A 57,671-nucleotide genomic window follows, 5' to 3' on the forward strand; every position below is an offset into this window, starting at 1 on the left:
CACACCCCACGCCCCCAACCACCCACAAGCACACCCCACGCCCGGCCGACTACAAGCACTCCCCATTCCATCCCGGCCCGTGAGCACAGCCGGCCGATCCGATGATGCCGTGCAGGTGGTCCAGGGCGGTCCCCCCACCCGCGGACGCAGCCGGGCGATACATCGGAATCCGAACCATACTCTCGGCCCGCACACGCACCCGCACTGTGGGACACTGAACCCATGACACCGCAGTCGAACCCCCACGCGGGCCTCGCGCCCCTGCCCGAACCCATCGCCCGACTCGCCGACGGCGTCGAGCTCCTCGATCCGACGCAGGCCCCTCCGATCCGATGGGGCATCATCGGCGCCGGCTGGATCGGCTCCGTCTTCGCCCAGGACGTCGCCGCCTACTCATCGGGGACCATAGAGGGCGTCGCCGCCCGCGACCCCCAGCGCGCCCGCGAATTCGCCGAGAACTTCGGCGTGGCCCGCGCTTTCGACACCTACGAGGAGCTCGTCTCCTGCCCCGACATCGACGCCGTCTACGTGGCGACGATCCACCCCCAGCACGAGGCCGCCGCCCTCCTGGCCATCAACGCCGGCAAGCCCGTCCTCGTCGAGAAGTGCTTCACGATGGACGCCGCCGCGGCCCGCAGGATCATCGACGCCGCGCATGCCACGGGCGTGTTCTGCATGGAGGCCATGTGGACCCGCCACCTGCCCCACCAGAAGGTCGTCTCCCAGATCGTGCGCAACGGCGGCCTCGGCCAGGTCGTCTCCGTCCATGCCGACCACGGGCAATCCCTCGAGCACATCCGCCGGACGTGGGACCCCGAGCTCGGCGGCGGAGCCCTGATGGACCTGGGCGTCTACTCGATGTCCTTCGTCCAACAGGTCCTCGGCGACTGCGAGATCGTCGGCGCCGCCGCGAAGATGACGGACCTCGGAGTCGACGTCGAGTCGGCGGCGCTCCTGAAGTCGGCGACGGCCCTCGCCTCGGCCTCGTCGAACTTCAACGGCAAGTCCGCGACCTACGGGGAGGTCGTCTTCAGCGACGGCGCCCTGGAGATGCCCGAGCAGTTCTACCGCCCGACGCTCCTGCGGCTGCGGACCTTCGGGGCGGGGCGCGCCGGCGACAACGGGGAGCTCGTCGAATGGGACGGGACGGTGCCCGGAGGCTTCCAGTACCAGGCGGCCGAGGTGGCCCGCTGTCTGGCGGCCGGTCTCACCGAGTCGGAGACGATGCCCTTGAACGACACGATCGCCGTCATGGATCTCCTCGACGACATGCGCCGCAGGATCGGGCTCGTCTACCCCTGGGAGAAGTGAGGCCCCCTCGGCGCGCGCATGCGCTCCGACAGCGGGGAATCCACGTATCCGTATGCGCGGTCTCGGCGATCGACACCGACTCAAGGCCTACCCCGGAGCAGTCCCCCATGCGTGCGGGCCACGTGGCGAATCGGCCACGAACTCGGCGAGACCCGGCCCGGGTACGCGTATGCGCGGGCCAGTAGATTCGCAGATCTCGTGGCGGAGGACGGCAGTCCCGCATGCGCACGTACGCGGCTCGATGATTGGCACCGGCCACGGCCCTCTGAGCCATCTCGCCTGTTCTCCTGCGCGGCACGGTCAAAACACCACTCTCGCGTGCCCGCCGGCGACGGGGCGCCGTACTCCCGCCCGCCGATGGTGGACATCCTCGTTCCCGCGTGCGGTGAACCTCCATTGACCGTCACGTCCAGCTTCCACCCGCGTTCACGCATGCGCGGTGCCGGTCCTATACGAATCCTATACGAGGGACGCACGGCGGTAGACCTCAATCCGCGTACCGGCGTACCCGCGTACGCGGTGAGCACGTGAGTGCAATCGCAGTTCGGATGGCGCCTCAACCCGCGTACCCGCATGCGCGGTGCCGGTCACGGCCCGTGCTTCGGGGCCTCCGGCGTGCCGCCCGCGTACCCGTGTGCGCGGTGCCGGTGAAGGCCGACAGGCCCCGCACGCATCATCGGCGAGGTTCCACTCCCCTGCGCTCGCCATCGACGAGCCTCGCGCTCCCGCGCCATCCGAACGCTCCGCGGGAAAAGATCCGCGCAAGGCCCTGACGCGAAATCGAGATCAAGACACGAGGCGATGAGCACTGGAGCATTCCTCGCGAGTCCCTGACGGAAGGGAGGGCCCGCGCCTCGTTCACGGTCGGAAAGGTCGGTCGGAAGAGCCCCTCACCCGAGCCGTTCAGCCGTCCACACGAGCGTCGAATAGGCGATCGCGACGGGCTCGCCCGGGGCGAACCGGAGATGCTCGTAGAGGTACCACCGCAGGTTCTCCTGCATGCGAGCGCGGCCGGCCCGATCCTGGCGCAGGTAGGACGAGCGCGTGGTCCCCAGGTCGAGGATCTCCTCGGGAGTCTTCGTATCCTCCCAGGGGATGACGTCGAGGACGGGGCTGGTGAACGAGGAGCCGAACGCCGGCGGGCGGTCGGGTCGGTGGACGTCGCCTGAGCGCATGATCCGGGTGAGTCGGTGGATCCAGGGGATCGAGACGTCCATCTGGTTCCACACGGCGCAGATCGTTCCCGAGGGGGCGAGGATCCTCGCGGTCTCGGTGCTCGCGGCGTCGGGGTCGACCCAGTGCCAGGATTGGGCGTAGACGACGAGGTCGGTGGCGGCGTCCGGCAGCCCGGTATCTTCGGCGGAGGCGGCGAGGAGGCGGATCGTCGGAGCATGGGCGTGGGCACGGGCGTGCGACGTCGACGAGGCGGGGGCGGAAGTCCACGGGGAGGACTGGTCGAGGACGGGCGAGGCACCCGCCGGGACCGACGCCTGGCCGTGAGTGCGAGCAGGGACGTACGGCCTCGACAAGGCGGAAGCGGGAGTCCGCGAGGAGAACTGGTCGAGGACGGGCGAGGCACCCGCCGAGACGGACGCCTGGCCGGAGGCGTCGGACGGGGCCTCGGGAAAGCCCGTGGATGAGGGGCGTCCGGGCGTGTTCGAGAGGGTCGGGATTTCGTCGCTTTGGAGGAGGTATCCACTGGTTTTCAGAACGTGGGCCATGTGTCGGCGCATGGCGGCGGAGGGTTCGACGGCGGTGACGTCGAGACCTCGGTCGGCCAGGAGGAGCGTCATCTTGCCGGTGCCGGCGCCGATGTCGGCGCCGGTGCGGGCCGGGCGGCCCAGTGAGGCCTCGGTTCGCGCGAGGAGGGCATCGAGGGCGGGGGTCGGGTAGGCGGGTCGGACCGCCGCGTACCGCGGGGAGTCGGCGTCGAAGGGGTTGGCGGATTCCACTCGGGGATCCTATCCGCCTCGTCCCCGGCCTCGTCTCGCAGCCTCTCTCAGCACTCGTTCCGAGTCCTCCTTCCGTACGCTATGCGCCCACCCCTCCCCTCCTCCGCTCTTTCCCCCGAAAACGAACATTTCCCCGCATAATCGGGCCCGTTTTTTCGTTTTCGAGGGAAATCACCGGGGCTCTGGACCGGATGAGGACCTGGAGGGGCGGACCCGCCGAAGGATGAGGAAGACTTCGGGCCCTTGACCGACCCCGAACCTGGACCTGGACTAGGACCTGGACCTGGACTAGGACCACAAGCCAAGACCAGACCAGGGCGGGACGAAAACCGGATCTGGTCGGAGAAACGAGCAGCCGTCTTCCCTCGAAAGTCAGACGATCTCTAGAGTGCGGAGAACAGAGGACCTCCTGGTTGAGATGTGAGCGTCGACAGCCCACGCCCCCGGAGATCCTCCCTCATGATTCACAGCCAGTGTCACCAATGCCCTGTCCAAGTACAACCAGACCGAGACCCAGGCCAGGCCAGAACCGGATTCAGACCGGATCAAGACCCACAGGAGTCGCCCACCCGCAGGATGAAGTAAACCTCCGGCTCACCGCCCCCGGTCCAACCCAGACCAGGCCCCCGACCGGACCCGAGCCGGGACCACGACCACGACCGGGACAGAGGCAAGCGCGTCCGAGCCGAAGTCAAGACCCGGACACCCGAACGGCGGCTCACCTGGCGATCGGCGGCACGGGCCCGCTGACACCGCCGTGGGCATCGAGGTCGCGAGCCAAACGCAGGATCAGGCCCTCGCACCCGCTACGAGCGACGACCTGCGCGCCGACCGGAAGCCCCTCCGGCGTCAATCCCGCGAACATCGAGGCCGCCGGATGCCCCGTAACATTGAACAGCGCCGTGTTCGACACGACAGGGGTCGAGGCCGCGAGCGCGGAAAGAGCATTCCTGCCCTCGAGGTCGTGGGCGCCGCCGGGCTCCCCGAGCAGCGTCGGGATGAGGATGAGGTCGGCGCCGCCGAACGCCTCCTGGACGCGCAGACGCATCCGCTCAGCGGACCTTTCAGCGGCCCTCACCGCCCAGGGACGGACCCGTGCGCCGACCGCGGCGATGGTCCTCGTCGTAGAGGCGAGGGCCTTGGGGTCGTCGACCTGCCTCGACTCCTCATAAACGCCCGCCGCGTAGAGGGCGAGGAAAGGCGCGGTGGCCCACGGCCAGCGCACCCTTCCCTCGCGCACGTCGTGCCCGGCGGCGCCCAGCCGCTCGGCGAAGCCCCGGATCGCCTCGGCGACCTCGGGCGACGGATGCGCCCCCGGCATGATTGAAGGCGTGGCGACGAGGATCCTCAAAGGCCGATCGGGGGCCGCGAGGACCCCAGGCGCGGAGAGGACGGTCGGCACGGCCCCGGCCTCGTCCCAGGACGAGTCCTCATCGGCCCCGCGGGCGCCGGTACCGGCCTCGACGACCCTCCACCTGTCGACCGGGTCGTTCCCGCTGATGACCTCCATGACGAGCGCCATGTCCTCGGCGGTGCGGGTGATCGCCCCGAAGGTCGCGAGCCCGTGCCAGTGCTCGGCCAGTGGAGCCGAGGACACGCGGCCCCTCGTCGGTTTGAGGCCGAAGACCCCGCACGCGGACGCCGGGATGCGCAGGGATCCTCCCCCGTCGGCCCCCATCGCAATGGGGACGATCCCGGCCGCCACTGCGACCGCAGAGCCCGCCGACGACCCTCCCGGCGACCGGCTGAGGTCCCACGGGTTGAGGGTCGCGCCGTGGTGCTCGGACTCCCCGGCGGGCACCTGCCCGAACTCCGGCATGTTCGTGCGCCCGACGATGACGGCGCCGGCTTCGCGCAGTCGGCGGATCGTCTCGCAATCGCGACTGGCGGGCCTGGTGTTCGCAGCGCCGCCGAGGCTGGTGACGTCCCCGGCGACGTCGTACTCCTCTTTGACGGCGATGGGGACGCCGGCGAGGGGGCCCTGGTGGGGCCCGTGGGCGTCGAGGGCATCCGCTTCAGCGAGGGCAGCCTGGGCGCGGACGACGGTGAAGGCGTTGAGCGCGGGATCGAGGCGAGCGATGCGGGCGAGGGTTTCCTCGACGACGCTGCGCGCGGTGATGCGTCCGGCGCGGACGTCGGCGGCGGTCTCGCGTGCGGACGGGCAGGGAGCGATCATGATTCCTCCTGGGGGAACGCGGTGCTGTCATCGTATGGGCATGGGCCCGCCGGACGCGGAGGGAGCGATGCGGCGCCGGTGCCCGCCAGGACGATCCCATCCACGGGCTCGTCAGACGCGGAGGAAGGGATCCGCGGGATGCGGTTCTCACGCGCGTATGGGCATGGTCGCGAGGACACGGGCATGGCCGATATATCGCGGACCCAAAGACTACTGCCTAAGCATGGTCTCGGGAGCACGGGCATGGATCTTCCGCGCGCCCTGTCGTCCTGTCGCCGCCACCCCCTCCTCCGCTCTTTCCCCCGAAAACGAACATTTCCCCGCATAATCGGGCCCGTTTTTTCGTTTTCGAGGGAAATCACCGCATCTGCGCGACCCGATCGCCCAGCATCCAAATCCGATCGGCGTCTCGCACCTCCGCCACGCCCAGCCTGCCCGTCCGAACCGACCGTCTTCCCGCCGGTTAGGTGACGACGACGAAGTCCGCCCAGCCTCGCAGATCGGCCTCACCGAGAGCCCCTCCGCCACCGGGCACCGCAGCACCGTCGCCGTCGGATTCCCTCCCTCCGAGATCGACGAGGCGCGCCTCGTCCTGCTCGGCCCATACTTCCCACCACGGCTCGTAAAGGTCGCCGTCTCGCGTGATCGCCCGACGGTAGCGTTCCTGGGCGCCGCCCGACGCCTCAATCCAGATGACGAGGACGGCCCGCCGCCTCGTCTCCGACGTCAGGGCGCCGCACCCTTCGAGGATCACCGGCGCGCCGGGCCGGAGGACCTCCTCGTCGCCACGGGCGCCCGTCTGCCAATCCCACGGCCGGTAGCGCGCCGGCTCGCCGGAGGCGAGCGCCTCGACGATCTCCTCCGCGCATCGGCTCCCGGCGGCCAGGCCGTGCCATCCCTCGTAGAGGGTATCCAGGCTGAGGATGCGCGCACCGTCCCATCGGGGCAGATCGCCGAGGGCGTCGGCGAGCGCGTGGGCGAAGGTCGTCTTGCCCGCTCCGGAGAGGCCGTCGACGACGATCACCGGGGTTCGCGAGGCGCGCGGCATACCGGCCGAGGTCTCCCGGATTCCTCCCTGACCGCGAACAGGCCGCCGCTCGCCCGAACCCGTCTCAGCCCCGCCGGCCGGGGTTCGCGAGACGCCCACAGCACCAGCCGGCGCTTGCGACGCACCCATCGCAACGCCCACAGTCCGCGAGGCGTTCGGCGCAACGACCGGAATCTCCCGGTCTCCTCCGTCACTGCGAGCGGACGGGCGCCCGCCCAGTCGCACGTCCGCCTCGTCGCTCTCCCTGTCGGCGGTTTCCACCGGGAGAATCTCGGCGCCCGGGGGCTCCGGGGCTCCCCACCCGTTCGCCGGAGCGACCGGGCTTCCCGAGGACAGCGCGTCCGTGCACGCCTCGATGATCTCGCCCGGCAGGGGCCCGCCGTCCCATGCGACGACCATGACGCAACGACCGCCCCTCTCACGCGCGGCCGCGCCGCCCCTGGGATCCGGCGTGGGCGCGCCGCCGTCGCCCACGGGGAATGGCCGCGCGCCCGCGTCCTTGCGCGGGGCCCGCCGCGTCGACGAAGAGGCGCCGCGCTCCGCCGGGATGTCGGCATGCCCGAGGGGTCCCGGCCGCGAGGTAGCCGCAGAGTCGGTGCCGCGCTCCGCCGGAGCCCCGTGCGTCGTCGAGTCCACGGCTCTCACCTGCCGATGAGCTCGAAATGCCCGGTGGCGACGGCCGCCGTGAGAGCGACGGTGGGGATCACCACGGCCACGGCCATCATCACCGCATCCGCGGCGCCGACCTTCGAGGGGCGCGCCCAGGTCCGGGTCGAGGCCGCTCCGAATCCTCGGGCCTCCATCGTCAAGGAGAGCTTGGCGGATCGGCGCAGCGCGAACACGAGCAGCGAGAACGACCCTCGAACGGCCGAGACGACCTTCCGGGAGTCCCCGATGCCGCGGATGCGCCGGGCCTGTTCGAGGGCCTTCCAGTCGGCGGCCATGAGGCCGGTCATCCTCGCGGCGGCGAGGGTCGCGAGGACGGGCCGGGCGGGCAGGCGGAGGACCTGCGCCAGTCCGTCGGCCATGTCCGTCGGGTCGATCCGCGTCAGGAGCACGATCGCGGGGAGTCCCACGGCGAGGACCCTCACGAAGATCCCGAGGGCGAGTCGCACGGAGCGCTCGGAGACGATCGCCGGGCCGAGCGCCCAGTAGACCTGTCCGCCGGGGTTGGCGTACAGGAGCATCGACAGGGCGGCGATGGGCGCGGCGAGCAGCAGCGGGGTCATCCGCAGGGCGAGTGCCGCGGGTCGGATTCTCGCGAGGAGGATGAGGGGGAGTTCGAGGACCAGGGCGATCCCCGCGGACACCGGGTCGATGGAGACGAGCAGGGGGGTCGTCATGACGATGAGCGCGAGGACGTGGATCACGGGGTTGATCCGACCGAGCGGGCCCGATCGCCCGGGGATGCCGGGAGACTCAGAGACCCCCAGCGGGCCCGATGGCCCGGGGCCTCCGGACCGCTGTGCACCACCATGCTTCTCGACGCGTTTTCCGGTCAAAACGTTCCCATAAGAGCGCCGAAAAGCATCCTCGTGCACACTGCTCATCTCGATAACGACATCCCCCATCGCCTCGACGTAGGCCGGGTCGTGGGTGATGGACACGAGAGTGGTCCCGCGATCGAGGGAGCGGCGCAGAAGCCGGACGAGCTCGATCCACGTCGTCCGATCCTGCCCGAATGTCGGCTCGTCGAGGATCAGCAGTTCGGGAGCGCTGATGAGGGCGGTGGCGACCGACAGCCGTCGTTTCTCCCCGCCGGACAGGGTCATGGGGTTGGCGCCGGCTAGGGCGGTCAGGCCCAGGGCGTCGAGGTGCTCGTCGACGAGGGCGTCGATCTCATCGTCTCCCACGCCGGAGCGCCGCGGCCCGATCTCAAGCTCCTCGCGCACGGTTCGGGCGACGAATTGGTATTCGGGTTCTTGGAAGACCATGGAGATGCGCCCGAGGAGGTCGGCGGAGCGCCAGTCGTGGGGGTCGGACGAGGCGCGGGCGGGAGGGTCGGCGGGATGGGCCTCAATAGTGCCGACGAGGGCGGGGAGGAGTCCGGCGAGGGTAAGGGCGAGGGTGGATTTCCCGGTGCCGTTGGCGCCGACGAGGCAGGTGGAGCGCCCCCGCTCGATGTCGAGGTCGATCCCGGCGCGCACGGGATGGTCGGGCGAGTAGCCGATGGCCAGTCCCCTGGCGGTGAGGATCGGATGATCGTGCACCGCGTTCCGGCCGGTGGGCGTCCGGCCCGCCGCGCCGGCGGGGGCTGCTCGTTCGATTCGTTCGGCGTGGTCCACGCGTCCGGGCGGCGGGCTCTGCGCGTCGAGGTCGTGTCGGTCGTCCGGTCGTGTCGGCCGGCCGGGCGCGTCTGGATTCGTGTCGAGGCCCCTGCCGGCACCGCCCGGTCCCGGGTGGGCGTTGTCCGCTCGGGGACGGAGGGGATGTCCGACGGCTCCGGCGACGTCGTCGCCGGGCAGCCAGATCCCCCGGTCGCGCAGGGCCCGCCCGTGGGAGGCGAGGACGTCGTCGAGGGGGCCGTCGGCGGCGATCCGCCCGTCGAGGACGACGACCGCCCGGTCGACGAGATCGGCCCACACGTCGACGCGGTGCTCGACGACGACGAGGGTGGCGCCGGAGGCGGCGAGGACTCGTTCGACGGCGTCGCGCACGTCGGCGACGCCGTCGGGGTCGAGGTTGGCGGTGGGCTCGTCGAGGATGAGCAGGCCGGGGCGCATGGCGAGGATCGACGCGAGGGCGAGGCGCTGCTTCTGCCCGCCGGACAGGGCGGAGGTGGAGCGGCTGTGGGGCACGTCGAGGCCGACTTCGGCGAGGGCCCGGTCGACGCGGGGCCAGATCCGTTCGGGCGGGACCTGGAGGTTCTCCATGCCGAATGCGGTGTCGTCGCCGACGCGGGCGAGGACGACTTGGGCTTCGGGGTCCTGCATGACGAGGCCGATGCGGCCGCGCTGGGAGGAGGGGTCGGCGGCGTCGACGGTGAGGGTTCCTCGGGCCTCGCCCTCGTCCTCGCCTCCGAGGAGTCCGGCGATGCCGCCCAGGAGGGTGGATTTGCCGGAGCCGGAGGGACCGAGGACGAGGACGCGCTCGCCGGGGGCGATGTCGAGGTCGACGCCGTCGAGGGCCCATGCGAGGCGCCCTCCGTGGCGCCATCCCCAGTTCCGCGCGTGGATGCGGGCTCCGGGTTCGGCGTCGCGGTGCCCGGGGGGAGGACTCGTGCGGGCGGCTCGTGTGGGGTCGGGCGCGTGTTCGGGCGCTCGGGCGTCGGGGGCGGGGGGTTGGGCCCCGCCCCGTCGTCCGGCGTCGGGGCCGGTGTCAGACACGGGTGCGGGCCTGGCGGCCGGCGGAGAAGCGGTCGAGGGCGCCCGTGCGGGCGAGGGCCTTGACGAGGAACCAGGCGACGAGGCCGCCGAGGACGGCTCCGGAGACGAGGCAGCAGGCGAGGTAGATCGTCAGGAAGGCGGGGCCCATGGCGAGGTTGCCGGCGGTGAACAGTTCGAGGATCCATGCCGCGGCTCCGGCGCCGAGGCCGGCGAGCGCGGCGACGGTGGCGGTGTAGCGGCGGTACATGACGAGGGCGAAGACGAGTTCGGCGCCGAGGCCTTGGGCGATTCCCGAGTAGAGGGCGCCGATGCCCCATTGCGAGCCGAGGGCGGCGGATACGGAGGCGGCGATGACTTCGACGAGGATCGCGGCGCCGGGTTTGCGGATGATGAGGCCGCCGAGGGTGCCGCCGAGGAGCCAGATGCCCAGGGCGAGGCCGCCGAGGCCGGGGGTGGTGGCGTCGAGGACGGAGTATCCGATGCCGCCGATCTGGTTCCAGATGAGGAAGATCAGGCCGCAGGCGACGCCGAGGACGGCTGCGGTGACCATGTCGACGACCCTCCAGTTGAGGGAGGGACGGGTGGTGGGGGGTGTGGTGCTGGCGGCCATGGCGCGTGTTCTCCTCTCGTGACGCCGTGGTGCGCACGAGTGAAGAGCCTTCCTACGCCGGCATGATCCGGTTCAGGTTCTACGGTCGGAGGCGCTGGCCTCCCTCTCAACCCGGTCGGTCCGGGTTCCCGTGGCACGGGCGTCAGTGTATCGGCTGGCGGCTCGGATGCCGAACGGGGTCGGAGGGGACGATCGGGAATCGGGCCGGTGGTCGAGGAACGACCGGGGACGCCAGGGCCAGGGACGCCAGGGCGGGGTCAGCCCCCGTAGTCGACGGCGCTGCCGGTCTCGGCCCGGCGCAGCATCCGGTGCCGGTTGACGAGGGCGGCGACGACGATGAACGCGATCCACGCGAGGGAGGCGATCATGCCGGCGCGGGTGTCGGCCCGGAGGCTGAGGACGACGAGCATGAGGGCCATGAAGACGAGGACGGTCCAGGCGCTGGCGGCCCCGCCGGGGGCGGGGAATCGGGAGGCTGCGTGGAGGTCCGGGCGTCGGCGCAGGTAGAGGAGGTAGGAGACGACGATGACGACCCAGACGCCCATGAAGAGGGTCGCGGACATGGAGGTGACGAGGGTAAATGCGTCGGCGATGGAGTCGCCGGAGGCCATGACGGCGATGCCGGACAGGAGGCAGAGGCAGGACAGGAAGAGGGCGTTGCGCGGGACGTGGCGGCCGGAGAGCCGGCGGAACACCCGGGGGGCGTCTCCGCGGGCGGCGAGGCCGTAGAGCATCCGGGAGGTGGAGTAGATGCCGGAGTTCGCGGAGGAGGCGGCGGAGGTCAGGACGACGAGGTTGACGACGGTGGCGGCGGCCGCCAGCCCGGTCATGGAGAACATGGTGACGAAGGGGGATGCTTCGGGGTTGATCTGGTCCCAGGGGGTGACCATCATGATCGCGGCGAGGGCGGCGACGTAGAAGAGCATGATCCGCACGGGGATGGAGTTGACGGCTTTGGGCAGGGTCGTGTCGGGGTCGGCGGTCTCGGCGACGGTGGTGCCGATGAGTTCGATGCCGACGAAGGCGAAGAGGGCGATTTGGAATCCGCCGAGGAACCCGTGGAATCCGGTGGGGAAGAATCCGCCGTGGGCCCACAGGTTGGAGACGGCGGCGGCGGTGCCGGCCTGGTCGACGGTTCCGGCGGCGACCATGGTCAGTCCGACGACGACGAGGGCGAGGATCGCGATGATCTTGACGAGGGCGAACCAGAACTCGGTCTCCCCGAAGGCTTTGACGGTCATGACGTTGAGGGCGAACAGGAGGATCGTCATGGCGACGATGGGGATCCACGCGGGGGTGTCGGGCCACCAGAAGCGGACGTACCCGGTGATGGCGACCATGTCGGCGACGCCGGTGACGATCCAGCACATCCAGTAGGTCCATCCGGTGACGAATCCGGCCCAGGGGCCGATGAGGTCGCGGGCGATGTCGGCGAAGGTCGTGTAGTGGCGGGTGGACAGGAGGAGCTCGCCCATGGTGCGCATGAAGAGGAAGAGGACGGCGCCGATGATGATGTAGACGAGGAGGATGGAGGGGCCGGCGATGGAGATGGTCTTCCCCGAGCCCATGAAGAGGCCGGTGCCGATGGCTCCGCCGATGGCGATGAGTTGGACGTGGCGGTTCGTCAGGGTGCGTTGGAGGTGCTGGTCGCCGGCGGTCGAGGGCGCGGCGGGGCTGGCGCTCATGGGTGTCCTCTCGGGTGGGGCCCGGGATCCGGCGGGCCGGGTCCGTGAATGGGCCAACGCTACTCCTGGTCGTGGGCGTCGTCGGCGTGCGGGGGGCTGGGGCGGCCACTGGTGACGCGTCCCACCGGCTTCGGGCGGGCGGGGCGCGGGGCCGGCGGGGCATCGAGCCGGGTTGGTGTGGCGAGGCGGGCGCGGGCGGGTGAGGATTGCCTTATGACGAGTTCTCAGTGGGTGTCGACGGCACGGGTGGCGACTGGTCGTCCGGCGCGTTTCGGTAAGCAGTTGACCGCGCATATGGGGCGCAAGGTCCGCGCGTCGTGGGACGAGGGGGCGTCGTCCGGTTGGGTGGAGTTCGACCGGGAGGGCGTTTCGGTGGGGCGGGTGGAGCTGTCGTGCGAGGAGGGCGCCCTAGTCATGCGGATGGAGGCGGCTGGGGAGCATGTGGGTCGTCTCGAGCAGGTGTGCGGGATTCATCTGGCCCGTTTCGGGGCGCGGGAGGGCCTGGTGGTCCGGTGGGAGCGCGAAGACGGGTCGGAGGGGACTTGTCAGGGTCCGTTGACGCCGGAGGAAGTCGCCGAGCACATGCGCGCCAAGCGGGCGGCCGCCGGGGATCCGTCATCCTCGTCCCGGTGAGCTACTGTGAGGCTTCATCCTCTGGAAAGGATCGAGGCGACGATTTTCGCGAATCCGCAAGCGCCCGCACTACGTAGGCGTTCGGCGACCAAGTAGTCATGCCCGCTCGATTCGTAATAAGCGTCATAGACGCGCGCAGCCCTCTCAACCACATCAGGACTGGACGCGTGAACGAGGAGGAAAAACTCGTCAGGAGTATAGACTTCGTAGGGTAGATCATCACCATTGAAGTCCTTGGTATTGCAGGTGACAACATAGTCGGCCTCTCCGGATCGAGCCGCCCCGCGCACATGCCCGTCCAGCGGGTCCGGGCCGTCCACATCGATCGAGTAATCACGGATCCGTCCGTCGGGGAACGTCTCTTCGATCTTCTCGCGAAGAATCGCGATTTTCCCTCCCTCCAACTGGGGATATTTTCTTCGAAGACTGTATTGGAGCTCTGCGAGAATATCATCAGTCCAAATGACCGTATAGATATCCGAACCACCATGAAGAGCGAGCAAACAGATCCAATCCCGAAGTGTCCTTGAATACCAAACATTCGTATCGACAAGAACTCTTTGCTCACGACGCATGCGCTTTTACCTGTTCAGCTGAAGTCGCCGAGATCATCGGCGACACTCATCATCTGACGGAAAGCCTCTTTTTGCTGCTCACGCCGACGCTCCTTGAAATTCAAGACCTCTTCAGCCATGAAACGCGTATGCGTCCCGACCTTATGCGAGGCGATAAGCCCTTCTTTTGCCCATTTCATCAGAGTCGGCCGAGAGACTCCGAGGATGCCCGCAGCCGTAGTCGACGTCACCTCAGCGGGCATCGATTCCAAAGAGAGCCTCCCCCCGTTGCGGACCGTCCACAGCGCGCGCAGGACCAGCCCAGTCAACTCATCAGGCAGCTCCTTGCTCTCACCGATCGACGTTTCAAGAATCAGGCGAACTCTCGTCTGTTGACCGGGCGCGATGAACTCATCAGGCAAACGCCGTGCCGCCTGGGTCTGCTCGGGGGTGATCGTCATGCTCTCACGCATCTCAATCGTCGGAACCGCCATGCGTCTTCCTCCATTCGCAGCACAACCTCGGAATCCCACACTACAATCTTTTAGTTATAACTGCAATCTCGGCAAGATACCTGGGCTCAGGCCTCCAGGTGCTCCTTGACGGCCAGGAGGGTCGCCTCCCACATGCCGACCTCGTCCTCCCAGACCTGGCGGGCCTCGGCCTCGTCGTCGCTGACCGAGGCCAGGCCGGATTCCTCGATGTGGATGACGATCCGGCCGTCCTCGTCCGACAGGGAGACCTCGACGAGGGTCGCCCGATCGTCGGGGAGCTCGTCCCCGGCCATCGGGTACCAGCGGAAGGAGACGACGTCCATCGGGTCCTCGTCGGCCTTCGCGACGAGCCACTGGCCGGCGTCGGGATCATTGACGGTGTAGACGCCGTCCTCGCCGACGCTCACCTCGTGGTCGCCGAGCGGGCCGTCGTTGATCCACCAGCCGGGTTCGCTGACGAAGGCCCAGACCTCCTCCTGGGAGGCGCTCACGCAGACCTCGGCCTGGGCGAGGTCGATGTTCTCTTCGGGGGATCGGGGCTCGGCGTCGAAGATGTCCATGCGTCCACGGTAGACGCTTCGCGGCCGTCGGCGAGGGCGAACGCCCCGGCCGCCCCGGCCGCCGCTCGCTCCCGCGACGGCATCTCATAGGACGGACGACCCGAGACCCGCGATCCGCCAAGAAAAACCCATGGATCAGTAATGTGCTCGGGGCCACAAGTCCCGGTCCGGGCCCGGCACGACCCTCTAATGTTCCCACCAGCCGCCAGCAGACGAGGCCGGCGCCTCATCGAACCGACAGGAGTGCACCATGCGCATCGGCGTGCCCGCAGAGGGGCCCGACCAGCCCCTGGTCGCCGCGACCCCCCACACGGTCGGGCTCCTCACCCGCCTCGGATACGAGGTCGTCGTCGAACACGGGGCCGGCGCATCCGCCCGCTTCCCGGACTCCTCCTACGACGAGGCCGGCGCCGCCCTCGTCGACGCCGCCGACGTGTGGGCCAGCGACATCGTCATCGCCCTCGACGCCCCCGACAACGACCTCGTCGCGACAATGCGCCCCGGCGCCGCCCTCATCGCCCGCCTCGACCCGCGCCGCGACACCGGCCTCGCCGAGCGCCTCGCCCCCCACGGGATCACCGCTTTGGCGATGGACGCCGTCCCGCGCATCTCCCGCGCCCAGGCGATGGACGTCCTGTCCAGCCAGGCGAACGTCGCCGGATACCGGGCCGTCGTCGAGGCCGCCTCGTGCTTCGGCCGCGTCTTCACCGGGCAGGTGACGGCCGCCGGGAAGATGCCGCCCGCGAGGGTCTACGTCATCGGCGCCGGAGTGGCCGGGCTGGCCGCCATCGGCACCGCGCACTCCATGGGCGCCCTCGTGTCCGCCACCGACGTGCGCCCCGAGGTCGCCGAGCAGGTCGAGTCCATGGGAGCCTCCTTCGTCGCCCTGCCGACCGCGCAGGAGGAGTCCTCCGACGGCTACGCCCGGGAGATGGACGAGGACGCCGCCGCGGCCGCCGCCCGCCTGTACGCCTCCCAGGCGGCCGCCTCCGACATCGTCATCACGACGGCGAACATCCCCGGGCGGACCGCCCCGATTCTCCTCGACGAGGCGGCCGTCGCCGCCATGGCCCCCGGATCGGTGATCGTCGACATGGCCGCCGCCAACGGCGGCAACTGCGCGCTGACCGTCCCCGGGCGGGTCATCACCACCGACAACGGGGTGACGATCGTCGGCTACGAGGATTTCGCGGCCCGCCTGCCCTCCCAGGCGTCCCAGCTCTACGGGCGCAACATCGTCAACCTCCTGACCCTCATGACCCCCGGCAAGGACGGGCAGCTCGTCATCGACCTGGACGACGAGGTCGTCCGCGGGATCGCCGTGACCGAGCGCGGCCGGGTGATGTGGCCGCCGCCGCCCGTCCAGGTGTCGGCCGCGCCCACCGCCCCCGCCGGCCCCTCCCCCGAGGAGGTCGAGGCCGCGCGCCTGGCCGACGAGGAGCGGGCCAGGCGGTCCCGGCGGCTCGTGCGCATCGGCACGGCGGCGGCCGCCGCCGCCCTGGCGGCGCTGATCCTGGCGACCCCGGCTGCGGCGACGGGCCATTACATCGTCCTGCTGCTGTCGGTGGTGCTCGGCTTCTACGTCATCTCGAACGTCACGCCGGCGCTGCACACGCCGCTGATGTCGGTGACGAACGCGATCTCGGGGATCATCCTCGTCGGCGGGATCTCCCAGATCGGGGACCCGCACCCGGTGATCGCCGGCGCGAGCTTCGCGGCGATCGTCCTGGCGTCCATCAACATCTTCGGCGGATTCGCGGTCACCCACCGCATGCTCGCCATGTTCCGGAAGTGAGGCGATGATCGTGATGCTCGTTCTGGAGTCCGCCCGGACGGCGCTGGCCGGCGCCGAATCCTCCACCGGGGGCGGGGCAGTCGTCGATTCCCTCGCCCAGCCGGTGACCCTGGCGTACCTGGCGGCGGCGGGCCTGTTCGTCCTCGCGTGCGCGGGACTGTCGAAGCACGAGACTGCGGTGCGGGGCAATATCGCGGGGGCCGCGGGGATGGCGGTGGCCTGCCTGGCTGCCATCGCGATCGCCCTGTCGTCGGATCCGGCGCACGGGCCGCTCGTCACGGGTCTGCTGATCGCCTTGGCGATCGGCGTCGGCGGGGTCGTCGGGATCGTGTGGGCGCGGCGCGTCGAGATGACGGGGATGCCGCAGCTCATCGCGATCTTCAACGGACTGGTCGGGCTGGCCGCGGTGGTGGTGGGGTACAACTCGTACCTGTCGCCGGACGCGTCGTCGGCGGCGCTGGGCGGGTTCCATTTCGGCGAGGTGTTCCTGTCGACGTTCGTCGGGGGCGTGACGTTCACGGGGTCGCTCGTGGCGGGGATGAAGCTCAACGGGACGCTCCCGGGACGGCCGATCCTGCTGCCCGGGAGGAACTGGCTGAACCTGGGGGCGCTCGTCGGATCGTTGGCGCTGGGCGCAGTGTTCACCGCCCTCGGCGATCATTCGACGTGGGCGTGGGGGTGCCTGGTCGTCATGACGCTCGTCGCCTTGGCGCTGGGGGTCCACCTGGTCGTTGCGATCGGCGGCGGCGACATGCCGGTCGTCGTGTCGATCATGAATTCGTACTCGGGGTGGGCGTCGGCGTTCACGGGGTTCCTCGTCGATAACGATCTGCTGATCATCACGGGGGCGATCGTCGGATCGTCGGGCGCGTACCTGTCGTACCTCATGTGCCGGGCGATGAACCGCTCTTTCCTCAATGTCCTCTTGGGGGGCTTCGGCACGGACGCGTCGACTGCCGCCGCAGCGGGGGGCGGGGAGCAGGGGGAGATCCGCGAGGTCGATGCGACGGGCGTGGCGGAGATGCTGTTGGATGCCAAGCGGGTGGTGATCACCCCGGGGTACGGGATGGCGGTCGCGCAGGCGCAGTACCCGGTGGCGGCCCTCGTGGAGGACCTGGTCGACCGGGGCGTGGAGGTGACGTTCGGGATCCACCCGGTGGCGGGGCGCCTGCCGGGGCACATGAACGTCCTGCTGGCGGAGGCGAAGGTGCCCTACGACATCGTCTTGGAGATGGACGAGGTCAACGACGACTTCGCCGATATCGATGTCGTGCTGGTCATCGGCGCGAACGACACGGTCAATCCGGCCGCGCAGGAACCGGGGTCGCCGATCGCGGGGATGCCGGTGCTGCGCGTGTGGGAGGCTCGCCAGGTCGTCGTGTTCAAGCGGTCGATGGCGACGGGCTACGCGGGGGTGGGCAACCCCTTGTTCTTCAAGGAGAACACGTCGATGCTGTTCGGCGACGCGAAGGACACGGTCGAGGCGATCGATCGGGCGGTGGAGACGCTGCGGGCCCGTCCCCCGGCGTGATCCGCGCCTTCGGGGCCCGGTGCCGGGGTGAGCAGCGGCCCTGTTCACCTGCGGCGCGGGCGTGCTCGTCGGGGGAATCCCCGGTCGCGGATGTCGCGCAGCCCGTGCGGGCGGTTCGGAATACGTTGGGCGCGAGGGGCGCGGTCCTGATGGTGCCGCGGTCGCCCCGGAGGTACTGCTGAGATCCATGCCCCTGATGCTCCTCGGGACCGCCTGGTTCTCGCCACCTTCGATCGGGCGCCTGTGGAGGGAAGAGGCCAGCGGCGCCCTGTGGATTCATCGCGTGCGCCTCTCCCCCCGACCCCACGCGCGCAGGCCCGTCGGCGGCCTTCGGCGGCCCAGATGTCGGCGATCATCCCCGTCCCCACGCGCGCAGGCCCGTCCTCGCCCCCCTCGCCTCCCCTCTCACCGCTGGGAACCAGCGCGCGCGTTTTCACCGGTCAGAGGGACCGGGCGCAATCCAGGCCCCCGAGTCTCCCGCACGGGCAAGACGACCGCGCGCGTCTCAGAGGCCGCGCAGATAGGAGACGATGCGCGGAGTGGTCCGTTCGATGACGGCGAGGGTATCGAGGAAGTCCTCGTGGCCGCCGTACCAGGGATCGGGCAGGTCCATGTCCCCGGGACCCGACTGGGGGTCGAAATCCCGGAACATGCGGATCCGGCGAGCGGGCCTTCCAGGCGCCCCGGGATCGCGCGACGAGCGCGTTGCAGTCCCGGGGCCGTCGTCCGAACACCCGACCGGGTCGCCTGCGTCGGCCCCAGCCCTTCCGCGCCCCTGCCCGACCGGCCCGGCCGAGAAGGCGTCGACGCCCGCGGCGACCTCGCGGCCGGCCCCCGCCGGCGCCTCGTCCGCGATCCCGGCCCTGCGGGCCAGGCGCTGCACGGCGGCGTAGTGCCGTCCGGTCATCGTCAGGATCAGATCCCACTGGCCGATTTCCGAGGCGCGGATCTGCCGGGCCCGGTGATCGGGGATCGAGTGCCCGGCCTCGCGCAGGACGCGCGCGGCCCGCGGGTCGATGGGGTTGCCGTGCTCCTCGTCGGAGACGCCCGCCGAGTCGACGCGGACGCGCCCCGAGAGCCCGGCCGCGGCGATGGCCTCGTCGAGCACCTGGTGGGCCATGGTGGATCGGCAGATGTTGCCGGTGCAGACCATGAGGACGCGCAGGGGCGCGGCACCGTCGGGGCCGTGGGTCCCCCGTCCGGCGGCGTCCGCCCTCCCCGCCTGGTGGGCCGGCGCGCTCAGCACAGGTCGAGGTAGGCGCGCACGGCTCGGGCGGAGTGCTCGGCGGCGCGTTCGCCGTCCATGTGGAACGCCTGGTCGGCTCCGGGTCCGGCGAGGTCGGAGACGGCGCGCAGGCTGATCCAGTCGACGCCGGCCGACCACGCGATCTGCGCCATGGCGCATGTTTCCATGTCGGTGGCGATGGCGTCGGGGAAGTCGGCGCGCATGGTGTCGGCGAAGGGGGGCGTGGCGAAGAAGTCGGAGGAGATCACGCGCCCGCGGCGGACGTCGTGGTCGATGCGCTCGGCGAGGGCGTCGAGGCGGGCGATGGCCGTTTCGGAGGCGGCGTAGTCGACGGGCATCCGGGGGATCTGCCCGCGTTCGTATCCGAAGGCGGTGGCGTCGGCGGCCCCGTAGATGGTGGAGATTCCTGCGGCGATGTCGCCGACGTTGATGTCTCGGGCCAGGCCGCCGGTGGTTCCGGCGGCGATGACGATGGGGGCGTCGACGAGGGCGAGGGCGCGGGCCGTGGCTGCGGCGGCGTTGGCCAGGCCGATGCCGGAGGTGACGACGAGGACGGGGTGGCCGTCGAGGTCGCCGTGGGCGAAGTGCTGCTGGTGGCGGTCGTGGAGGCCGCTGGCGCTGGTGGCGCGTCCGTCGGCGGGGGGCGTGAGGGCGTCGAGGAGGGGGCGCGCTTCCATGTCCATGGCGCATTGGATGATGGCGTCGACGCGGATGGTTTCGGGCGAGGCGTGGGTGTGGGGCATGGGCCCAGTGTACGTGGTGGGCGGGTGGGGCTCCTGGGGTCGGGGTCCGGGCGGGGTCGGGGTGGGGCAGGAGCTGGGACGGTCGGGGCGGGGCCGGAGTTGGTCGGGGCAGGGTCGGAGCAAGGCCCGTCGGCACCGGTCGGAGCCGGTCGGGCCAGAGCGAGATGGTCGGAGCAGGAGCGAGGTCGGCCGGGGCCCAGGCGAGTGGCGGCGGACGGGGATGCCGCGCGCCGAGGCCGACAGCGGGCGGAGCGGCCGACAGCGGAAGCGGACGGAGCGGCAGGCTCGGCCCGTGGGGCGCCGGTCAGTTCTGCTTGTCTCCGTCGGTGCCGGTTCCGGGGTTGCGGCGTCGGCGGATTCCTCGTCTGCCAGTGCGAGGGGCCGCGTGGCGGGGCGTATGGGCGCGGGCACTCCGACTGCTCTGGGGGAGGGCGGGCGGCGGGATCAGGAGGCCTGCGTCGGGTCGGGGCGCATCGGCTCGGGTGGCGTCGGGGGCGGGCGGGTCCGTGCGCGGATCGGTCGCGAGGGGGCCTGTCTGGGTCATGTTCGGCGCGGAGGGAGCAGCGGGATCCGATGACCCGGGGTTTTCAACGCTGCTGGGCGCGGGGAGGGGGCGGGTGGCGGCGGCTTCGAGTACCGCGGCGCGGTCGGAGTCGGCCCGGGCTTCATCGCGACGGCGTTTGCGCCCGGCGAGGAACCAGCGGATGGCCAGGACCACGGCGATGAGGACGATGACGCCGACGGCGACGAGCACCCAGATCATCCATGTCTGCAGGGGCGCGGGGGTGGCTGCTTCGGTTTCGGCTGCGGCGGCCACGGGGTCGATGGCGACGCGCTCGCCGGTGATGAGGAGGCGGTGGGAGTTGACGCCGTAGGGGGTGCAGGTGATGAGGGTGACGAGGTCGCGCCCGATGACTTTGTTGAGGGTCTCGGTCTCGTTGGGGAGGACGACGCGGATGTCGTTGACCTCGTATTTGAGGTAGCGTCCGCTGACTTGCAGGTAGAAGACGTCGCCGATGGTGAGGTCGACGAGGTTGTCGAAGAGGGTGGCGGTACCCAGTCCGGTGTGGCCGGTGAGGACGGAGTGGGTGGAGGGGCCGCCGATGGGCAGGGCGGTGCCGAAGAGGTGGCCGATGCCGTGACCGAGGACGTCGTCGGTGGTGCCGTGGTAGATCGGCAGGTCGACGTGGATTTTCGGGATGACGACTTGTCCCATGACGGGGTTGAGGTCGAGCTGGTGGAGGTACTCCTGGTATTGGGGGGTGTCGGGTCGTTGGGATTCGAGCCAGGGGTCGAGGATGGGGGATTCGGCGAGGGTGGTGTTGTAGTGGTCGGCGCTGTCGAGTTCGGCGGCGAGGGCGTCGGGGCCGACATTGGTCATTTCGGCGCTGTAGGCGTCGGCGATGCGTTGTTGTTCGGCGTTGTTGTGCTGGGTGGCGAGGACGGGGTAGAGGAGGACGAGGACGCCGAGGGTGAGCATGATCGGGGGGAGGATCGTCAGGATCCTCCATTTAAGGGGTTGGGGTTTGCGCGCGTGGGCTGTTGTCGTGGGCGCGGGGGCGGTGGTGCTCACTGGTGGCCTTCGTGGGGTGCGGGGATGCTATCAGCGTAGGCGTTGGGCTGATGGGAGGACGAGGGAGGGGCACATGGATGTGAGGATGCGGGGAGGCCGTGGCCTCCCCGCATCCATGATCGATCAGTCAGTCCGATCGGGCGAGTGCCCGGTTCAGGCTTCCTGGTCCTTGCGCCGCTTGTTCGCGTAGGCGATGGCGGCGGAGCCGCCGACGAGCAGGGCGCCTGCGGTGAGGAGGACGCCGACTCCGGCCGCACCGGTCAGCGGCAGCTTGAAGCCGCCGTTGCTCGGGACGTCCTTGACGGTAGTCATCAAGGTGTACTTGTTGTCGGAAGTGGAGTTGCTCTCGAGGATCTGGAAGGCGATCGGTCGGGGCTGGAGCTCATAACCCGCGGGGGCTTTGGTCTCCACGAGGCAATAGGCGTCCGGAGTGTCGTCAACCTTGCCGTTCGTCCAGTCGTTGTTCTTCAAGGCGTCGATGGTGATCGTACCGTCTGCGGCGGTCTTGAAGGTATTGACCTCGGTCTGCGAAGCAGTGCCATCTGCAGCGACCGCAAAGGCGGTCAACGGATCGCCGACCAACTTGTAATCACCTGTGACGAAGTTCTGGCCGTTAAGGTTGATCGCCGTGTCTTCCTGGGTGGTGCAGCGGTAGACCTGGAATTCCGCATCGGCCAGCTTCTTAGTCGAGGTGGTCGAGTCTTCTTTGGTGATTTTCACCTTGCCGTACTTGGATTCGACTTTGTCCGTCGGCGGAGTGTCCGGCGGCGGGGTGGGGTTCGTCTTGGGATCCCAGTTGTTGCTCGGCTTATTCGGCAGAACGATCGCGATATTGGGAACGACTCCGTCGCCAGCGATCGGCGAGGTGATGGTCGTCGTCAGCTTCATCGTCACCTTCTGCGAGGTACCGTCGCGACGGGCCTTGAGGATCTTCGCACGACCACTCTCAGTGAACTCGGCCGTCGCACGCTTGACCATGACGGTGCCGACCCCGTCACCATCTTGGTCGAAGGCGTTGGTGATTTCAGCAAGTGTGTAATCCTGGCCGGCAACAAGGGCAGTGCTGTCGTCGAGGGTGAGAACGACGGAATTACCCTTGAGGGTCATACGTGAATCATACTCATCGATAATCGCGTAGTAATCGAGAGTCTGGGTGCCCGGAAGATTGGGGATGTCGGACTTGAGAGTGTAGTCGATATCGTCGCCGACAGTGTAGGCATCTTCATCGTCGACAGTCTTGTCGATTTCGACCTTAGCGTTCTTAGGGTAGACGATCGGGTCGTAGTTCCACTCGTTGAGGTTCGTCGGGTGTGTCATCGGAACGGTGACGATGAACGGGTCGGAGAGAGTGTAGCCCGAAGGAGCGGAGACCTCAGTGACAACGTAGGCGCCGAGCGGCAGGTTGGTGAACTTGGCGACGCCAGTGCTGTCGTCACCGGTGGTCCTCTCAATGGCAGCGTCGGTCCCGTCGGCCTTGGCAGTAGCGACGTTACCCGCGTATCCGGCGAGCTTCTCCCAGCCGGCCTGAGTGGTCAGGTCGACAGTCGTCAGGCGCTCAATCTTGTACTTGACGCCATCGAGCAGGTTGCCGGTAACGCCCGGGTCAGCAAGGCCGTTACCAGCGGTCGTGCCGTTGGCATCGGTACGGTCATGCTTCTCGATGGTGAGGGTGCCGCGGGCGTCCTTGTCGAGGTTCACCAGCGCATTGATCTGAACGGCGGCGACTCCGTCACCCGACGGATCTGCGTCGGGAGTATTGTCCGCGAACGCCGCGACCGGCAGGGCGAAGCCTCCGGCGGCGATGGCGACGGCAGCGAGGAGGCTGACCCCTCTGCGCGTCTTGTGGGTGCTCATTCTTGTTTTTCTCCTGTGTATGGGAACTTGGGAAGTTCGTTTGCGTTGTCTCAGGGGAGTGGTCTCATGGTGAGAGCGTCGTCAGTACCTTGCGCGCACCTCCCGACGTCGTCTCATGGCGATCGTCGAGATCACCATGGCTCCTGCGGTGAGCAGCATCGCCGCCCACGCGTAGGGAGAAATCCCCGCGCCGCCCGACCTCGGCAGTACGCCGATCTGCGTGTCCTTGACGGTGATCGAGGCCATCGCCGGAGTATCACCGCCGCTCGCGTTCGTCACGGTGATCGGCGCGAGCCCGTTCTGGGCGGGGTCGATCAGGGTGATCGTCGTGAGCTTGGCGTCGTCGTCGGTCGTCCCCAGTGCGAAGTGGACGGGGCGCGGCATGAGGTTGTGACCGGCGGGGGCCTTCGTCTCGACCAGCCAGTACTCCTTGCCGAGTTCGAGGGTGGCGGTCGTGAACTCCGTCAGGGAGCCGTCGCCGTCCTGCGTGAACGCCTGGATCGGCGCGCGCCCGTCGAATTCGGCGGCCTGGGGGTTCGCGTCGTAGATCGCGAACTCGGCGCCCGACAGCGGGTAGGACCCGTCAGGGTTGGGCTCGCCGCCGTTCGGCTGGGTCCCGGTCTTCTTGACGAGGATCGTCCGAGGCCCAACGGGCGCGCAGTCGACGTTGTTATCGGTCCCGTCGGTGTCCCGTGCGGCATCCGCGGCGACCGCGTTGAACAGGCCCGACCCGGCGGTCTTCTTCCCGTCGGGGGTCGTCTCGCAGGCGAGTTTGGCCCCGTCGTACCCATTGACGGTGGTGTTCAGGGTGACGTTGAAGGAGATGAAGAACTCCTTCGACTGCCCGGGTTCGACGATGACGCCGTCGGTGAGCGTGTAGGCGCCGTTGACGGCGGACGCCTCGCTTGCGGTGGCGAGCCCTTCCTCGGTGTCGGCGATCTTGGCGGAGTTGATGGTCAGGCCCGTCGCGAATCCGGGGGTGTCCGTGAGGACGCCGGTGGATTGGGCGAGATTGCCCTCGTTCGTCGCGGTGATCTTGAAGACGACGTCGAAGGTCGGGGCGCCGGAGGTTCCGCCGTTGGAGTGGACTTCCTTCTTGACCTTGAGGTCGGGCGTGAGGTTCTGGCAGGCGTCGTCCTTGGACGAGGTCTTCCCGTTCTTCTCCAGGGAGGCGAGGTTGTAGAGGCCCCGCGGGGTGGTGCCGTCGGCCCGGGTGGAGCCGCACACGTACTCCTCCTCGGAGAACGCGGGGGAGGTGCTGGACGAATCGACCGTGAAGGTCACGGTCACGGTGAACACCCTCGTGCCGCCTCCGGTGACGACGCCGTCGGCGCCTCGCGTCCCCCCGGCGAGCGGAGGCTCTGAGCCCGCCCGGGCGAGAGTCCACTTGCCGGGCTTGCCGCCGGCGATGTCGAGGGTCACGGGGTCTGCGGCTGTTCCGTCGGCCTGTTTCTCGGAGTACGTCGCACCGGTGACGGTGGCCGTTTCGGGGAAGGTGATCTGGTCGGTCAGGTCCTCGAAGATCTTCGAGGTCGTCGTCGACGTGTTCTCGACGGTGACGGTGTAGGTCGCCGTGTAGGTGTCGCCATTGCGGACCGCCGTGCCGTCGCCGGCGTTGTCCTTCGTCACCGTGAAGGTCGGGGACTCGGGGATGCCGCCGCAGTCCTCGGACGAGCGGGTCTGCTTGTTCGAGGTGACATCGGCCTGGTTGTGAATGGTCGTCACCGTGTCGCCGGGGGTGATGGCCTGGCAGGCGTCGGCCTCGGGCGTGACGACGGCGGTACCGTTCGCATTCGCGGTGATGTTGAGGGTCACCGTGTAGGTGTGCGTCCCGTTTTCCCCGTCCTTGGGGCCGAGGAGGGTGCGCGGGTCCGTGTACTCCTTTTGCTCGCCGTTCTCGACGTAGACGTAGGTGTCCTCCGTTCCCTGCTTGAGGACGGCTCCGTCGGGCAGAACGATGTCGGGGACGACAGTGACGGGCGATCCGGAGGCGAGCCCCTGGCCGGACACGTCGATCGGTCGCCCACTGGGGCCTGTCACCGTCATCGAGGTGATGGTGTGACCGGTGGGGACGGAAGGCGTGTCCTTGAGGGCGTAACGCAGGGAGGCCTTCGTCGACGGATTCTCGACGGTGATCGTGTACCGCACGTCCCACGTCCCGTCCCAGGCGCCGTCGTCGCCGAGGTGCTGGGTCGTTTCATTGAATGTCTTGTTGACCTGCGCGATCGGGTCGACGGTGTTGATGACATCAACGGTGCCAGTCGTTCCAGGCAGAGTGAAGACCAAGTGGTTCGATGTCGGAGTATCTTCACCATCTTTTTCGACAATGACGTCTCCGGCTCGGTACACGATCTGCGAATTCCACTGGAACTTGTCGGTGTCGAGAAGGTTGATGGGCGCATCGGGGGCGCTGCCGGGAATAACCTCCTGGACGAGGCATCGTGAGCCGAGGGGAATATTGTCGATTCTTTGGGCTTCTCCTCCGGCGATGACGAAGACGTAACCGATGATCGGCTGATCATTGCCGGCCTGACAGGTATAGGCGACCTTGTAGTGGCCGTTCGGGTCGACGCCATCTGTCGCCCCTTGGATCGGATCCTTGGCCAGGTAGAGGGAGCCATAATGACGCTCGGCATCGTTCGTGATGCTCAGAGCAGCATTCGACGCGGGCGAGGCGACTCGAGACGCGCCCGAGATCTTGGCGCCGTGAGCGTCGACGGCTTCATTAGCCGTCGCTTCGACAGGGACGCCATCCATGCTCGTCGCCCACCGGTAGGAGACGTCTCCTTGGGTGGGGTTATCCGGACGGGATTCCTCTGTAGCGGTACACACCGAGCCGACGAGGATGCTTCCATCCCTCCGTCCATCGAGGTTGTAGTCCTCATCGGAGATGACGGTTGCGGCTCCGGAGCCAGAGCGCGACCATGTGCCGGTCTGGATGATCGGATCACCGGTGACGGGGGTGTACACGCATTTCCATGTCCCGCCGTAGCGGTTGGCCTCAGTCGTCGTTTCATCTGGCACCACCTTGGTGATGTCAAGATGTCCCCACTGCCGTTCGGTGGTGTTGACGACTTTCATCTTCAGCGTCTTGTTCACTGCGGTGAAGCGGTGCCAGTTTCCGGTGACAGTGGTGTAAGTCTCCGCGCCGTCGGCTCCGACCTCCGCGACTTCGTAGGTGGGTTCGCGCCACTTCCACGAGGAATCACTGAGTAAAGCGGACTCGAGGGTGTTCTCCGTGATCCGGCATCGCGAGCTCGCCGGGATTTTACGCCCATCGACGGTCTGGGTGATGGGACCAGAATCGCCTCCGCTTGCCGCCAGCGTCTGAGAACCAGAGTATTCCGCCCGGATCTCCGTGCCGTCGTCACGCCTGCCCAACACATCGGGGTCAGTGCAACGCCAGTTGATCGTCACTTCAGCGCCCAAAGCGAGGGCCGCCGGATCCGCCGGGTAGTCCTTGAGAATCCTCAGGCTGGTGTAGACACGAGCAACACTGTTCGTCACGGTGATGTTCGCCGGGACCCCCTCGGTGGTCAGCAGGGCGGCATCCCGATTGCGGTCGTAGGAGACTTGAGGTGCCGCCCACGCCCAAGAGACGTTGCGCAACCCGGTGGAGGTTCTGGTCACTGCGGTGGCCGAATCGGGAGTTTCCGGAGTGGCGTTGACTGCCGTCTCCTCAGCGGTGCAGGACGTACCCAGTGGAAGACGTTCTTGTTCCTGTCCGGTAAGAGCGTTCGTGAGGATCGCTTTCCCAGTACCGGCGACAGTCCACGTGCCTCGGGCGTTCTCCGCGCCGTTGTAGGAGCACACGTAGGTGCCCGAGAATTCGGTGCCTTCCGACACCATGCCTTGCTGTCCGGACTCTCCTGCGAGCACCTTGGTCAGTTCGACACTGGCGTAGACGCGCTCGACATTGTTGGTCACCGTGATCGTCAGATCCTTGGAATTCTGAGGAACGGTGAAGGTGTCCTTCTTCTCGCCTCTCATTTCCAGGGCTTGTCCGTCGGAAGTCACGGAGAACACAGGGTCGAGCCACCGGTAGGAGGAGTCGACGAGGTCACTTGCTTGGAGGCTGCCCTCGCTCAGAACGCATTCCCATCCGACGGGAATAGGACGACTGAAGGAGGCGTTGGCCTGGTCGATCTTCACAGCGATCGAACGATTCTCTGAACCGGTGCCTTGTGGGGCACGACAGGAGGCGTTGATCGTGAAGAGCTGTTCAGGGTCTTTCAGTCCGTCGATAGGGCCGGTGAAGACCTTCGTGATCGCGGCTCGGACATCGGAGTGGAGAACCTCGTTGGCCACGTCCATCCGAGCCGTCTTGTCCGCGACGACGGTTGCCGGAGTGACCACGGCCGTTGCACCGGCCTTGCCCCAGGTGTAGGAGGGGTCGGAGGCGTTCGGCGGCTCCGTCAGCCTGTCCTCGGTGGCTGTGCACGAGGCGTCGAGCAGCAGGCTGCTGTTCGTTGTGGACAGGTCTACGCGCTCTCCGTTGACGAGCACGTTTTCTCCTTGAGCGTCGACCTGCCAGACCTCGGCGTCGCCGGGACCGGTGACCTGCCACCGCCCGTAGACGGTGTCGTCGCCCTCGTGGGTGCATTGGAAGCGGCCGGTGTAGGTGATATTCCGGCCCTGACGGGCTGAGGCGTCGGTATAGGTGAGTCCGTCAACAGTGATGACGGCGTCCTGCCCGGTGATCCTCTTGGTCAGATCAATGGTGCCGTATGCGCGGGTAATGGTGTTGGTGACGCGCAGTTCGGCGGGGCTGTCTCCGCGTGTCGCGATGACCCGGGTGGTGATGTCCCCGTCTTGGCTGGTGATCGCACGAGTGGTGTAGTCGCCCCACGCGTATGAGGCGTCGATCAGGCCTCCGGTCGGAGTAGTCTCGGTGACGGTGCATCGCTGGCCGACGGGGACGTTGGTCGCCTCGGCGACGGCGGTTTCCGGAGTGGATCCTTTCGGGACGGTTACGGTCAACGGGCCGGAATATCCGGCGACGGAGGGATCATCAGAGGCGCACGTGAGTTGGAAGGTGAAGGTCTGGTCGACGTCACCGTTCTTGCCCGTGTATCCCTGCGTCTCGCCCGTGATCTCCTTGGAGACTCGGACGGTGACAAGTTTGTTATTGAGGGCGTTCGTAGCGTTGATGACGAGCTTCTGGCCGTCTCCGGGGACGATGAACGAGTACCAGTCCTCCCGGCCGGTCAGGGGCGTGAGCGCACCCCCACTGGCGGTGAAAATCGGCTTCTCCCAGATCCACGGGTCTTTCAGGCCGTCTTGCTCTCCGAGCTTCTCGTGGATCTCACAGTAGGTGCCGGCGGCGAGTGTGGTTCCGGTGAGGTCTGCTGCTGGTGCACCGGCATTGATGGAGCGAGTGCCCGTGGCGACCTGCTCCTGCTTGGTGGCGTCAGTCCAGCAGGTGTACTCGAAGGGGAACTCCTGATCCTCTGTGTACTGGACGCCGGCGGTGCCTCCCTTGACGGACTTGGAGATGAGGACATTGGCCTCAGTCCTGTCGACGTGGTTGGTGACGATGACTGTCTGGTTGAGAGGCTGTCCCGAGGCGAAGGAGATATTGCCGGGGTCGTAGGTGACGGCGCCCCAGATGAGGTGCCCGTCGTGTGCAGCAGGGACGGCGGTGATGGTGTTTTCCCCCACCGTGCACCAGCTGCCGGCGTAGAGATCGATAATACCGTCCGTATCGGGACCGACAGTGTTGAGTCCCTGGGTATCGGAGGCGATGGTGATGGAGACGTTGCCGGCGTCCGCTGTGGTCCCGTCGCGCCTCTGGCTCCACGTGCCCGTGATGTCCTGGTCTTTGCCCAGCCTGCAGAAGAAGGTGCCGGCGTAGGTGTGCTCATCGATAGTCTCGCCCTGGGGCAGACTGAGCATCTTCTTGATGCTCAGGTGGGCTTTCTTGCGCTCGTAGGTGTTGGTGAAGGTCACGCGCGGGTAGGGATGCTCGGTGTCGGCCGATGCGGCGTGAGCGATCACAGTAGCGGATGAGCCGGTACCCGTCTTGCCATTGTTCTCGACACCGTGGGAGATGTCCCAGGTAACTTTCGTCCACGCGAACGTGGAGTCGGTCAGATGCGTCGAGGTACCCAGGAGGTCCTCTTCGGTGACGGTGCATACTGTGCCGGCGGGGACCATGCGGTCCGTGGAACGCCACGCCTGGCCGTTCCCGATGGTGACGGTCTGCGTGTAGGGCTTGTCCTCTCCGCGGGCGGGGGCGTCGCAGGAGACGGTGAAGGTGAACTTCTCGTTCGCGCTCAAGCCCCCTCCGGACACGGAGGTGACGTTCTTCGCGACGGCGATGGCTCCGTAGGCGCGCTTCGTGTAGTTGTCGACGATGAGTTTGAGTGGGGTCGTGCCGACGTTGAATACTCCGTCGGACAGGGCATCGTTCTCATGCCCTGGTCCTCGGTCGATGCGATAGCTGGTCTCTTCCGGCGACCAGTCGTAATCCGGCGCGAGACGGTTCTCGTTGAAGTTGTTCTCTGTTTCCGTCTCCTCGTGGAGTCGACAGTCGGCGCCTCGGGGAAGGTCGACGGTCCAGGTCCCGTCATCAGGGATGGAGTAGACATGCTGCTCTTCATCGCAGGTGACGGTGACATTGAACTGATCCGCCGTGGTGCCGATGTAGCCGGCGGCGACACCCTGTTCGCCGTTGGGTCCCCAAACATGTTTCGTCAGGCTGACGGGAACTCGGGCGATGGTGTACTTATTCGTCACCGTGACCGTCTCATCACCCGAGCCGTCGACCACGACGGTCTGCCTATCGGTGGATGTTGTCCACTCGTAGTAAGGGGCTTTGAAATCACCAGTCCGCTTGGTTAGTTGATCGGCGTTCTCCCAGACAGAGCATTCGGCCCCCCTAGACACGGGAACTGTGCGAGAAGCGCCATTGGCCAGTTCAACCTTCCCCTCAGCGGTATTGCCATCCAGCCTGCACGAGTAGTTAATGGCGAAAGTTCGATCGGAAGCACCGGTGTATCCGGGGGCGACACCGTCCTCGGGCCGAACCTGTTTGGTGATCGTCAGGTCAGCAGTCTCGTGAAGGATCTTGTTCGTGACGGTCAGAGTCGGCACAGTATTCGTGTCCGTCGTGACCGGGGGCGAAGCAACGGGCTCTGCCCACGAGTAGGACGAATCCTTGAGATTACCAGTCGGTTTCTGCTCACTGACTGAGCACCGGATTCCAACCGGAAGGCCGTCGATCCGTCGCGAGGCACCGGGGGCGAGCCAAACGGTTCCCCTCTGCTGTTTCCCGTTGAAGTATCCGCAGTCGTAGGTCAGGGGGAAAGTATTCGCTAGCATACTCGCGGCATATCCCCGATCAGGATCGTCAAGGATCTTGGTGAGGGTGATCGACGCCGTCTTGTACTCGTTGACGAACGTGCAGGTGACATCTGCTCCATCGGCAAGGGTGATTTCGTCACCGCTACGAACGGCGACAGGCCGGCCTGTGTTGTTGTCCCTACATGACAACTCGATTCGCCGGAATCCTGCGACCCCGTCCGGGTTCTCGATCTCGGTGAGACCGTAAGTACCGGATGGAACGCTGACACGAGTCACCGCAGTTCTTCCATGCAACCCCGTCACAGCCGTGGCCGAGGTCACCTGGTCGACTCCCCTGGCCGATAGCGTCCACTGCCCCGCCGTGACCCCTGCGGGGACATTTCCCCTCAGTTCCTTTTGAAGGGTGAGTGTGGATTTCGCGGTGTAGTGATTGTGGAATGTGCAGGTGATCGGCACAGCTTTGGCGTCTTCGGCGACTCCCACGTTCTCGAAACTCACCCCTCGCGATGTGTGCGTGACCGCCACATCGTCGCCCTTCCCATTGACGCAGGAGACGTTCGTGAGGTCCCATCCCGATCGGGTCCCACCATTAGATGAAGGAGTCGGGATGTTCTCGGAGATCGTGAAGTCGCCGCGTCCGACGAGGAAGGCCCGATAATCGACCGGATTGGTCGTCCTCGTCCCGTTCCGAGAGTCATGAAGGTCGGTTTCGCCGAGCCGACTCGGCTTCAGGGTGTTGTTGAAGGATCCATCCGCGACGAAACCGGACACTGTGCTGGGCGGAGTCAGGCGAGTGATGATCGTCGAATCAGGAGTCCCTCCGGACACGGAGTCGGCACCGGCTTGGGCGTCGGTGGAGAAGGAGAACTCCGGAATCGTCACCCCACTCGAATTCGCATCGGCGGTCACCTTTTTGGCGATCGTGACGTAGCGCTCCTGATTGAAAGAACCGTAGAGGCACCCGTATGTAGTCGACGATTCTTTGGTGATGAACGTGTTGACCTGCTTGGCTCCTGCAGGGGGCTCCGAGGGGCAGTTGTCTGCGGTGCCGTTGTTGTAGAAGCCCCACAGGACCAGGCGGTAAGGAATGCCGTCGGGAGATAGGACGAGTTTCGTGGAGATCGTCCTATTGATCGTCAAGATGTCATCGGAACTGGGAGTCTGGTTCGCATTTCCAGCCTTCCCGGAGTAATTCTGATTAGAATAAAGGTCGTAATCGCCCGTCCCCTGAGTCAGCTTGAAACACCGGCGTATTCCTTCTGCGGTAGAGGCAGTGGAATAGTAAGGACCATTCCAGTATTGCCCTTCCCACGGGCAGCGCTGATAACTATTTTCCAATGAGTAGTTCCCTCTGCCGGAGGGATTCACAATAGCCCGAGTAACAGTATTATTCTCAGTCTCCCTCTGATCGAACGGGAAGGAGTCCTGCACACCATTGATTTTAAGGTCGATCGAGGAATGGATGTACCCATAATTAGTATTAATCGGGAAGTTATTATGCCGAATAGTACCGACGAGGAAGGTGGTATTCGCCTTGACCGTTCCAGGATTGTTCGGACGAAACCCCAGGGCAGAGGTGTTCGACGCTTGAATATAATCAGAAGCTCTTCCGCCGGAGGGGATACCCCGGGAGACGTACGACCAGTAACCAGCATTCCCCTGCACCGCAGTCACCCATTGTGGGGCATCCTGACTGCTAGATTCCTGCGAATCAACGGGATTTCCCCACCGGTCGACATCATATGACGAGTTGCCACGAATTCGCCCGTAACGCAGATAGTCGCGCAAGGCTTCATTCGGCACTCGATCAGTGGGTCGATTATTGATCGCTGCCGAACCCATTGCCCCCTCGACACCAGTAAAGGTGAGCGTCGCTTTCCCAGGAGGCTCCGGCGCCGCCTGGGCAGTAGGGGGCATCGTGTAGACCGCGCCGACGACCATACCGGCGGTCAGGGCGAGAGTCGTCGCAACCGCCGCGAGCCGTTGCCCAAGAAACCGCCGAGGCTTCGACGGCGCACGATGCTGCATCACACACTCCACTGCTGAGACATCTCATGCGCAAGGCAACACCACCACCGGCGCAGACGGGACCTCCTCAGAGTGACAGATTTACACAGTAATAACAACTAAACCGCTGAGATTTTCTTCACCTTGTTCAAAGTTTCCCCGAGATCTCGCCGAAGACACGCCTTTGATGAAAACACCACTGTTTCCACCAGGCCGCGCACGGATCCCCGCCGCGCACTCGACCGGCCGCCCTAGGCCCCTTCAATGCCCAAGAATCCAACCAATCGTCAGCGACACGTCCCTCCGCGTCCGAGCCGCGTGACCACCTTCGCCATCGCCTTACCGAACGGTATCGGCGTCTTGGATTTCACTGAACACTCGGGATCAACTAGGCCCTCACCACGTGCGCGCAGCATCCGCACCGCCCTTTCGACACCCCCTCTCCCTCCCTGTATTTACCGAGGTCATAACCCATACGCCGATACAACGCGATGACGACGCCCCAGAGCCCCCGCTCCGCACACCCGTGCAGACAGCCTGCTCGGCGCGGCAGTGGCGTCCTGGCGGACGACTCAGCTCCACGCACCCGTGCAGACAGCGTGTGCTTCACACTCTTCATCGTGTCGAACCTTCCCGCTCCACACTCCCATGCAGACAGCTGTAGACAGCCAGGACGGTCGACAGCGGGGTGACGTGGGAATCCGAACGTCGCACACCCGTGCAGACAGGGACCAGGAATGAGGAGCGGCCGTAATGGACGGCCGGCACTCCACACACCCGTGCAGTCAACTGGAGACGTCCGGCAGTAGTACGCGGCCCACGACCGAGCTCCACCCGCACTTGTCGACAGCTCGCTAACGGGCATGTTGATGGTGATCGGCGAGCCAAGCTCCACCCGCACCTGTCGACAGCCGAACTCCAAACCGCCACGCCCCCGACACCGCGCCCGCCGCTCGGGCACAATATCCCCATGGATCCGCACCCCGTGGCCCTCGACCACGCGACCCCCAACCGCTACGACGCCGGACGCCCCACCCCCGCCGCCCTCGTCTCCGGCGAAGTGCCCGCCACGGACGCCCCCCACCCCCTCTCCGTCTTCGACATGTTCCGCATCGGTATCGGCCCCTCCTCATCCCACACGGTCGGCCCCATGCGCGCCGGCCTCGCCTTCACCGCCGAACTCGCCGCCCTCCCCCAACCCGACCGCCTCACCATCGACCTCTACGGGTCCCTCGGCGCCACCGGACGAGGGCACTCCACCGACCGAGCCGTCCTCCTCGGCCTCGCCGGACACGACCCCGAAACCGTCAGCATCACCACCGTCGAAAACATCCTCCCAACCCTCGTCGAAACCGGGAGCCTCACCCTCCCCTCGGGAGCCCGCCCCCGCCTCGACCTCGCCGCCGATATCCGCTTCCTCCCAGCCCAGATCCTCCCCTACCACGTCAACGCCCTGACCATCACCGCCTGGGAAGCCCCCCACGACGCCGTCGATAGAACGACCCCCATCGAGACCCCCGCCGTCCCGCCCCGTCCCGTTGCCCCAGAACCCACCGTCACCAACGCCGAACCCGACTCACCCCAGCAGCACACACCCCCGCGAACCGAACACGATCCGGCGATCATCCTCCAACGCACCTACTACTCCGTCGGCGGCGGCTTCGTCATGGTCCAAACCAACGACGACCCCGACCACCCCGAAGTCGCCTCCCTCGCCACCGGCCACACCGGCGTCGGCATCGACGTCCCCGCCCCCCACCCCTTCTCCTCCGCCCGCCAGCTCCTCGCCGCCTGCGACACCTCCGGACTGAGCATCGCCGACCTCGTCCGCGCCAACGAAGAAGCCGTCCGCCCCCGTCCCACCCTCGACCACTACCTCGACCGCATCGCCGACACCATGTTCGACTGCGTCGACGCCGGAACCAGCGCCCAGGGCATCCTCCCCGGCGGCCTCGACGTGCCGCGCCGCGCCAAAGCCCTCGCCGCCAAGCTCGCCGACCGGGCCTCCAACGCCCCCGAACGCCCCGCGCCAGCGGACCACCCATCCGACCGATCCGCACCGGCCGCCACCGGTCCGCGCTGGGCCTCCACCCCCGACGACCCGATGCGCGCCATGGACTGGGTCAACCTCTTCGCCCTGGCCGTCAACGAGGAGAACGCCGCCGGCCACCGCATCGTCACCGCCCCCACCAACGGCGCCGCCGGAGTCATCCCCGCCGTCCTGGGATACCTCGTCTCGTACTGCCCCGAAGCAGGATCCGCCTGCGCCCACGGCCCCTGCCTCGACAACGCCGGAGCCGCTCCCCTCGCGCGCCTGCGCGTCTCCTCCGACCGTTCTCTGTGCACCAGCGTGCATCTCGACGCGATTTCCACCGCTTCCAGCCCCGAAAGCACGTCGAAAAGCACGCTGGTGCACACCCCGGAGGACGCCCACACCACGCGCCGGCGCGCCGTCCACCAATTCCTCCTCGCCGCCACCGCCATCGGCGGCCTCATCAAGACCAACGCCTCCATCGCCGGCGCCGAAGTCGGATGCCAGGGGGAAGTCGGATCGGCCTCAGCCATGGCCGCAGCCGGACTCGCCCAAGCCCTCGGAGGAACCCCCGAGCAGGTCGAGAACGCCGCCGAGATCGCCATGGAGCACTCCCTCGGATTGACGTGCGACCCCGTGGCCGGACTCGTCCAGATCCCCTGCATCGAGCGCAACGCCATCGCCGCCGTCAAGGCCATCAACGCCGCGCGCATGGCCCTGTGGGGCGACGGGCGCCACACGGTCTCCCTCGACGTCGTCATCGAGACGATGCGCCAGACCGGCAACGACATGCTCTCCAAGTACAAGGAGACCTCCGAGGGCGGCCTGGCCGTCAACGTCGTCGAATGCTGAAACGCGGGGGGCGCGGGGCTCCACCGAGCCCCGCGCCCCCCAGCGGCATCACCGCTCAGTCGACGCCGTCAGCCGGCGCCGACCGGTGACGGGTCGCGTACGCCTCCGACTCCAACTCGGTGCCCGACGGCGCAGACGCCGGCGTCGCCGCCTCCAAGTTCGTGCCCCGAGCCTTCGAGATCCACTTCATCACGTGGTAGATCAGCAGGGCCGAGGCCGTGCCCAGGGCGATCCCCTCGAAGGTCAGGCCGAAAGGCGACCACGTGAAGTTGGCGATCGCCACGACCAGGGAGACCGCCGCCGTGTTGAGGTTGACCGGGTTCGAGAAGTCCACGCGGTTCTGCACCCAGATCCTCACGCCGAGCATCCCGATCATCCCGTACAGGACCGTCCCCGCGCCGCCCAGGACGCCCGCCGGGATCGTCGCGATGATCGCGCCGAACTTGGGCATCAGGGACAGGGCGAACGCGACGACGGCCGCGACCACGTAGGCCGCCGTCGAGTAGACGCGCGTCGCCGCCATGACGCCGATGTTCTCGGCGTACGTCGTCGTGCCCGAGCCGCCACCCGCGCCCGCCAGCGCGGTCGCCAGGCCGTCGGCCAGCAGGGCGCGCCCGGTGACGTCGTCGAGGTTCTCGCCGGTCATCGCCGACACCGACTTGACGTGACCGACGTTCTCCGCGACCAGGACGAACACCACGGGGATGAACAGGCCCAGGGTCGACGGGTCGAAAGCGGGGGTGTGGAACTGCGGCAGGCCGAACCAGGCGGCCTCGGAGATCGCCGAGAAATCGACCTGGCCGCCCTGGACGACGGCCGCCACATAGCCGATGAGGACGCCGAAGAGGATCGACAGGCGCCCGATGATCCCCTTGAACAGGACGGTGATCAGGCAGATCGAGGCGATCGTGATGACGGCGGTCAGCGGCGCCGTCTTGACGTTGTTCCACGCCGCGGGCGCCAGGTTCAAACCGATGAGGGCGACGATGGCCCCGGTGACGACCGGGGGCATCAGGGCGTCGATCCACCGCACCCCGGCGAAATGGACGATCAGGCCGATGACGGCCAGCGTCACACCGGTGGCGATGATGCCGCCCTGCGCGTAGTTCATCCCGAGCTGGCCGTTGACCGCGACGATCGGCGCGATGAGCGCGAACGACGAGCCCAGGTAGGACGGCAGGCGCCCGGCCGTCACGAGGAAGAAGAGGAGGGTGCCGATCGCGCTGAAGAACAGCGTCGTCGAGGGCGGGAACCCCGTCAGGAGGGGAACGAGGAAGGTCGCACCGAACATCGCGACGACGTGCTGGGCGCCGATCCCGATGGTGCGAGGCCAGGAGAGTCTCTCCCCGGCGGCCACGACCTCTCCGGGGGAAATGGTGGTGCCGTCTCCGTGCAACTTCCAGCGGAACAATCCGGGGGTTTTCTCGCTCATGAGTGAGCACTCCGATCAGGTCGATGGGCGTGGGCCGTTGAACCGGTCGGAATCCCAGGCTAGCCCCCCGTTCCTTTCGCTTTTGAGAGAAATCGTCTTTTTGTGACCGGATTCCCTCTCCCTCTCCTCTCATCCGGCCCTCCCGGCATCGGCCGAGCGCATGTCCATAAGCCGCCGACGTGTGCGACACTGGCCGCGATGAGCGAACCCACCCCCCGAAGCGCCGACCCGGGGCGCGCGACCGCCGGCCCCGCCGCGGCCTCGTCGTCCCCTCACGAACCCGTCCGGGCCCCGTCGTCGCCTCCCGGCGACCGCTTCGCCCACGGGGCCGGCGCCCGCTCGGCCGACGCCCCCGCCCCCGCCGGGCCCTCGACGTTCCCCGGGACCGACGAGGTCGATCCCGCCGTCGTCTTCGCCGGCCCGGGCTACACCTCCCCCGGCCCCGTGACGAACACGGTCGGCACGATCGGCCTGTGGCTCAGCCTGATCGCGATCCTCCTAGCGCCCATCGCCGTGATCTCCCTGATCCTCGGGCTCATCGGCTGGATGCGCGCGATGTCCCTGCCCGGCCGCGTCGGCCGACACGACGCGATCGCCGCCACCGTCGTCTCCCTCGTCATCGGCGGGCTCTGGTCGGCTCTGATCGCCTACCTCATCTTGTCCTGACCCCGCGCCCGGCATTGGCGGTCTCATGCGCCGGCGCCTGATCGAGCGCGCGGCGGGACTCGCGCCGCCCGGGCGGACACGCCTGTGATCGGGCGCGTTCCCATTCTTATCGGCCCGGCAGGGCGCCGTCTTTTCATCCGCCCGGCGGATCGCCGTCGCACGGGACCATGAGGGCCGACCTGGTGAACACGGTCGCCCCACCCCCGTTCTTTACCTATTGTTGGAGCATGAAACGCTTTCTCTTGGTCTCCACTCGTCCCGAGGACGAGGCGATCGACGCCGAGTACCACGCGTTCCGCGTGGGAATGGGACTGGCCCCCGAGGGTCTCGAACAGATCCGACTCGACATGCTCGGCCTGCCCGACATCGACCTCGACGACTACTCCGGCGTCGTCATCGCCGGATCCTCCTACGGGACGACCACGGCCGACGATGCGAAAACCGCGACCCAAAAAGCCGTCGAGTCCGAACTCATGCGCCTCTTCGGCGACATCATCGACGCCGGCACGCCCTGCTTGACCACGGGGTTCGGCACGGAGGTCGCCACCGTCTTCCTCGGCGGCCTCGTCAGCCGACGATGGGCCGAAGACCCCCAGATCGCCGAGATCATCATGACGACCGGCGCCTGGGACGAACCGATCTTCGCCGGCCTCGACCGGGAGTTCTCGACATTCGTCGGCCACCACGAGGCCGTCGAGGTCGTCCCCGCAGGTGCCGACGTCCTCGCCCGCTCCTTGACGTGCCCCGTCGAGGTCATGCGGATCGGAGAGCGGTTCTACGCCCTCCAGTTCAACCCGGAGCTCGACTCGGTGTCGATCGCGCGGACCCTCGAACGCTACGAGGACGCCGGGTACCCCGGCACCGACGATCCCGACGAGTTCTTGCGCATCGGGCGCGAGGGCGCCGGCGACCATCCGGCCGCGCAGATCCTCAAGAACTTCGTCTCGATGTTCTCGTCCTGACAAGCCGATGCGCGCGCCGGGCTTTGACCCCCGGCGCGCGCACGCGGTTTCTCGGATTATTCAGCGGCATCGGGCCGCGTCCTCGTCTGTCGACGCCGACTGGCCCGTCCCGTACGCGACGGGCCGCGTGGGGCGGACGGTCAGCGGGCTTCGGTCTCCATCGAGCCGGCCATCTGCTGCGAGAGAGCGTTCATGCCCTCGTTGATGCGCTGCTGGAACTCCGGGCATTGCGCGGACAGGTCCGACAACGCTCGTTTCACGCGCTCGCTCGCGGCCGTCATATCGGATTGCATCTTCTCGAGGGCCTCGGGGTCGTCAAGGTTCATGTTGGTGAAATCGACCGAACGGATGGCCTCGCCCGCTTCGAGGTAGTCGATCCACGCATCCTTGACCGGGCCATCCGAGAGAGAACTGGTGACTTGGGCGGCGGCAGCCACGAGGTCGGCGGTGATCGTCTCATAGTCCTCGGGCGAGGGCTCGGCGGCCTCGTACTTCGCATTGAGGGGCTCGTAGGCGGCGGTCAGGGTATCGAGGAACTCCCGGCAGTCATCCCCGGAAGCGGCGGACGCGGACGGAGTCGACGAGGACGTCCCCGCCGACTGGGCCGGCTGGGAGGTCTGGGACTGGGGTCCTCCGCCGTTTCCGCCCGAGCAGGCGGCCAGGCCGAGGCCGAGGAGAACGACGGGTGCGATGGTGAGCATTCGTTTCATATCCCGATTGTCCGGGGCGAAACCACGGGTGGCAAGAGGGGTTTTCGACATGGAGATGTTCTCGGATCCGCGGTTCCGCGCGTGCCGGTCCAGTGGATTCGGCGCCCGATCCATGCGGACGCCCTCGTCACCGAGGTGTTCGCCCTCTTCCGAGGGGGGTCGGCACCGACGTGCGCAGGCGCATGGCGGGATGTCGGGCGGTGAGGAGTGTCATCGCTGCGCAATCCGTCCGGTTCGCGTTTTCATCGACGAGTCGTCTACCATGGGACCGCTCGTCGTTGACGGGCGCCGGAGGATTCGCCTAGTGGCCTATGGCGCACGCTTGGAAAGCGTGTTGGGTGCAAGCCCTCGGGGGTTCGAATCCCCCATCCTCCGCAAACCCCCTCGGGACCTCGTCGGCCCGAGGGGTTTTTCTTGCCAGGACAAAGAAACTTGGAGTCTGATACGCCTCCGGTTATGGCTGGGCGCACTAGAGGGCCACACCGTTCCGATGGGGATCGGAAGTAGACGCCAGGTTCCTGTGAGGTCATAGGACCTGGAATCCTCGCCTTCTCGGGCTATGTGAGCCGCGCCGGCGAAATGGTCGCATCGCCGGCGATCATGCCGGAATCTCCCTCGGCGCGATCCCCATCTAGATCACGACCGGCTTGTTCCACACGGCCTAGTCGGCGGCGGGGTTACGGCGTGCGTCCGGCTCGGCATCGTGGCGAGCTGAGTCGAGGTGCTCCAGGATTGCGCGCTTGCCGTTCTTCTTGTCCACGACTTGCGCAGCGGTAGCGCCTGAGGCGGCGCGCGCCATGCGCGGATAGGGCCTCACCCACCTGGGCCCCACCCTCTTGGTGCCCGAGAACACTAGACCGCTACGCCATTGCGACGAAAAGCCCCCCAGGAAGCCAGAACCCCACAAGCGGCACGAGTCAGGTACGACGGCTATTCGTGATGCGTCCTCGTGTGGAGTCGGCGGCCCGCGCAATGACCGTTCCACCTCACCTGACGCAACGGCTACCGGCGTCGCCCTACCAGCTCAGCTAATCGGATGATGCCATCCGCACCAGTGCCTGCCTGAGACGTCCACCCGTCCTGCTCGCCGACACCCCGCGTTGAGCGGAACGGCGTCATGCAACGTTGGAACTACTCGTTACACAAGAGAGTGGAAGGTGACCAGAGCGGGTCCCGGAAAAGTTACGGTCGGCAGATGTCCCGCTCAGCCCGGCCCACAAGCCCCTTCGACCATGAGATAACCTCCAAGTATTGAGAAAACTGCGCGGTTTTTTAGATAACTGGGAATTTAAAATAGATAACTCTGCATTCTATGAGATAACATGAAGACGTGATCACCACACCTGAGGACCTTCAGGGAGCACTCGCTCGGCTCGCCCTCGATCAGGGCGACTCGCTCGACATCGAGGCCAAGACCTTTTCCGAGTTCTCCGCAGACAGCCTGGCCCCGTCGCTGTGCTCACTGGCGAACCTGCCTGGAGGCGGCGTCATCCTCCTCGGCGTCAACGAACGCCAGGACGATCCACTCACGGGAGTGGACGACCCTCACGCCCTCGCGCAACAGGTCACGAACCTGGCTCGCAACGGATTCGCTCCCCCACTGACAGTTCACACCGCGAGTATCCGTCTGGGCGAGACCACAGTCGTCGCCGTCAACGTCGACGAGGCGCCCATCAGCCGCAAACCGGTCGCCTGGCACGGCAAGGCCTACGTTCGCCAGTACGACGGCGACTACACCATGTCGCTTCAGGAGCAGCAGCAGCTTCTTCGACGTCATGACAGGCCCCGGGATGACCGGGCCATCGTCCCAGGCACGAACATCAGCGACCTGGACCCGGCCCGCATCGCCGACTTCGCCACTTCCGTCCGGCGCTCCACCCCGGCCCTGCAGAACGCCACCAACGACGACATCCTGTTGCGGATGAACGCACTTACAGGCTCCGGAGAGGCAACGGTTGCAGGACTCTATGCACTGGGCGTCTACCCCCAGCAGCACCTCCCCCACCTCAGCCTCACCGCAGCGGTGACAACTAACAGTTCCCAGAACCCCACCCACCGCGCGTCCAACCGGAAGGACTTCACCGGCCCGCTGCCCACTATCCTCGACAACACGGTCGAATGGGTTGCTCAGAACATCTCCAGTTCCATGGTGGTCAACACCGATGGACGCGCCGACACCACCTTCTCAGTCCCGCTCGTCGCCGTCAGAGAGGTCGTCGCCAACGCACTCGTCCACCGCGATCTGTCAGAGGCAACAAGCGGACGGGTAGTTGAGTTGCGCCTGACAAGCACAGGACTGGTTCTCACCAGCCCCGGCGGCCTGTGGGGCCTGAGCGTCGACCAGCTCGGGACGCCGGACGGGAAGAGCGCGGTCAACGAGTTCCTGTATGGAATCTGCAGGCACGTGGGCGGACGCGATCATCGCGTGATCGAAGCCATGGGGACCGGGATCAGGACGGTCCGGGACGCTCTGGCGGAGGCCGGTCTGGAGCCTCCCCGCTTCATTGACAACGGACTGCGTTTCACCGTCGTCTTCCCCAACCATGCGATGTATTCCTCCGGTGATCTCACCTGGCTGGGGACCGTGAAGACCACCGGACTCAGCAGAGCCCAGAAGGAGGCGCTCCTGCGCATGCGCGCAGTCGGCCCATTGTCCAATGGCGACTATCGCAGCTTCGCCGGGGTCGACTCGACGACCGCTCGATCCGATCTCAAGGATCTCGTCGCTCGAGGGCTGGCGGTCCGGATGGGCAACCGCCGCGGCACCCGCTACGGCCTCTCCCCAAGCGTCAAGCCATGATGGTCCACCCTCACCCCTCTTCTTCAACTGATGAGATAACAACACGAGTTATGAGATAACTTCCAGGTTTTTAAGATAACCGGAGCGCTGATGGGATAACTGCCGGTCCCGTAAGACAACGCGACCGCATCGTTCTCAGAGTTGATCCGCTGCTCTGGGTGCGGGACGACGATGATTCACCGCGGTCCCGTCTACCAGCGCCTCCAAGTCCACACGGGGTGGCTGCCACCGGTCGATCCGCTCCATTGAAATCTCGACGCTCGTGGAGCGGACGGTGTTGGCCACGTTCGAGCAGATCGCCCTCGACCCCACCGAACACCCACCACCCGGTACCGGCCTGGCGGCGCGGGTCGGTACCGCTGCGACGCTCGACGCGGATCGGGAGCGCCTGGCGCGACGCAGCAGCCAAAAATGCACCGAGCGAGCCTGGCGGCAGTCGACGGCATCGGCCCAGTGGAGATAGTGGACGCGACAGCAAGAGGGGCGGCGGTACGGGTGCTCATGCCGTCAGGTACACCGCCCGTCCCGCAACAGTCAGCGGGCGGCGTGCTTGTCAGGGTGAGCGGCCCGGATCGCGTCGTTCAGGTCAGCGTCGTCGCGGAGTGAAGCGTTCTGGGTTTTGTTCCGGTCCAGTTTGAGAAAGGATCGGTGTTATGGCACGGCAGTATTCGGTGGAGTTCCGTTAGCGGGCGGTTCGTTTGGCCGAGGAACGGATGCGGGTTGAGGGGGTGTCCCAGTGGTTGGCGGCTGTGGGGGTCGGCGAGGTGCTGGGGGTGTCTCCTCATACGATTCGGGGTTGGCTTCGTGGGCGCGGTTTGGGCGAGGATGCCCACAGGCCCGTTGTCTAGAAGGAGGATCTTCAGGCCGAGAATCGGCGCCTGGTTCGTGAGAATCGCGAGCTTCGCAGAGCCAACGAGATTTTGAAAGCCGCCTCAGCTTTTTTCGCAGCGGAGCCAGGTCGTCCCGGCCCGCGATGATCCGTTTCATCACCGAGCACAAGGATCGTTTCGGGACCTGGCCCATTTGCCGGACTATGGGAGAGTATTTCCCGGGGTTCATCACCTCTCGGGGATACCGGGCGGCTCGAAGCCGCCCGGCCTGGGCCAGGGCGCGCAGTGATGCGGTTCTCCTCGACGTCGTCAAGCAGGTTCACGCCGATAACTACGGCGTGTACGGGATCGGCAAGATGTGGCACCAGATGCGCCGACAAGGCTGGGACGTCGGGCGCAACCAAGTCGCTCGCCTCATGAAGGCCGCGGGCTTAAGCGGGATGCGACGCGGACGATTCCCCATCACCACGCGCCCCGCCAAGGGCACGGATGCGCGTCCTGACCTCGTCAAACGCAACTTCAGAGCAGACGCTCCCAACAAGCTATGGGTCGCAGACATCACCTATGTGCGCACGCGATGCGGGTTCGTCTACACGGCGTTCATCACCGACGTCTACTCCCGCAAGAATTGTCGGCTGGTCCACGAAAGCCGCCCTGACGGCCCAAGAACTCCCTCTCGAAGCTCTCCACTGGGCGATCACCGTATCGAAAGGACGCCTATCGGGACTCGTTCACCATTCCGATCACGGCACCCAGTACCTGTCCATCGACTACACGAACGCCCTCGAGGACTACAAGATCACAGCCTCGACGGGCAGTGTGGGAGATTCCTACGACAACGCGCTGGCTGAAACCATCAACGGTTTGTACAAGACCGAACTCATCTACCTGCAAGGCCCATGGGCCGGCCTGGACCACGTCGAACTCGCCACCGCCGGATGGGTCCACTGGTGGAACACGAAACGCCTCCACCACGCCCTCAACTACCGCACCCCGCAAGAAACACAAGACGCATACAATCACCACCACGCCCCAACCCTTGTTGGAGCATAGAAGCGGAACAAAACCCAGGACGCTTCAACCCAACCGATGACCCAACCGACCTTGCGCAAACCGCACGATTCCGCGGTTGGGTCACTCGGGTCACCCCCGCCAGGGACTCAACCCCTGCCACGACGCCACCAGTGGGAGCACCCCCAATGGGGGCGAATCCTCGAAACCGGAGAACGGCCCTACATCCTCGACCCCGCCAAAGCCTCCCAATGGCACAAGGAAGGCCAACCCCCCATCACTCGCCCCGAATTCCCCAGCCCCACGGAACCCACTCCCGAAGAAACCGAGCTCACGCTCAACTTCAACGGCGCAGCATCATGAAGCCCTCCACAACCACGAAAGGGAACCAGACGATGATCAACCGCCATGACGGCACGCGCAACGCCGGAACCATCAACGGCCACACATTCACCATCCACGGCGTCGGTCCCCACACCGACACAGACACAGGCCCCATCCTCAACGTCCCCGAGGTCCAAATCCGCGACCTCGAAGACGCCGAACGCCTGACACGAATCCTCAAAGAATACGTGACGCTTCGGAAGCGATGGATGAAGTAACCCCCCAGGGGGTAGCCCCGAACACCCCACCCGATAGACCGCCGGTAAGACGTGAAAAGTGCGCGTCGGGTTCAAGATTTTCCGGGGCTGTTAAAGGGACGGGATGTCTTCTACACGAGGACATCCCGTCCCCCCGTCATACAGATGTGGCGGTGCTCAGATGACACACACGCCGTCCGTCACTGCTATCCTCTGGCGATTCAAGGCTTCATCGACCCGCTGAGCTTGTTCCATGAACGCCGCCACATCCGCATCCATATAACGCGCAACAGTCACAATGGAGTCAAGCATTTCTCGATGTCGTCCCCTCCACACCGGCTCATGATGGGCAACCCTGTTACGAAACACCCGAATGCCGTTCAAGAGCGTGTGAGCGCGTCTTCGACTCGGGTAGCCCCCAGAATCCTTCGGCATGTTTGGGAACGCCTTGTGCAGGTACGGCCGCCACAAGACCGTTTCGTAGTTCAGATCCCGGTTTCTTGGCTGTCCGGCATTGAGCAACCCCACCCAGAATCCCAACGATAAGCCCGCCACGAGGTCATCGTCAGAAGGTTCGGCCCCCAAAGAGCGTCGAAGGTCATCTTGAGCACGAGTCAAGGCCTCTCGTTCTCGTCGGTCCAAGTGCGATGCAAGCCACCCACCTTGCAGCCCATAGGGACGAAATGCCCCCTGGAGACGATTCCGAAGCGTGACTTCCAATAGGCTCAAAGAACCCCAGAAGGCCGAGGATAATTCGAGGTTCCACATGTACAACCGCAACGCCAGGTCCTCACGGCCGTCATAGCGGTCCAAATAGTGCTTGAGTCGCGCCTCTCCAATAGCAGCACGCAGGGACGGTACAGAGGCGGGATCTTGCGGCATAGCACCAAGACTAATGCCCTAGGGGTCCAGACTCGACGCAGCGAGTAAACCGGAAGCCCTAGGGCGACACAAAGTCATTTTAGGCCCCACAGACGCGATCAGCAAGACACTCTCGCAGCACACACCGGGTAGGCACATTGTGCCCACCCCCAGGAACCCCAGCCCCTCGCGCGCACTAGCAAATGCAATGATCCAGAGGGAGGGAACCAAGGGAAGGGAAACCGCGTTTCTTGCGCGCCCGTCAGGCGTCTCGGGTTCGGCTGGCAATAACGGACACCCCTGCGAGTCGGGAACAAAACGAAGTTGCTCCCGGCCCGCAGGGGCCCCGCACTCAGGCATGTTAGCCGAACGCCATAGAAAGGCGAACGCACCACCGAATTCTTACGTACCTGGGCACTACCTACACGTCGGCAAGGCCTCCAGGCGAGGAATCAGATCCGCGAGCGCGCACCTGAGCGCCGACAGATCCCAGACAGTGTGCTCAGCAGTCAGAACATCTACCAGCGGCCCCCCTTCATCATTCACCGTGACCTCAAGGAGGATCCCCGCGCCGTCCCCCTCGACCTCGACGACGAGACTGCGATACCAGGTGCCAGGATCGATCGGGTCCGCCGACAACACGGAGGGCTTCCACCAACAGGCGGAAGTCAGATCCTGGGCGCGAATCGTCGCAACACTCATCGAGCCACCCCCTCGGCGATGGGAGCGTGAGAGCATGCGGGAGTGCAACCCGTGGCCGTCATGCGCGGGTGGCGCGACTCTCGGAACGCATACGGGGTGCCCATGGCGGGCAATGGCGTTTCATCTGATTCTCCGACGCTATTCGCTGCTTCGGTGAGATCAGCCGCCAACGCAAGGGCCTCGCCACGGGTAAGCGTGATTCCGAAGTGATTAAGCGTGGAATCGCGGACCTGCTCGCCCCACCCGTTGCGCCCCACAGTGGTATCCCACATCAGCACATCGATTTCAACCGAACCGCCCGTGTTGTCATCGCGCCCCAGGACGACGGCCGAAAACCTCATCGCAGGATCAGCGTAATGGTGAGGGTGCCTGCTCAAGGTGAGCGGGTCGGAGCCGAAGACGATCCGGCGAAGCGGAAGGGCAGCGTTCGCGATGTCCGCCGCGGGGATGACTGTCCGGGACATTGTGGGGCCTTTCGGTTGTGCCTCACCGCTCGCCGAGACTCTTCCCAGTGTTCGCCATTTGTTCGCCGCGCTATCGACGAAAGACCCCCGGGGTTCCGTTTTCGTTGGAATCCCGGGGGCTCTCGTGGCGGTAGCGCTGGGATTTGAACCCAGGGTGGCTGTGACACCACACAGCATTTCGAGTGCTGCACCTTCGGCCGCTCGGACACGCTACCTTGTGCCGGACAGTTTACACGCCAGACGCCACCCAACGCCAACCCCCACCCGGACTGCGACCAGAGGCACACGACCGGCATCGCCCGGCCCCGCACGGCGGGATCGCCCGGCCGCCCCCGACACCATGGCGTCACAACGCCCCTGATAACCCCCTCGCACCCACACTCCCCTCCTCGGGGGCCGCCGATCCCCGAGAACCTCGCGATCACAGCTCGCATCGCTTTCTCGCACCCGCGCCCCCGCGCGGCCGGCGCCCGCGCGAACCGCGGATCCCATAGAACCCGAAAAGTAGGACCGAAGTCCCCGTCCCGCCGTCGGAGGCAGGCCATACGACCCCCGCCCCGCCAAACCCGGCCCACCATCAGGGATCGGCCTCGCCCCGCGCCCCCTCCCCCGGGATACTGAGGGATCAAGGCGAAGAATCAAGGAGGACTCTCGATGACCGCGCCCGAGCCCACCTGGGACGAAATCGACGCCCGCCCCTGCCCCACGTGGTTCACCCGCGCCAAGTTCGGCATCTTCATCCATTGGGGGGTCTTCTCCGTCCCCGCATGGCGCACCCTGTCGAACGAGCAGTTCGGCTCCTACGCCGAGTGGTACTACGCCTCCGTCTACGGCCCGTACCGCAACGCCGACGGCGACTTCCACCAGCGCCACTACGGCGACGCCCTCTACCGCGATTTCGCCAAGGACTTCACCGCCGAGCTCTTCGACCCCGATCGCTGGGCGGACCTGTTCAAACGGGCCGGTGCCCGATACGTGGTCCTGACTTCCAAGCACCACGACGGCTACTGCCTGTGGCCCACGGACAACCCTCACAAGAAGGACTGGAACGCCGGGGACGTCGGCCCGCGCCGCGACCTCGTCGGCGACCTGGCGGACGCCGTGCGTCGCGCCGGCCTGAGAATGGGCCTGTACTACTCGATGATCGACTGGGAGACGAACCGCTCCCACCGAGTAGACGGCGGCCATTTTATCCCCGAGCGCGACGCCGAGCTCTTCGGCATCCCCGAGGAGGACTACCCCACCGAGATCCTCGAGGAGCAGTGGAAGGACTTCAACACCCGGTACGCGCCCTCGGTGATCTACACCGACGGCGGTGAATGGGACCTGACCGAGGACTACGCCCAGACCCGCAAGCTCCTCGGATGGCTCTACTCCCAGGCCCCCAACCGCGACGAGGTCGTCGTCAACGACCGGATGCACGTCGGCATGCCCGGGACCCACGGCGACTACTACTCCACCGAGTACCAGGACGTCGAGGGCTTCGGCACAGCCCACCCGTGGGAGGAGTCCCGCGGCATCGGCGGCTCTTACGGCTTCAACCGGGCCGAGAACATCGAGGACTACGCGACCGCCCCGGAGCTCGTCTCCCTCCTCGTGCGGACCGTCTCCCAGGGCGGCAACTTCCTGCTCAACGTCGGGCCCACCGCCGACGGCCGCATCGACGTCCTCCAGCAGGAGCGGCTCCTCCAGATCGGCGCGTGGATGGACGACCACGGGAGCGCCATCTACGACACGACTCCCGCCGCCGGATGGTCGCCGGCCGACGGCGCCGAGGGGGTCCATCTGACCTCCGCCGGATCCCAGGTGTTCGCCATCGTCGAGGGCGGGGCGCGACGCATCGCCCTCGCCCACCCCGAGGGCGCGGCGGTCGTCTCCGCGCACGACCTGGCCTCGGGCGGGACGATCGAGGTCGAGGCGTCGGCCTCGTCGGTCTCGTTCACCGCGCCCGCGCCGCGCGCCGACGGCTGCCCCGTCGTCGTGCGCCTCGTCCTCGCCTGATCCCGGGGCGCGGCCCCCGACCGCTCGTCGGACGGGGGCGGGGCCGCCATCCGGGCCGGCCATCCGAGCCCATCGCCCGGCCCCGTCCGCCCCCGATCCTCACCCCGATCCCGATCCCGATCGATACAGGAGAAGCACCCATGACCCAGCCCACCGCCCCGGCCCCCGCGCGGCCGCCCGCGACGCCCGACACTCCCACCGGCGGCCCCACCCGCCCGATCGCCTTCTGGCATGCCCTCGCGCCCGTCCTGCTCCTCGTCGTCCTCATCCTGTGGGGCATGGTCATCGGCCCCCTCGCCTTCGGACTGGACTCGTGGCCGCTGGAGTTCACCTTCGCCATCGGCGCCCTGTGCACCTGGTGCCTCCTGTTCTTCCTCGGCTTCACCTTCGATCAGATCACCGAGAAGATGGGCGCCCGCACCCTGACGGCGCTGACGGCCATCTGGATGCTCATGTCCATCGGCCTGCTCATCGGCTCGTGGACCGCGTCGGGCACGATCCCGATGCTCGTCTACTGGGGGATGGAGATCATCAACCCCGCGTGGATCTACCTCGTCGCATTCCTCATCACCTCCGTGTTCTCCCTCGCAACGGGCACCTCCTGGGGGTCGGCGGGCACCATCGGCGTCGTCCTCATCGCCGTCGGCACCGCCACCGGTGCCCACATGGGGCTGCTCGCGGCCGCCATCATCGGCGGCGCCTACTTCGGCGACAAGATGTCCCCCCTGTCGGACACGACGAACATGGCGGCCATGGGCGCCCAGATCCCCGTCTACGACCACGTCCGCTCGATGCTCAACACGACCGGCCCGTCGTACCTCGTCGCCGCCGCCCTCTACGGGGCCGCCGGCTTCATCGTCCCGGCCTCGACGAACACGGACATCTCGCAGTTCACGGCGCCGACGGCCGACGCCCTGTCGGGCGCGTTCGATTTCAACCTGCTCGTCCTCATCCCGATCCTCGTCGTCATCGTCGGCGCCATCTGGCGCAAGCCGCCGCTGCCGACCCTGTTCTTCTCGATCGCGTCGGCGGCGCTCATCGCCGTCCTCGTCCAGGGAACGAGCTTCACCGACCTGATCTCCACGCTGATGAACGGCTTCACACCGGAGTTCCTCGCCGACGGCGGGGCGGCCCTCAACGAGCAGGCCGAGGCGATCGTCACCCGCGGCGGCCTGTACTCGATGGCCTCCGCCGTGTGCATCACCCTGTTCGTCTTCATGTTCATCGGCGCGATGGACGTCCTCAACTCGATGGAGGTCGTCGTCAACAGGGCCTTCAGCTGGGCCAAGTCGCGCCGGTCGGTGATCCTGTCGTCGCTCGTGGCCTCCGCGTTCGTCAACGGCTTCTCGTCGAACCAGTACGCGACGGCGTTCATCGTCGGCACGGCCTTCGGCCCGAAGTACGACGAGGCGGGCGTGCCCCGCAAGGTCCTGTCGCGGTCGATCGAGGACTACGGGACGTTCATCGAGCCGATGCTGCCGTGGACGACGACGGGCATCTACATGGTGACGACTCTGGGCGTCGCCTACGTCGACTATCTGCCGTTCATGTTCTTGCAGATCATCAACTTCATCATCGCCCCCGTCCTGGCGATCACCGGGATCGGCTGCTTCTACTCCGACAGGAGGAAAGCGGCGGCGCGGGCCTGACCGGGTCGGGGCCGGCGGCGCCCGACCCGCCGGCCCGCTAGCCCGCCGGCCCGCCGACCCACTACCCCGGTCGGCGCTCGCGGAGCATTGCGCGTTCGGCGCCCCGATTGGTGAGTTCGGGGCCCCTTCGAGGGGTTCGGCTCGGGGCGGGGCGCCGCGATAGGCCGTGAGGCCGAGGAGGCGTGCCCCTAGGCCCCACGGCCGTGTTCGTGCCCGGCCCGATCGGTCAGACCGCGGTGGAGACGCGGGCGACGGCGGCCGCGTCGGTCGTCTCCTCCTCGGCGGCGGCCAGGTCGGCGACGCGCGACTCGTAGGCGGTCTTCTCGGCGGCGACGGCCTCGTCGTCCCAGCCGAGCAGTCCGGCCATGATGTCGAGGACCTCGTCGGCGGCGGACAGCCCCCGGTCGCGCTGCTCGAGGTCGAGGCGCACGCGGCGCAGGAGGACGTCGTCGAGGTGGGCGGCTCCCTCGTGGGTGACCGCCCAGGCGACCTCGGCGCGCAGGAACGCGGGCGCGGCGGCCAGCGGCTCGCCGTAGCGGGCCTCGGGTTCGGAGTCGATGAGGTCGAGGATCGCGGGGACCTCGTCGCCGTAACGGTCGAGGAGGTGGTCGACGCGCGAGAGCGCCCATCCTCGTTCGCGGGCGATCGCGCCGGCGCCGGCGGCGACCCTGCGGTAGCGCAGGGCGCCGACGAGGGGCAGGTCCGCGGTCTTGGAGGGATGGGCCTCGGCCATGGGCTTACCGAGGGCGTGGTCGACGGCGTCCTCGGCCATGACCCGGTAGGTCGTCAGTTTGCCGCCGGCGATGGCGGTCAGGCCGGGGGCGACGCGGGTGACGGTGTGCTCGCGCGAGACTTTCGTCGACGCGGTCTCGGCGCCGGGGCGCAGCTGGGGCTGGAGGAGGGGGCGCAGGCCCGCGTAGACGCCGATGATCTCGTCGCGGCCGATGGGACGGGCGAGGACGGAGTTGGCGTGGTCGAGGATGTAGTCGATGTCGGCGCGGGTGGCGACCGGCTTGGAGACGTCCTCCGTCCACGGGGTGTCGGTGGTGCCGATGACCCAGTAGCGGGGCCAGGGGATGATGAAGAGGACGGATTTCTCGGTGCGCAGGAAGATGCCGGATTCGGCGTCGATGGATTCCTTGGGGACGACGATGTGGATGCCCTTGGACGCGAGGACTTTGAGGCCTCCGGCGTCGGTGGCGAGGTCCTGGGTCTCTTCGGTCCACACGCCGGTGGCGTTGATGACGCGGGAGGCGCGGATCTGGCGGATGGCGCCGGTTTCGCGGTCCTCGACGACGGCGCCGCAGACGGCGCCGCGGGGGTCCTTGAGGAAGTCGGTGACGCGCGTGCGGTTGGCGGCCAGGGCGCCCAGGCCGACGGCGGTGCGGACGAGGTCGATGACGAGGCGCGAGTCGTCGACTCGGGCGTCGTAGAAGCGGATGGCGCCGGCCAGGTCGGAGGTGTCGAGCGCGGGGGCGAGGGCGGCGGTGCCCTTCTTGCCGAGGTGCTTCTGCATGGGGACGGTCGCGCGCCCGCGGGCGCCGGCCAGGGCGAGGGCGTCGTACATGCCGACGCCGACGGCGGAGTAGGTGCGCTCGTAGTGGTGCTTGAGCGGCCAGAGGAAGGGCTGGGCCTTGACGAGGTGGGGGGCGGTGGTCGTCAGGAGGCGGCCGCGCTCGGTCAGCGCCTCGTGGACGAGGGCGAAGTCGAGTTGGTAGAGGTAGCGCAGTCCGCCGTGGACGAGTTTGGAGGACCAGGAGGAGGTGCCGGAGGCCCAGTCCCCCATGTCGACGATGCCGGTGCGCAGGCCGCGGCTGGCGGCGTCGACGGCGATGCCGGCGCCGGTCACTCCTCCGCCGACGACGAGGATGTCGAGGGGTTCTGCGCCGGTCATGGCGTCGAGCGCGGCGGCGCGCTGGTCGCGGGTCAGGGCGGTGTCCGTGAGGGGGATGGTCATGGGGTCTCCTGATGGTGGGCGGAGGCCTGGGACGGGCGTCCTCGGCAGTCGGTATCCAGGATGTCAACCGAGGGGACGATGCGCACGACCGAAGAACGTTTGTGCACACCGCTATTAGGCCAGCGAATCCTTTCTCATATCACTGAGGTCGGCCTCAGCCCCTCGTCCGCCCGTGCCATCCGCTCGCATAGGCGCCCCGGGACCGAGGGCGCGCTCAGTCCCTCGCCGCCCCCTCGGCGCGCCCCAACCGCCCGGCTCGGCCGAGCGCCACCCCCGGCGCCGGCACGCGCTACGGCCTCCCCGTGCGCCGGTAGGGGTCGCAGGCGCCGCCCCGACACACGCACGCGCCATCGGCACCGGCCCCCGCCAGCCCGCCCCGGCCTCGACGACTCCGCCCCACCGCCCACCCGGGCGACCATCCGCCCTACCGGCGGAAGGCCGCCCCCCGGCGCGGCGGCAACGACGGCATCCCCAGGCCCACGACCCCGCGGCCGCCCGCCTCGACGGACCCGCCGGCGCACCCCGAGCACCCGCCCGCGCCGCCCGACGGCCCCGCCTCATCGTCGAGATCCAGGCCGACGAGCTCGAGGACCTCCGGATCCTCGCCGCGACCCGCATGCGCCTCGAGCGCCGTCGAGAGCATCAGCTTGATCCGGTTGAGCTGATTGACCTCCGACGCCCCCGGGTCGTAATCCACCGCGACGATGTTCGCCTGCGGGTATCGGGTCCGCAGCGCCCGGAACATCCCCTTGCCGATGATGTGATTCGGCAGGCACGCGAAGGGCTGAGCGCAGATGATGTTCGGGCACCCGTGCTCAATCATGTCGACCATCTCGGCCGTCAGGTACCAGCCCTCGCCCGCCTGATTCCCCAGGCGCGCGATGTCCTGGGAGCGGGCCGCCATCTCCATGATCCCCCGATGCGGCTCGAACTTGCCGCCGGTGCGCGCGAACGCCCGGCGCACGGGCCGCTCGTACTGCTCCATCGCCCACAGCGCCGCCGGGAGCATCCGCGCTCCCCGCCCGTCGATGCCGAGATTCTCCCGATCCCACTTCGACGTCGCCGCCGAGTTGTGGAAGAACTGCATGAGGCCCGGCAGCTCCGCCTCGCACCCCTCCGCCTCGATGACGTCGACCGCGTGATTGTTCGCATCGGGGTGGAACTTGACGAGGATCTCCCCGACGAGGCCGACGCGCGGCTTACGCGGGATGTCGCGCAGCTTCAGGGCGTCGAACTCGGCGACGCAGCGCGAGATCAGCCGCGAGTACGACAGGCGCGACCCGTAGGCCCGCGAGCGCCCCGTCTCGAACCACTCGGTGCAGATCGCGTTCCACCGCTCGTACAGCGCCATCGCCGACCCGGGCACCGCCTCGTAGGGCCGCACCCGCAGGAGCATCGACTGGATCGCGTCCCCCACGACGATCGCCTGAATCGCCTTGTGGAGCATCGGGAGGGTCATCTCGAAGCCCGGGTTGTCCTCGAGGCCCTGGACGGACACGGCGATGACGGGCACCTGCGGGTAGCCGGCGTCACGCAGCCCCTTGCGCAGCAGCGACGCGTAGTTCGTCGCCCGACACATGCCGCCGGTCTGGGTGATCGCCACCGCGGTCCTGTCCGGGTCGGCGCGCCCGGCGACGAACTCGTCGATGAGCTGCCCGATGACGACGATCGCCGGATAGCACGAGTCGTTGTTGACGTACTTGAGGCCGGTCTCCATGGTGTCGCGGTTCGTGTGCTCCAGTAGGCGCACGTTGAACCCGGCCCGGCGCAGGACCGGCACGATCAGGCGGAATTGGATCGGCGCCATCTGGGGGGCGAGGATCTCGTACCCGTCCTCGCGCATCTGGCGGGTGAAGACGGCGCGCGGGACGATGTGCCCGGCGCGGGCGGCCGCCTCCTCCTGGGCGGCGGCGGCCAGGGCCGGGTCGACCCGCCCGGGGCCCGCGTCGACGACGGACGAGGCGAGGACGGGCGCATCGGACGCGCCCCTCCCCCCGGCCGGGGACCGCCCCGGAGCGGCGGGCGCGGGCGAGGCGGCGGAGTCCTCCGCCCGCGCGGCGTCGATGCGGGCCGACTGGGCGGCGCGCTCGGCGACGGCGGCGTCGAGGGAGCGCAGGCGGATCTTCGCCGCCCCGAGGTTGGAGACCTCGTCGATCTTCAAGACGGTGTGGACGTCGCCGCGGCCCTCGAGGATCTCCTGGACCTGGTCGGCGGTGATCGCGTCGACCCCGCAGCCGAAGGAGTTGAGCTGGACCATTTCGAGGTCCGGCTCGTCGCCGACGCGGGCGGCCGCCTCGTACAGGCGCGAATGATAGGACCACTGGTCGCGCACCCGCAGGGGGCGTTCGAGCCTCCCGTCGGCGATGGAGTCTTCGGTGAGGACCGCCATGCCCAGGCCGACGACGACCTCGGGGATGCCGTGGTTGATCTCGGGGTCGAGGTGGTAGGGACGCCCCGCCAGGACGATGCCGCGCACCCCGTGCTCGCGCATCCAGGCGAGGGATTCGGCGCCTTTGTCGCGGATCTCCTGCTTGACGGCGGCGTCCTCCTCCCATGCGGCGTCGAGGGCGCGGCTCATCTCCTCCAGGGGGATGTCGTAGCCGTGCTCGGCGAAGGAGCGGACGAGGTGGGCGGGCAGGTAGTCGCGGTTGCCGAGGTTGACGAAGGGGCTGATGAACGTCACCGCGGGGTCGTTGAGGCGCTCCATGTTGGTGCGGATGACCTCGGGGTAGGTGGCGACGACCGGGCAGTTGAAGTGGTTGTCGGCCCCGGCGCTCTTCTGCTCGTAGGTGACGCACGGGTAGAAGATCGTCGTCACCCCCTTGTCGAGGAGGGACTCGATGTGCCCGTGGACGAGCTTGGCGGGGTAGCAGACGTTCTCCGAGGGGATCGATTCCATGCCGGACTCGAAGAGCTGGTGGGTGGATCGGCCGGAGATCATCACGCGGAAGCCGAGCTCGGTGAGCATGGTGAACCAGAACGGGTAGTTCTCGTACATGCCCAGGACTCGGGGGATGCCGATGTCGCCGCGGTGGGCCTTGGCCTCGGTGAGGCGCCGGTAGCCGAAGATCCTCTTGTACTTCCAGTCGTAGAGGTTGGGCAGGTCGGACTTCTTGGGGACCTTCTCCAGGGAGGCGCCGCGCTCGCAGCGGTTGCCGGAGACGTGGCGCTCCCCGTTGGAGAAGGTCGAGATCGTCATCTGGCAGTGGTTCTGGCACAGGCGGCAGGTCTTGCGGGTCGTATCGACGTGGAAGTCGTCGAGGGCGTCGAGGCGGGCGAGGCTGGACTCGCCCTCGCCGGCGTCGTGGAGGCGGGCGGTCAGGGCGGCCCCGTAGGCGCCCATGAGGCCGGCGATGTCGGGGCGCACGACGTGGCGCCCGGTGAGCAGTTCGAAGGCGCGCAGCACGGAGTCGTTGAGGAAGGTTCCTCCTTGGACGACGACGCGCTCGCCGAGATCGGAGGGGTCCTTGAGCTTGATGACCTTGTAGAGGGCGTTGCGCACGACGGAGTAGGACAGTCCAGCGGAGATGTCGCGGACGTCGGCGCCCTCCTTCTGGGCCTGCTTGACGGAGGAGTTCATGAAGACGGTGCACCGGGTGCCCAGGTCGACGGGGCTGGTGGACTCCATCGCGGCCCGGGCGAAGGAGCGGACGTCGGTGCCCATGGTCTCGGCGAAGGTCTGGAGGAAGGAGCCGCAGCCCGACGAGCAGGCCTCGTTGACGCTGATGGAGTCGACGGCCCCGTCCTTGATCCGCAGGTACTTCATGTCCTGGCCGCCGATGTCGATGACGGAGGTGACGCCCGGCTGGATGGCTTCGGCGGCCCGGTAGTGGGCCATCGTCTCGATCTCGCCCTCGTCGAGGGTCAGGGCGGCGGTGACGAGGCCCTCGCCGTACCCGGTGGCGCAGGATCGGCCGATGACGGCGTCGGCGGGCAGTTCGGTGCGCACGCGGCGGACGATGTCGACGGCGGCGGCGACGGGGTCGCCCTCGTTGGAGGCGTAGTGGGTGAAGACGATGCGATCGGACTGGTCGATGACGACGGCCTTGATGGTGGTGGAGCCGGCGTCGATGCCGAGCCAGCAGCGGCCGTGGGCGTCGCTCAGGCCCGCCCGGGGGATGGTCTCTCGCCCGTGGCGCCGGGTGAACTCCTCCTTCTCGGAGTCGTCGGCGAACAGGGGGCGCATCCGCGGGGATTCGGCGGCGATGGACGCCTGGACGAGGGAGTCGACGAGGTCGGACAGGGGGCGCGGGGCCGCGTCGCCGTTCGCGCCGGAGCCCGCGAGGAGGGCTGCGCCGATGGCGACGTAGAGCTGGGCGTTGTCGGGGGCGACGAAGGCGTCGGCCTTGGGCAGGAGCTCCTGATAGGCCTCGCGCAGGCGGGGGAGGAAGTGGAGGGGGCCGCCGAGGAACATGACGGTGCCGCGGATGGGCCGCCCGCAGGCGAGTCCGGCGATGGTCTGGGTGGCGACGGCGGTGAAGATCGAGGCGGCGAGGTCCTCGTGCGCCGCCCCCTGGTTGATGAGGGGCTGGATGTCGGATTTGGCGAAGACGCCGCAGCGCGAGGCGATGGGGTAGAGCTGAGTGTGCCGGGAGGCGAGGTCGTCGAGGCCGGAGGCGTCGGTGTGCAGGAGGGTCGCCATCTGGTCGATGAAGGCGCCGGTGCCTCCCGCGCAGGTGCCATTCATGCGCTGCTCGGGTGTGGGGTGGAGGTAGGTGAGTTTGGCGTCCTCGCCGCCCAGCTCGATGACGACGTCGACGTCGGGGTGGAGTCGTCGGGTGGCCTCGGTGCCGGCGATGACTTCTTGGACGAAGGGGATGCCCATGGCGCGGGCGGTGGTCAGGCCCCCGGACCCGGTGATGGCGGCGTGGACGACGAGACCGGGGTGGGCGTCCTCGATGTCCTCGAGGAGCCTGCCGAGTTCGGCGCGCACGTCGGCGTTGTGGCGCCGGTAGTCGGAGAAGAGGAGCCGGTTGGAGTCCAGGAGGACGGCTTTGACGGTGGTCGAGCCGACGTCGATGCCCAGGCGCACGGGAGCGGTCCGGGCGCGTCCCCGCGCGGCGGGGGCCTGGAGGTTGGCGTCGGGTGCCCGGGTGGTGTCCATGGCTGCTCCTCGATGGGGTCCACTGGGGACGCTAGGGGCCGACGACCAGAATTTCCAGGATGATGAAATTAGGATGGGATGATGACCGACGCCCCCGAATCATCCCCGCCATCCCAACGCAATCCGCCGACGCACGCCCCCTTGGGAACCGCCCGGAACCCCGAGCGCGTGGAAATCGCCCCGGGGGATAAACGCGACGCCCCCATCATGAAAACCTCGGGCGGCCGACGCGGGCCCGCCGACGCGCGCGGCCGCATCCGCGAGCGCATCCGCCAATGCGCGCGCGCCGAGTTCATCGACTCCGGGTACGACGGCGCGACCATCCGCGCCATCGCCAGACGCGCCGACTGCGACTCCGCCCTCGTCACCTACTACTTCGGATCCAAGCAGAAGCTCTTCCGCGCCTGCATGGACCTGCCCGACGATCCCGCCCAGATCATCCTCTCCCTCCTCGCCCCCGGCCCCGACGGCGCCGCCGAACGCCTCCTGAACTACGGCTTCGACCTGTACGAGCACCACATGACCTCCGACACCCTCCAGGCCCTCATGCGCGCCCTCGTCACCGACGCTCAAACGTCGCAACGCTTCCGCCACTACATCCGCTCCGACGTCCTCGGGCCCGTCCAGGCGTTCATCGGAGCCGACCGCGACTTC

General features: G+C 67.5%; 32 protein-coding genes, 2 tRNA genes, 1 pseudogene and 1 riboswitch (1 of these 36 running past the window's edge). Of the genes and pseudogenes, 14 read left to right on the forward strand and 21 right to left on the reverse strand.

Features of this window, described 5'->3' with window-relative positions:
- Positions 1–222: 222 nt before the first annotated feature.
- Positions 223–1,311: a Gfo/Idh/MocA family protein gene (locus tag M3T53_RS09265; RefSeq protein WP_272434247.1), complete on the forward strand. Its 1,089-nt coding sequence runs from the start codon at positions 223–225 to the stop codon at positions 1,309–1,311.
- An 890-nt stretch (positions 1,312–2,201) separates the two neighbouring features.
- Here the strand turns inward: M3T53_RS09265 and M3T53_RS09270 are convergent.
- The 6 genes from M3T53_RS09270 to M3T53_RS09295 all read right to left on the reverse strand — a co-directional run bounded on the left by M3T53_RS09270 (position 2,202) and on the right by M3T53_RS09295 (position 12,108).
- Positions 2,202–3,263, reverse strand: coding sequence for a class I SAM-dependent methyltransferase (locus tag M3T53_RS09270; protein ID WP_272434248.1), 1,062 nt, complete (start codon positions 3,261–3,263; stop codon positions 2,202–2,204).
- Positions 3,264–3,981: 718 nt separating this feature from the next.
- Positions 3,982–5,439 carry an amidase gene (locus M3T53_RS09275; RefSeq protein ID WP_272434249.1) on the reverse strand — a complete coding sequence of 486 codons (1,458 nt, stop codon included), beginning with the start codon at positions 5,437–5,439 and terminating at the stop codon, positions 3,982–3,984.
- Between the two features lie 463 nt (positions 5,440–5,902).
- Positions 5,903–6,487: an AAA family ATPase gene (locus tag M3T53_RS09280; RefSeq protein WP_272434250.1), complete on the reverse strand. Its 585-nt coding sequence runs from the start codon at positions 6,485–6,487 to the stop codon at positions 5,903–5,905.
- 641 nt (positions 6,488–7,128) lie between these two features.
- Positions 7,129–9,813 carry an ATP-binding cassette domain-containing protein gene (locus M3T53_RS09285; RefSeq protein WP_442866949.1) on the reverse strand — a complete coding sequence of 895 codons (2,685 nt, stop codon included), beginning with the start codon at positions 9,811–9,813 and terminating at the stop codon, positions 7,129–7,131.
- On the reverse strand, positions 9,806–10,423 hold the full coding sequence (locus tag M3T53_RS09290; RefSeq protein WP_272434251.1) for an ECF transporter S component: 618 nt from the start codon (positions 10,421–10,423) through the stop codon (positions 9,806–9,808). Before M3T53_RS09290 ends, M3T53_RS09285 begins: the two co-directional genes overlap by 8 nt.
- Positions 10,424–10,455: 32 nt before the next feature.
- A riboswitch (TPP riboswitch) is annotated at positions 10,456–10,565 on the reverse strand.
- Positions 10,566–10,680: 115 nt separating this feature from the next.
- Positions 10,681–12,108 (reverse strand): amino acid permease, encoded by a 1,428-nt coding sequence (locus M3T53_RS09295; RefSeq protein WP_272434252.1) that lies wholly within the window; start codon positions 12,106–12,108, stop codon positions 10,681–10,683.
- A gap of 213 nt (positions 12,109–12,321) precedes the next feature.
- Between M3T53_RS09295 and M3T53_RS09300 the strand changes: the two genes are divergently transcribed.
- Positions 12,322–12,741, forward strand: a complete 420-nt coding sequence (locus M3T53_RS09300) for a DUF2218 domain-containing protein (protein ID WP_272434253.1) — start codon at positions 12,322–12,324, stop codon at positions 12,739–12,741.
- Positions 12,742–12,755: 14 nt separating this feature from the next.
- On the opposite strand, the gene M3T53_RS09305 is transcribed toward M3T53_RS09300, so the two are convergent.
- The 3 genes from M3T53_RS09305 to M3T53_RS09315 form a co-directional block, all read right to left on the reverse strand.
- The gene (locus tag M3T53_RS09305; protein WP_272434254.1) at positions 12,756–13,316 is read right to left on the reverse strand and encodes a PIN domain-containing protein; all 561 of its coding nucleotides are present in this window, start codon (positions 13,314–13,316) and stop codon (positions 12,756–12,758) included.
- Between the two features lie 14 nt (positions 13,317–13,330).
- Entirely contained in the window at positions 13,331–13,789 is a 459-nt protein-coding gene (locus M3T53_RS09310) for a helix-turn-helix domain-containing protein (RefSeq protein WP_272434255.1), read from the reverse strand.
- A gap of 86 nt (positions 13,790–13,875) precedes the next feature.
- The gene (locus tag M3T53_RS09315; RefSeq protein ID WP_272434256.1) at positions 13,876–14,349 is read right to left on the reverse strand and encodes a toxin; all 474 of its coding nucleotides are present in this window, start codon (positions 14,347–14,349) and stop codon (positions 13,876–13,878) included.
- A 250-nt stretch (positions 14,350–14,599) separates the two neighbouring features.
- Between M3T53_RS09315 and M3T53_RS09320 the strand changes: the two genes are divergently transcribed.
- Positions 14,600–16,144, forward strand: coding sequence for a Re/Si-specific NAD(P)(+) transhydrogenase subunit alpha (locus M3T53_RS09320; protein WP_272434257.1), 1,545 nt, complete (start codon positions 14,600–14,602; stop codon positions 16,142–16,144).
- A gap of 13 nt (positions 16,145–16,157) precedes the next feature.
- Positions 16,158–17,675, forward strand: a complete 1,518-nt coding sequence (locus M3T53_RS09325) for an NAD(P)(+) transhydrogenase (Re/Si-specific) subunit beta (RefSeq protein ID WP_272434341.1) — start codon at positions 16,158–16,160, stop codon at positions 17,673–17,675.
- A 505-nt stretch (positions 17,676–18,180) separates the two neighbouring features.
- Here the strand turns inward: M3T53_RS09325 and M3T53_RS09890 are convergent.
- The 5 genes from M3T53_RS09890 to M3T53_RS09355 all read right to left on the reverse strand — a co-directional run bounded on the left by M3T53_RS09890 (position 18,181) and on the right by M3T53_RS09355 (position 31,536).
- Entirely contained in the window at positions 18,181–18,921 is a 741-nt protein-coding gene (locus tag M3T53_RS09890) for a low molecular weight protein-tyrosine-phosphatase (RefSeq protein ID WP_442866950.1), read from the reverse strand.
- A complete protein-coding gene (gene mtnN / locus M3T53_RS09340) occupies positions 18,915–19,664 on the reverse strand; it encodes a 5'-methylthioadenosine/S-adenosylhomocysteine nucleosidase (RefSeq protein ID WP_272434258.1) in 750 nt (249 codons plus the stop codon). Before mtnN ends, M3T53_RS09890 begins: the two co-directional genes overlap by 7 nt.
- A 304-nt stretch (positions 19,665–19,968) precedes the next feature.
- On the reverse strand, positions 19,969–21,237 hold the full coding sequence (locus M3T53_RS09345; protein WP_272434259.1) for a class C sortase: 1,269 nt from the start codon (positions 21,235–21,237) through the stop codon (positions 19,969–19,971).
- Positions 21,238–21,390: 153 nt separating this feature from the next.
- Positions 21,391–23,091: a SpaH/EbpB family LPXTG-anchored major pilin gene (locus M3T53_RS09350; protein WP_272434260.1), complete on the reverse strand. Its 1,701-nt coding sequence runs from the start codon at positions 23,089–23,091 to the stop codon at positions 21,391–21,393.
- 81 nt (positions 23,092–23,172) lie between these two features.
- The gene (locus M3T53_RS09355) at positions 23,173–31,536 is read right to left on the reverse strand and encodes a DUF5979 domain-containing protein (protein WP_272434261.1); all 8,364 of its coding nucleotides are present in this window, start codon (positions 31,534–31,536) and stop codon (positions 23,173–23,175) included.
- Between the two features lie 1,837 nt (positions 31,537–33,373).
- Between M3T53_RS09355 and M3T53_RS09360 the strand changes: the two genes are divergently transcribed.
- Complete coding sequence (locus tag M3T53_RS09360; RefSeq protein WP_272434262.1) at positions 33,374–35,287, forward strand: L-serine ammonia-lyase, iron-sulfur-dependent, subunit alpha; 1,914 nt, start codon at positions 33,374–33,376, stop codon at positions 35,285–35,287.
- A gap of 55 nt (positions 35,288–35,342) precedes the next feature.
- Here M3T53_RS09360 and M3T53_RS09365 read toward each other — a convergent pair whose 3' ends face one another.
- A complete protein-coding gene (locus M3T53_RS09365; protein WP_272434263.1) occupies positions 35,343–36,719 on the reverse strand; it encodes a uracil-xanthine permease family protein in 1,377 nt (458 codons plus the stop codon).
- 198 nt (positions 36,720–36,917) lie between these two features.
- Between M3T53_RS09365 and M3T53_RS09370 the strand changes: the two genes are divergently transcribed.
- Complete coding sequence (locus tag M3T53_RS09370; protein WP_272434264.1) at positions 36,918–37,385, forward strand: hypothetical protein; 468 nt, start codon at positions 36,918–36,920, stop codon at positions 37,383–37,385.
- Positions 37,386–37,612: 227 nt separating this feature from the next.
- Positions 37,613–38,347, forward strand: coding sequence for a glutamine amidotransferase-related protein (locus M3T53_RS09375; RefSeq protein WP_272434265.1), 735 nt, complete (start codon positions 37,613–37,615; stop codon positions 38,345–38,347).
- 140 nt (positions 38,348–38,487) lie between these two features.
- Here M3T53_RS09375 and M3T53_RS09380 read toward each other — a convergent pair whose 3' ends face one another.
- A complete protein-coding gene (locus tag M3T53_RS09380; RefSeq protein ID WP_272434266.1) occupies positions 38,488–39,057 on the reverse strand; it encodes a hypothetical protein in 570 nt (189 codons plus the stop codon).
- A gap of 290 nt (positions 39,058–39,347) precedes the next feature.
- Here M3T53_RS09380 and M3T53_RS09385 point away from each other — a divergent pair.
- From M3T53_RS09385 to M3T53_RS09400, 4 genes and pseudogenes are all read left to right on the forward strand, one after another.
- A tRNA-Ser gene (locus M3T53_RS09385) sits at positions 39,348–39,432 on the forward strand.
- Positions 39,433–40,387: 955 nt separating this feature from the next.
- Positions 40,388–41,857 carry an ATP-binding protein gene (locus M3T53_RS09390; protein ID WP_272434268.1) on the forward strand — a complete coding sequence of 490 codons (1,470 nt, stop codon included), beginning with the start codon at positions 40,388–40,390 and terminating at the stop codon, positions 41,855–41,857.
- 713 nt (positions 41,858–42,570) lie between these two features.
- Positions 42,571–43,740, forward strand: a pseudogene (locus M3T53_RS09395) (IS3 family transposase).
- Between the two features lie 317 nt (positions 43,741–44,057).
- Positions 44,058–44,300 (forward strand): hypothetical protein, encoded by a 243-nt coding sequence (locus tag M3T53_RS09400; RefSeq protein ID WP_272434269.1) that lies wholly within the window; start codon positions 44,058–44,060, stop codon positions 44,298–44,300.
- 156 nt (positions 44,301–44,456) lie between these two features.
- Here the strand turns inward: M3T53_RS09400 and M3T53_RS09405 are convergent, their stop codons facing one another.
- The 3 genes from M3T53_RS09405 to M3T53_RS09415 all read right to left on the reverse strand — a co-directional run bounded on the left by M3T53_RS09405 (position 44,457) and on the right by M3T53_RS09415 (position 46,521).
- Positions 44,457–45,161 carry a hypothetical protein gene (locus tag M3T53_RS09405; RefSeq protein WP_272434270.1) on the reverse strand — a complete coding sequence of 235 codons (705 nt, stop codon included), beginning with the start codon at positions 45,159–45,161 and terminating at the stop codon, positions 44,457–44,459.
- A 677-nt stretch (positions 45,162–45,838) separates the two neighbouring features.
- A complete protein-coding gene (locus M3T53_RS09410; protein ID WP_272434271.1) occupies positions 45,839–46,306 on the reverse strand; it encodes a hypothetical protein in 468 nt (155 codons plus the stop codon).
- Positions 46,307–46,431: 125 nt separating this feature from the next.
- Positions 46,432–46,521: transfer RNA gene (locus tag M3T53_RS09415), tRNA-Ser, on the reverse strand.
- A 439-nt stretch (positions 46,522–46,960) separates the two neighbouring features.
- Between M3T53_RS09415 and M3T53_RS09420 the strand changes: the two genes are divergently transcribed.
- Together M3T53_RS09420 and M3T53_RS09425 are read left to right on the forward strand one after the other, a co-directional pair.
- Positions 46,961–48,307, forward strand: a complete 1,347-nt coding sequence (locus M3T53_RS09420) for an alpha-L-fucosidase (RefSeq protein ID WP_272434272.1) — start codon at positions 46,961–46,963, stop codon at positions 48,305–48,307.
- Between the two features lie 140 nt (positions 48,308–48,447).
- Positions 48,448–49,956, forward strand: coding sequence for a Na+/H+ antiporter NhaC family protein (locus M3T53_RS09425; protein WP_272434273.1), 1,509 nt, complete (start codon positions 48,448–48,450; stop codon positions 49,954–49,956).
- Between the two features lie 226 nt (positions 49,957–50,182).
- Here the strand turns inward: M3T53_RS09425 and M3T53_RS09430 are convergent, their stop codons facing one another.
- Together M3T53_RS09430 and M3T53_RS09435 are read right to left on the reverse strand one after the other, a co-directional pair.
- Positions 50,183–51,913, reverse strand: a complete 1,731-nt coding sequence (locus M3T53_RS09430; RefSeq protein ID WP_272434274.1) for a glycerol-3-phosphate dehydrogenase/oxidase — start codon at positions 51,911–51,913, stop codon at positions 50,183–50,185.
- 424 nt (positions 51,914–52,337) lie between these two features.
- Complete coding sequence (locus M3T53_RS09435) at positions 52,338–57,017, reverse strand: acyl-CoA dehydratase activase-related protein (RefSeq protein WP_272434275.1); 4,680 nt, start codon at positions 57,015–57,017, stop codon at positions 52,338–52,340.
- Positions 57,018–57,224: 207 nt separating this feature from the next.
- On the opposite strand from M3T53_RS09435, the gene M3T53_RS09440 reads away from it, so the two are divergent.
- On the forward strand, positions 57,225–57,671 hold the 5' portion of the coding sequence (locus M3T53_RS09440) for a TetR/AcrR family transcriptional regulator (protein WP_272434276.1). Its footprint extends 171 nt past the window's final position; only the first 447 of its 618 coding nucleotides appear in the window; its start codon is at positions 57,225–57,227; the stop codon falls past the right edge of the window.

The sequence above is a fragment of the Actinomyces sp. B33 genome (assembly GCF_028437565.1).
Taxonomy (GTDB): domain Bacteria; phylum Actinomycetota; class Actinomycetes; order Actinomycetales; family Actinomycetaceae; genus Pauljensenia.

What these genes read in the sequence shown, in the direction of transcription:
- M3T53_RS09265 (WP_272434247.1), top strand. Translation starts at nt 223, where the DNA reads ATGACACCGCAGTCGAACCCCCACGCGGGCCTCGCGCCCCTGCCCGAA.
- M3T53_RS09275 (WP_272434249.1), bottom strand. Translation starts at nt 5,439, where the DNA reads ATGATCGCTCCCTGCCCGTCCGCACGCGAGACCGCCGCCGACGTCCGC.
- M3T53_RS09280 (WP_272434250.1), bottom strand. Translation starts at nt 6,487, where the DNA reads ATGCCGCGCGCCTCGCGAACCCCGGTGATCGTCGTCGACGGCCTCTCC.
- M3T53_RS09290 (WP_272434251.1), bottom strand. Translation starts at nt 10,423, where the DNA reads ATGGCCGCCAGCACCACACCCCCCACCACCCGTCCCTCCCTCAACTGG.
- M3T53_RS09295 (WP_272434252.1), bottom strand. Translation starts at nt 12,108, where the DNA reads ATGAGCGCCAGCCCCGCCGCGCCCTCGACCGCCGGCGACCAGCACCTC.
- M3T53_RS09300 (WP_272434253.1), top strand. Translation starts at nt 12,322, where the DNA reads ATGACGAGTTCTCAGTGGGTGTCGACGGCACGGGTGGCGACTGGTCGT.
- M3T53_RS09305 (WP_272434254.1), bottom strand. Translation starts at nt 13,316, where the DNA reads ATGCGTCGTGAGCAAAGAGTTCTTGTCGATACGAATGTTTGGTATTCA.
- M3T53_RS09310 (WP_272434255.1), bottom strand. Translation starts at nt 13,789, where the DNA reads ATGGCGGTTCCGACGATTGAGATGCGTGAGAGCATGACGATCACCCCC.
- M3T53_RS09315 (WP_272434256.1), bottom strand. Translation starts at nt 14,349, where the DNA reads ATGGACATCTTCGACGCCGAGCCCCGATCCCCCGAAGAGAACATCGAC.
- M3T53_RS09320 (WP_272434257.1), top strand. Translation starts at nt 14,600, where the DNA reads ATGCGCATCGGCGTGCCCGCAGAGGGGCCCGACCAGCCCCTGGTCGCC.
- M3T53_RS09325 (WP_272434341.1), top strand. Translation starts at nt 16,158, where the DNA reads ATGCTCGTTCTGGAGTCCGCCCGGACGGCGCTGGCCGGCGCCGAATCC.
- mtnN (WP_272434258.1), bottom strand. Translation starts at nt 19,664, where the DNA reads ATGCCCCACACCCACGCCTCGCCCGAAACCATCCGCGTCGACGCCATC.
- M3T53_RS09350 (WP_272434260.1), bottom strand. Translation starts at nt 23,091, where the DNA reads ATGAGCACCCACAAGACGCGCAGAGGGGTCAGCCTCCTCGCTGCCGTC.
- M3T53_RS09360 (WP_272434262.1), top strand. Translation starts at nt 33,374, where the DNA reads ATGGATCCGCACCCCGTGGCCCTCGACCACGCGACCCCCAACCGCTAC.
- M3T53_RS09365 (WP_272434263.1), bottom strand. Translation starts at nt 36,719, where the DNA reads ATGAGCGAGAAAACCCCCGGATTGTTCCGCTGGAAGTTGCACGGAGAC.
- M3T53_RS09370 (WP_272434264.1), top strand. Translation starts at nt 36,918, where the DNA reads ATGAGCGAACCCACCCCCCGAAGCGCCGACCCGGGGCGCGCGACCGCC.
- M3T53_RS09375 (WP_272434265.1), top strand. Translation starts at nt 37,613, where the DNA reads ATGAAACGCTTTCTCTTGGTCTCCACTCGTCCCGAGGACGAGGCGATC.
- M3T53_RS09380 (WP_272434266.1), bottom strand. Translation starts at nt 39,057, where the DNA reads ATGAAACGAATGCTCACCATCGCACCCGTCGTTCTCCTCGGCCTCGGC.
- M3T53_RS09400 (WP_272434269.1), top strand. Translation starts at nt 44,058, where the DNA reads ATGAAGCCCTCCACAACCACGAAAGGGAACCAGACGATGATCAACCGC.
- M3T53_RS09405 (WP_272434270.1), bottom strand. Translation starts at nt 45,161, where the DNA reads ATGCCGCAAGATCCCGCCTCTGTACCGTCCCTGCGTGCTGCTATTGGA.
- M3T53_RS09410 (WP_272434271.1), bottom strand. Translation starts at nt 46,306, where the DNA reads ATGTCCCGGACAGTCATCCCCGCGGCGGACATCGCGAACGCTGCCCTT.
- M3T53_RS09420 (WP_272434272.1), top strand. Translation starts at nt 46,961, where the DNA reads ATGACCGCGCCCGAGCCCACCTGGGACGAAATCGACGCCCGCCCCTGC.
- M3T53_RS09425 (WP_272434273.1), top strand. Translation starts at nt 48,448, where the DNA reads ATGACCCAGCCCACCGCCCCGGCCCCCGCGCGGCCGCCCGCGACGCCC.
- M3T53_RS09430 (WP_272434274.1), bottom strand. Translation starts at nt 51,913, where the DNA reads ATGACCATCCCCCTCACGGACACCGCCCTGACCCGCGACCAGCGCGCC.
- M3T53_RS09435 (WP_272434275.1), bottom strand. Translation starts at nt 57,017, where the DNA reads ATGGACACCACCCGGGCACCCGACGCCAACCTCCAGGCCCCCGCCGCG.